General features: G+C 67.7%; 50 protein-coding genes and 2 pseudogenes (2 of these 52 running past the window's edge). 33 read left to right on the top strand and 19 right to left on the bottom strand.

The window, feature by feature from the left end; genetic code table 11:
* Positions 1-320, bottom strand: partial view of an XdhC family protein gene (locus K9D25_RS14055; RefSeq protein WP_244376135.1) — the 5' portion only. The gene continues 4 nt to the left of window position 1, outside the view; only the first 320 of its 324 coding nucleotides appear in the window; it begins with the start codon at positions 318-320; the stop codon falls past the left edge of the window.
* 87 nt (positions 321-407) lie between these two features.
* Here K9D25_RS14055 and K9D25_RS14050 point away from each other — a divergent pair, with 87 nt between their 5' ends.
* Together K9D25_RS14050 and K9D25_RS14045 are read left to right on the top strand one after the other, a co-directional pair.
* Complete coding sequence (locus tag K9D25_RS14050; protein ID WP_244376133.1) at positions 408-1,496, top strand: lysine-2,3-aminomutase-like protein; 1,089 nt, start codon at positions 408-410, stop codon at positions 1,494-1,496.
* Positions 1,493-2,680 (top strand): NAD(P)/FAD-dependent oxidoreductase, encoded by a 1,188-nt coding sequence (locus tag K9D25_RS14045; RefSeq protein WP_279613739.1) that lies wholly within the window; start codon positions 1,493-1,495, stop codon positions 2,678-2,680. The genes K9D25_RS14050 and K9D25_RS14045 overlap by 4 nt, the downstream gene beginning before the upstream one ends.
* Before the next feature lie 7 nt (positions 2,681-2,687).
* Here K9D25_RS14045 and K9D25_RS14040 read toward each other — a convergent pair whose 3' ends face one another.
* The gene (locus K9D25_RS14040; RefSeq protein ID WP_244376131.1) at positions 2,688-3,212 is read right to left on the bottom strand and encodes a flavin reductase; all 525 of its coding nucleotides are present in this window, start codon (positions 3,210-3,212) and stop codon (positions 2,688-2,690) included.
* Between the two features lie 392 nt (positions 3,213-3,604).
* On the opposite strand from K9D25_RS14040, the gene K9D25_RS14035 reads away from it, so the two are divergent.
* From K9D25_RS14035 to K9D25_RS14010, 6 genes are all read left to right on the top strand, one after another.
* Positions 3,605-4,522, top strand: a complete 918-nt coding sequence (locus K9D25_RS14035) for a branched-chain amino acid ABC transporter permease (RefSeq protein ID WP_244376129.1) — start codon at positions 3,605-3,607, stop codon at positions 4,520-4,522.
* Between the two features lie 11 nt (positions 4,523-4,533).
* Positions 4,534-5,979 (top strand): high-affinity branched-chain amino acid ABC transporter permease LivM, encoded by a 1,446-nt coding sequence (gene livM, locus K9D25_RS14030; RefSeq protein WP_244376127.1) that lies wholly within the window; start codon positions 4,534-4,536, stop codon positions 5,977-5,979.
* The gene (locus K9D25_RS14025; protein WP_244376125.1) at positions 5,979-6,941 is read left to right on the top strand and encodes an ABC transporter ATP-binding protein; all 963 of its coding nucleotides are present in this window, start codon (positions 5,979-5,981) and stop codon (positions 6,939-6,941) included. The genes livM and K9D25_RS14025 overlap by 1 nt, the downstream gene beginning before the upstream one ends.
* Positions 6,938-7,714, top strand: coding sequence for an ABC transporter ATP-binding protein (locus K9D25_RS14020; protein WP_432207881.1), 777 nt, complete (start codon positions 6,938-6,940; stop codon positions 7,712-7,714). The genes K9D25_RS14025 and K9D25_RS14020 overlap by 4 nt, the downstream gene beginning before the upstream one ends.
* A gap of 101 nt (positions 7,715-7,815) precedes the next feature.
* Positions 7,816-8,187 carry a DUF6867 family protein gene (locus tag K9D25_RS14015; RefSeq protein ID WP_432207947.1) on the top strand — a complete coding sequence of 124 codons (372 nt, stop codon included), beginning with the start codon at positions 7,816-7,818 and terminating at the stop codon, positions 8,185-8,187.
* Positions 8,188-8,317: 130 nt separating this feature from the next.
* Positions 8,318-9,418, top strand: coding sequence for a branched-chain amino acid ABC transporter substrate-binding protein (locus K9D25_RS14010; protein ID WP_244376121.1), 1,101 nt, complete (start codon positions 8,318-8,320; stop codon positions 9,416-9,418).
* Positions 9,419-9,529: 111 nt separating this feature from the next.
* Here K9D25_RS14010 and K9D25_RS14005 read toward each other — a convergent pair whose 3' ends face one another.
* Positions 9,530-10,261 carry a cytochrome c biogenesis CcdA family protein gene (locus K9D25_RS14005; protein ID WP_244376119.1) on the bottom strand — a complete coding sequence of 244 codons (732 nt, stop codon included), beginning with the start codon at positions 10,259-10,261 and terminating at the stop codon, positions 9,530-9,532.
* A 126-nt stretch (positions 10,262-10,387) separates the two neighbouring features.
* Here K9D25_RS14005 and K9D25_RS14000 point away from each other — a divergent pair, with 126 nt between their 5' ends.
* The 4 genes from K9D25_RS14000 to K9D25_RS13985 all read left to right on the top strand — a co-directional run bounded on the left by K9D25_RS14000 (position 10,388) and on the right by K9D25_RS13985 (position 14,500).
* Positions 10,388-11,380 carry a P1 family peptidase gene (locus K9D25_RS14000; RefSeq protein WP_244376117.1) on the top strand — a complete coding sequence of 331 codons (993 nt, stop codon included), beginning with the start codon at positions 10,388-10,390 and terminating at the stop codon, positions 11,378-11,380.
* Between the two features lie 127 nt (positions 11,381-11,507).
* Positions 11,508-12,707, top strand: a complete 1,200-nt coding sequence (locus tag K9D25_RS13995; protein WP_244376115.1) for a quaternary amine ABC transporter ATP-binding protein — start codon at positions 11,508-11,510, stop codon at positions 12,705-12,707.
* 12 nt (positions 12,708-12,719) lie between these two features.
* Positions 12,720-13,574 (top strand): ABC transporter permease, encoded by an 855-nt coding sequence (locus tag K9D25_RS13990; RefSeq protein ID WP_244376113.1) that lies wholly within the window; start codon positions 12,720-12,722, stop codon positions 13,572-13,574.
* Positions 13,575-13,645: 71 nt separating this feature from the next.
* The gene (locus K9D25_RS13985) at positions 13,646-14,500 is read left to right on the top strand and encodes a glycine betaine ABC transporter substrate-binding protein (RefSeq protein ID WP_244376111.1); all 855 of its coding nucleotides are present in this window, start codon (positions 13,646-13,648) and stop codon (positions 14,498-14,500) included.
* 272 nt (positions 14,501-14,772) lie between these two features.
* Here K9D25_RS13985 and K9D25_RS13980 read toward each other — a convergent pair whose 3' ends face one another.
* The gene (locus tag K9D25_RS13980; protein ID WP_244376109.1) at positions 14,773-15,156 is read right to left on the bottom strand and encodes a hypothetical protein; all 384 of its coding nucleotides are present in this window, start codon (positions 15,154-15,156) and stop codon (positions 14,773-14,775) included.
* Between the two features lie 290 nt (positions 15,157-15,446).
* Between K9D25_RS13980 and K9D25_RS13975 the strand changes: the two genes are divergently transcribed.
* Both K9D25_RS13975 and rpe read left to right on the top strand, forming a co-directional pair.
* On the top strand, positions 15,447-17,612 hold the full coding sequence (locus K9D25_RS13975) for an inverse autotransporter beta domain-containing protein (protein WP_244376107.1): 2,166 nt from the start codon (positions 15,447-15,449) through the stop codon (positions 17,610-17,612).
* Positions 17,613-17,692: 80 nt separating this feature from the next.
* Positions 17,693-18,379: a ribulose-phosphate 3-epimerase gene (gene rpe / locus K9D25_RS13970; protein WP_244376105.1), complete on the top strand. Its 687-nt coding sequence runs from the start codon at positions 17,693-17,695 to the stop codon at positions 18,377-18,379.
* A 60-nt stretch (positions 18,380-18,439) separates the two neighbouring features.
* Here the strand turns inward: rpe and K9D25_RS13965 are convergent, their stop codons facing one another.
* Positions 18,440-19,015: an N-acetylmuramoyl-L-alanine amidase gene (locus K9D25_RS13965; RefSeq protein ID WP_244376103.1), complete on the bottom strand. Its 576-nt coding sequence runs from the start codon at positions 19,013-19,015 to the stop codon at positions 18,440-18,442.
* Between the two features lie 150 nt (positions 19,016-19,165).
* On the opposite strand from K9D25_RS13965, the gene purB reads away from it, so the two are divergent.
* On the top strand, positions 19,166-20,473 hold the full coding sequence (gene purB, locus K9D25_RS13960) for an adenylosuccinate lyase (RefSeq protein ID WP_244376101.1): 1,308 nt from the start codon (positions 19,166-19,168) through the stop codon (positions 20,471-20,473).
* A gap of 61 nt (positions 20,474-20,534) precedes the next feature.
* Here purB and K9D25_RS13955 read toward each other — a convergent pair whose 3' ends face one another.
* Positions 20,535-21,221 carry an SH3 domain-containing protein gene (locus tag K9D25_RS13955; protein WP_244376099.1) on the bottom strand — a complete coding sequence of 229 codons (687 nt, stop codon included), beginning with the start codon at positions 21,219-21,221 and terminating at the stop codon, positions 20,535-20,537.
* 212 nt (positions 21,222-21,433) lie between these two features.
* Complete coding sequence (locus tag K9D25_RS13950) at positions 21,434-21,757, bottom strand: DUF1476 domain-containing protein (protein WP_244376097.1); 324 nt, start codon at positions 21,755-21,757, stop codon at positions 21,434-21,436.
* 312 nt (positions 21,758-22,069) lie between these two features.
* On the opposite strand from K9D25_RS13950, the gene purC reads away from it, so the two are divergent.
* The 7 genes from purC to K9D25_RS13915 all read left to right on the top strand — a co-directional run bounded on the left by purC (position 22,070) and on the right by K9D25_RS13915 (position 28,172).
* Positions 22,070-22,879 carry a phosphoribosylaminoimidazolesuccinocarboxamide synthase gene (gene purC / locus K9D25_RS13945; RefSeq protein WP_244376095.1) on the top strand — a complete coding sequence of 270 codons (810 nt, stop codon included), beginning with the start codon at positions 22,070-22,072 and terminating at the stop codon, positions 22,877-22,879.
* A 150-nt stretch (positions 22,880-23,029) separates the two neighbouring features.
* Positions 23,030-23,272 (top strand): phosphoribosylformylglycinamidine synthase subunit PurS, encoded by a 243-nt coding sequence (gene purS / locus K9D25_RS13940; RefSeq protein WP_244376093.1) that lies wholly within the window; start codon positions 23,030-23,032, stop codon positions 23,270-23,272.
* Between the two features lie 5 nt (positions 23,273-23,277).
* Positions 23,278-23,976, top strand: a complete 699-nt coding sequence (gene purQ, locus K9D25_RS13935) for a phosphoribosylformylglycinamidine synthase subunit PurQ (RefSeq protein ID WP_244376091.1) — start codon at positions 23,278-23,280, stop codon at positions 23,974-23,976.
* Positions 23,977-24,026: 50 nt separating this feature from the next.
* Positions 24,027-26,240, top strand: coding sequence for a phosphoribosylformylglycinamidine synthase subunit PurL (gene purL / locus K9D25_RS13930; RefSeq protein ID WP_244376089.1), 2,214 nt, complete (start codon positions 24,027-24,029; stop codon positions 26,238-26,240).
* Positions 26,241-26,253: 13 nt separating this feature from the next.
* Entirely contained in the window at positions 26,254-26,487 is a 234-nt protein-coding gene (locus tag K9D25_RS13925; RefSeq protein ID WP_244376087.1) for a BolA family protein, read from the top strand.
* Positions 26,488-26,559: 72 nt separating this feature from the next.
* Positions 26,560-26,898, top strand: coding sequence for a Grx4 family monothiol glutaredoxin (gene grxD / locus K9D25_RS13920; RefSeq protein ID WP_244376085.1), 339 nt, complete (start codon positions 26,560-26,562; stop codon positions 26,896-26,898).
* Positions 26,899-27,080: 182 nt separating this feature from the next.
* Positions 27,081-28,172, top strand: a complete 1,092-nt coding sequence (locus tag K9D25_RS13915) for an alpha/beta hydrolase (RefSeq protein ID WP_244376083.1) — start codon at positions 27,081-27,083, stop codon at positions 28,170-28,172.
* Between the two features lie 59 nt (positions 28,173-28,231).
* Here K9D25_RS13915 and rpsD read toward each other — a convergent pair whose 3' ends face one another.
* The 4 genes from rpsD to K9D25_RS13895 form a co-directional block, all read right to left on the bottom strand.
* Positions 28,232-28,849, bottom strand: coding sequence for a 30S ribosomal protein S4 (rpsD, locus tag K9D25_RS13910; RefSeq protein ID WP_244376081.1), 618 nt, complete (start codon positions 28,847-28,849; stop codon positions 28,232-28,234).
* A gap of 246 nt (positions 28,850-29,095) precedes the next feature.
* Positions 29,096-30,361, bottom strand: a complete 1,266-nt coding sequence (locus tag K9D25_RS13905; protein ID WP_244376079.1) for a lytic murein transglycosylase — start codon at positions 30,359-30,361, stop codon at positions 29,096-29,098.
* Positions 30,362-30,475: 114 nt separating this feature from the next.
* Complete coding sequence (gene murI, locus K9D25_RS13900; protein ID WP_244450875.1) at positions 30,476-31,318, bottom strand: glutamate racemase; 843 nt, start codon at positions 31,316-31,318, stop codon at positions 30,476-30,478.
* A gap of 144 nt (positions 31,319-31,462) precedes the next feature.
* Positions 31,463-32,299, bottom strand: coding sequence for an RNA methyltransferase (locus K9D25_RS13895; RefSeq protein ID WP_244376077.1), 837 nt, complete (start codon positions 32,297-32,299; stop codon positions 31,463-31,465).
* 286 nt (positions 32,300-32,585) lie between these two features.
* On the opposite strand from K9D25_RS13895, the gene K9D25_RS13890 reads away from it, so the two are divergent.
* Entirely contained in the window at positions 32,586-33,797 is a 1,212-nt protein-coding gene (locus K9D25_RS13890; protein ID WP_244376075.1) for an NADP-dependent isocitrate dehydrogenase, read from the top strand.
* A gap of 119 nt (positions 33,798-33,916) precedes the next feature.
* A pseudogene (locus K9D25_RS13885) lies at positions 33,917-34,367 on the top strand (transposase); the annotation flags it as partial.
* 55 nt (positions 34,368-34,422) lie between these two features.
* Here K9D25_RS13885 and K9D25_RS13880 read toward each other — a convergent pair.
* A pseudogene (locus K9D25_RS13880) lies at positions 34,423-35,595 on the bottom strand (IS3 family transposase).
* 427 nt (positions 35,596-36,022) lie between these two features.
* Here K9D25_RS13880 and K9D25_RS24935 point away from each other — a divergent pair.
* The 4 genes from K9D25_RS24935 (at position 36,023) to K9D25_RS13860 (ending at position 40,282) form a co-directional block, all read left to right on the top strand.
* A complete protein-coding gene (locus tag K9D25_RS24935; protein ID WP_432207880.1) occupies positions 36,023-36,349 on the top strand; it encodes an autotransporter-associated beta strand repeat-containing protein in 327 nt (108 codons plus the stop codon).
* The gene (locus K9D25_RS13870; protein WP_244376073.1) at positions 36,276-38,708 is read left to right on the top strand and encodes an autotransporter outer membrane beta-barrel domain-containing protein; all 2,433 of its coding nucleotides are present in this window, start codon (positions 36,276-36,278) and stop codon (positions 38,706-38,708) included. Before K9D25_RS24935 ends, K9D25_RS13870 begins: the two co-directional genes overlap by 74 nt.
* A 132-nt stretch (positions 38,709-38,840) precedes the next feature.
* Positions 38,841-39,455, top strand: a complete 615-nt coding sequence (locus tag K9D25_RS13865) for an invasion associated locus B family protein (protein ID WP_244376071.1) — start codon at positions 38,841-38,843, stop codon at positions 39,453-39,455.
* Positions 39,456-39,523: 68 nt separating this feature from the next.
* A complete protein-coding gene (locus tag K9D25_RS13860) occupies positions 39,524-40,282 on the top strand; it encodes a SapC family protein (protein WP_244376069.1) in 759 nt (252 codons plus the stop codon).
* Between the two features lie 307 nt (positions 40,283-40,589).
* Here K9D25_RS13860 and K9D25_RS13855 read toward each other — a convergent pair whose 3' ends face one another.
* The 5 genes from K9D25_RS13855 to katG form a co-directional block, all read right to left on the bottom strand.
* Positions 40,590-41,846: a cyclic nucleotide-gated ion channel gene (locus tag K9D25_RS13855; RefSeq protein ID WP_244376067.1), complete on the bottom strand. Its 1,257-nt coding sequence runs from the start codon at positions 41,844-41,846 to the stop codon at positions 40,590-40,592.
* A gap of 30 nt (positions 41,847-41,876) precedes the next feature.
* Positions 41,877-44,528, bottom strand: coding sequence for an alanine--tRNA ligase (gene alaS / locus K9D25_RS13850; protein ID WP_244376065.1), 2,652 nt, complete (start codon positions 44,526-44,528; stop codon positions 41,877-41,879).
* 199 nt (positions 44,529-44,727) lie between these two features.
* Positions 44,728-45,807: a recombinase RecA gene (gene recA / locus K9D25_RS13845; protein ID WP_244376063.1), complete on the bottom strand. Its 1,080-nt coding sequence runs from the start codon at positions 45,805-45,807 to the stop codon at positions 44,728-44,730.
* Between the two features lie 122 nt (positions 45,808-45,929).
* Complete coding sequence (locus K9D25_RS13840) at positions 45,930-47,441, bottom strand: FAD-dependent monooxygenase (RefSeq protein WP_244376061.1); 1,512 nt, start codon at positions 47,439-47,441, stop codon at positions 45,930-45,932.
* A 134-nt stretch (positions 47,442-47,575) separates the two neighbouring features.
* Positions 47,576-49,753 carry a catalase/peroxidase HPI gene (gene katG, locus K9D25_RS13835; protein WP_244376059.1) on the bottom strand — a complete coding sequence of 726 codons (2,178 nt, stop codon included), beginning with the start codon at positions 49,751-49,753 and terminating at the stop codon, positions 47,576-47,578.
* 162 nt (positions 49,754-49,915) lie between these two features.
* Between katG and K9D25_RS13830 the strand changes: the two genes are divergently transcribed.
* Together K9D25_RS13830 and K9D25_RS13825 are read left to right on the top strand one after the other, a co-directional pair.
* Positions 49,916-50,845, top strand: a complete 930-nt coding sequence (locus K9D25_RS13830; RefSeq protein ID WP_244376057.1) for a hydrogen peroxide-inducible genes activator — start codon at positions 49,916-49,918, stop codon at positions 50,843-50,845.
* A 46-nt stretch (positions 50,846-50,891) separates the two neighbouring features.
* Entirely contained in the window at positions 50,892-52,382 is a 1,491-nt protein-coding gene (locus K9D25_RS13825) for a carboxypeptidase M32 (protein ID WP_244376055.1), read from the top strand.
* A gap of 10 nt (positions 52,383-52,392) precedes the next feature.
* Here the strand turns inward: K9D25_RS13825 and K9D25_RS13820 are convergent, their stop codons facing one another.
* Complete coding sequence (locus K9D25_RS13820; protein WP_244376053.1) at positions 52,393-53,475, bottom strand: aldose epimerase family protein; 1,083 nt, start codon at positions 53,473-53,475, stop codon at positions 52,393-52,395.
* Between the two features lie 188 nt (positions 53,476-53,663).
* On the opposite strand from K9D25_RS13820, the gene K9D25_RS13815 reads away from it, so the two are divergent.
* The 3 genes from K9D25_RS13815 (at position 53,664) to K9D25_RS13805 (ending at position 56,355) form a co-directional block, all read left to right on the top strand.
* Complete coding sequence (locus K9D25_RS13815) at positions 53,664-54,041, top strand: RidA family protein (protein ID WP_244450874.1); 378 nt, start codon at positions 53,664-53,666, stop codon at positions 54,039-54,041.
* Positions 54,042-54,196: 155 nt separating this feature from the next.
* Complete coding sequence (locus tag K9D25_RS13810) at positions 54,197-55,165, top strand: phosphate acetyltransferase (RefSeq protein WP_244376051.1); 969 nt, start codon at positions 54,197-54,199, stop codon at positions 55,163-55,165.
* Between the two features lie 5 nt (positions 55,166-55,170).
* Positions 55,171-56,355 carry an acetate/propionate family kinase gene (locus K9D25_RS13805; RefSeq protein ID WP_244376049.1) on the top strand — a complete coding sequence of 395 codons (1,185 nt, stop codon included), beginning with the start codon at positions 55,171-55,173 and terminating at the stop codon, positions 56,353-56,355.
* Positions 56,356-56,414: 59 nt separating this feature from the next.
* Here the strand turns inward: K9D25_RS13805 and K9D25_RS13800 are convergent, their stop codons facing one another.
* Positions 56,415-56,578, bottom strand: the 3' end of a protein-coding gene (locus tag K9D25_RS13800; protein WP_244376047.1) for an ATP12 family chaperone protein. 595 nt of this gene lie beyond the right edge of the window; 164 of the gene's 759 nt are visible here — the last part of the coding sequence; its start codon lies off the right edge, out of view — the gene reads right to left on this strand; the stop codon is at positions 56,415-56,417.

Here is a 56,578-nt window from a genome sequence, read left to right as displayed (position 1 = left end):
CCGACCTTCTCGACATAGACGGCGATGCGCCCGCCACAGGAGAGGCCGACCTGCCAGGCGGTGGCGTCGGCGACGCCGAATTCCAGCAGCCGCGCCCGCCCGTCGGCGATCACCTCGGCGGCTTCCGCCACCACCGCGCCTTCGACGCAGCCACCGGACACCGAGCCGAGGAAATTGCCGTCTTCATCAATGGCGAGATGGCTGCCCACCGGGCGCGGCGCCGAGCCCCAGGTTTCGATCACCGTGGCCAGCGCCACCCCCCGGCCGGCCCGCCGCCAATCGGCCGCCACCTGCAGCACATCGTCCTCGCGCGTGAGCATGTTTTCTCCTCCGGTCTCTCCCGCACTATAACGCGCCGCAGCAAACGTGCCTTGCCCGCGCGGGCGGAAACGATCACAAGACCGCGCATGAACTCGCCCGTCCGTACGCCCCTCCCCTCGCCCGTGCCCGAAGCGCTGCCCGCCCGCACCCTGCGCCGTGTGGGTGAGCTGGCGCAGGCCGGGTTTGTGCCGGCCGATCCGGCACTGGAAGCGGTGGAAGCGCGCTACGCCGTGGCGGTGACACCGACGCTCGCCCGTCTGATCGATCCCGCCGACGCCGCCGATCCCATCGCCCGGCAGTTCCTGCCCGATGCGCGCGAGCTGGAGACGCGGCCGGAAGAGCGTGACGACCCGATCGGCGACGACGCGCACAGCCCGGTGCCGGGCATCGTCCACCGCTACCCCGACCGGGTGCTGCTGAAACTCGTCGGGGTCTGCGCGGTCTATTGCCGCTTCTGCTTCCGCCGGGAGATGGTCGGGCCCGGCGCGGAAACCAGCCTCTCCGACGATGCGCTCGACGCCGCCCTCGCCTATATCGCCGGCCGGCCGGAGATCTGGGAAGTGGTGCTCACCGGGGGCGACCCGCTGGTCGCCTCGCCACGTCGCCTGGCCGATCTCATGGCCCGCCTCGCTGCGATTGCGCATGTGAAGATCGTGCGCTTCCACACCCGCGTGCCGGTCGCCGCGCCGGAACGCATCACCCCCGCGCTGGTGGCGGCACTGCGCGCGCCGGGCGTGACGACCTATGTCGCCATTCATGCCAACCATGCGCGCGAACTCGGCCCCGAGGCCCGCGCGGCGCTGGCCCGTCTCGCCGATGCCGGAATCGCGCTGGTGGGCCAGAGCGTGCTGCTCGCGGGCGTCAATGACGATGCCGGAACACTCGCCGCGCTATTTCGCGCGCTGGTGGAGTGCCGGGTGAAACCCTATTACCTCCACCATCCCGACCTCGCCCCCGGCACGGCGCATTTCCGCCTGCCGATAGAGCGCGGACAGGCGCTGATGGCGGCGCTGCGCGGGCGGGTCTCCGGTCTCGCGCTTCCGACCTATGTGCTCGACATTCCCGGCGGCCACGGCAAGGTGCCGGTCGGCCCCTCCTATCTGGAAGCGGCGCCGGAGGGCTGGCGCGTCACCGATTATTGCGGCGGCGTGCACGCCTATGGAGAGGGCGTGTGAGCCGCCCCACGCCCGTCGATGTGGTGGTGATCGGCGCCGGCGCCGCCGGGCTGATGTGCGCCATCGAAGCCGGGCGGCGCGGGCGCCGGGTCGTGGTGCTCGACCATGCCCGCGCGCCGGGCGAGAAGATCCGCATCTCCGGCGGCGGACGCTGCAATTTCACCAATCGCGATGCCGGCCCGCGCAACTATCTCTCCGCCAATCCCGGCTTCGCCATTTCGGCGCTGAAGCGCTACCGCGCGCAGGACTTCATCGCCCGCATCGACCGGCGCGGCATCGCCTGGCACGAGAAGACCCTCGGCCAGCTGTTCTGCGACGGCTCTGCCCGGCAGGTGGTCGACATGCTCACCGACGATCTGCGCGAGGCCGGCGGCGAACTGCGTCTAGCCACCGCTATCACCGGAATCGAGCGGGCGGCTGACGGCTTCACCGTGGCGACGACGACCGGCAGTGTCGCCTGCCGCTCGCTGGTCGTTGCCTCGGGGGGCAAGTCGATCCCGAAAATGGGCGCCACCGGCTTCGGCTATGAGATCGCGGAACGCTTCGGGCTGGCGCTGCAGCCCACCCGCCCGGGGCTCGTGCCGCTGACCCTCGATCCCGCGCAGCTGGAGCGGCTCGCCCCGCTCGCCGGCGTGGCGGTGGAAGGCCGGGTGAGCCATGGCAAGACGCGGTTCGAGGAAGGGCTGCTGTTCACCCATCGCGGCCTGTCCGGCCCGGCGATCCTGCAGATTTCCTCCTATTGGCGCGAAGGCGACGAGATCACGCTGGCGCTGGCGCCGCACACCGACATCTTCGCCCGGCTGCGCGATATGCGTGCCGCCCATGGCCGGCAGGCGCCCGCCACCGCGCTGGCGACGCTTCTGCCCAAGCGCCTCGCCCAGCTCATCGCCGAGCGCGAGGCGGGCCCGGCCAACCTCGCCGACCTTTCCGACAAGGCGCTGCGGCGGATCGACGAGGCGGTGAATGGCTGGCGGCTCAAGCCGACCGGCTCGGAAGGCTACCGCACCGCCGAGGTGACGCTGGGCGGCGTCGACACGGCCGGGCTTGATTCACGCACGATGGAAGCCCGCACCGTGCCGGGCCTGTTTTTCATCGGCGAGGTGGTGGATGTCACCGGCTGGCTCGGCGGCTATAATTTCCAGTGGGCGTGGTCGTCCGGCTGGGTCGCCGGGCAGGTGGCGTGAGGCGACATCAGACCGTGAGGAACCCGCGCCCGAGATAGGCGAGCTTGGCCCTGTCGGGGCCGAGCGTCACCGCCTCGACCCGGCCGACCAGCACATCATGGGTGGCGATGGTGCGGGCCTCCACCAGCCGGCAGTGAAACACCGCCACCGCGCCGGTGAGGCAGGGCAGGCCCAGCGCCCCTTCATGCCAGTGGCCGACGCCGAATCGCTGCTCGCCCTCCAGCCCGCCGCGCCCGCCAAACGCTTCCGCCACCGCCTGCTGCTCGGCAGCCAGCATGTTCACCGCGAACCGACCGGCCTGGCGGAAGGCGGGAGCGGAGCGGATGCGGCGGTTGAGGCAGACGAGGAGGGTCGGCGGGCTGTCGGACACCGAGGCGACCGCCGTGGCGGTGAAGCCGGCGCGGCCCTCCGCGCCATGGGTGGTGATGACATGCACGGCGGCGACCAGCCGGCTCATCGCCTCGCGATAGAGCCCGGCCTCGACCGCGTGCCCGGCGTCGTGATGCGCCTCAGGCGCCTTTGGCTGATCCAATCTGCCGTGCCTCCTGCACCGGCGCGCGGACCGAAGGCCCCCGCACGCATATGCGCTGTGCATAACCTCTGGCGGCCGGTTTTGGAAACCGCGCCTCCGACCCCCGCGTCGACATGACGATGTGAAGACAAAAATGACGGAGGCGGACACAGGTCGGACGCAGTCTCGTCACATTAACCGCTTGAGTTGCAATGAGATTTGCATTTAGCGGTATTTAAGCACCCTAATATCATGCTTTTCGATCGATTGCATTTCGTCTTTCGATCGAATTGTATCGGAAACGGGCGCGAGCTAAGAGTAGGGGCGCTTGTCGTACGGGCACGGTCATAAACTGTGCAAAAGCCCGGCGGCGGCGCCTTGCGCAAATTCGGCTGAGGGGAGCCGGCACAATCATGGAAATTTTCGTTCAGCAGCTCATAAACGGGCTGACGCTCGGCTCGATCTACGGGCTGATCGCCATTGGCTACACCATGGTGTTCGGCATCATCGGCATGGTGAACTTCGCCCATGGCGACGTGTTCATGGTCTCCGCCTTCATCGCGCTGATCTGCTTCCTGCTGGTCACCACGGTGCTCGGCATCACCTCGATCTTCCTCGCTCTGGCGATCGTGCTGGTCGTGGCGATGTTCTTCACCTCGCTGCTCAACTGGGCGATCGAGCGGGTGGCCTACCGGCCCCTGCGCGGCTCGTTCCGGCTGGCGCCGATGATCTCGGCCATCGGCATGTCGATCTTCCTCGCCAATTTCGTGCAGGTGACGCAGGGCCCGCGCAACAAGCCGGTGCCGCCGATGATCACCGACGTGATCGTGCTGATGGATTCCGGCTCCTACCAGGTCACCCTCGCCTGGAAGCAGGTCATCATCATGGTGGTCACCGCCGCCCTGCTCGGCGGCTTCTGGTATCTCGTGCAGAAGACTTCGCTCGGCCGCGCCCAGCGCGCCTGCGAACAGGACCGCAAGATGGCGGCGCTGCTCGGCATCAATGTCGACCACACCATCTCGTTGACCTTCGTCATCGGTGCCGCGCTCGCCGCCGTCGCCGGCACGCTCTACCTCATGTATTATGGCGTCGCGAACTTCGCCGACGGTTTCGTGCCGGGCGTGAAGGCCTTTACCGCGGCGGTTCTCGGCGGCATCGGCTCGCTGCCCGGCGCCGTGCTCGGCGGCTTGCTGATCGGCCTGATCGAGACCTTCTGGTCGGCCTATTTCTCCATCGAGTACAAGGACGTGGCGGCGTTCTCCATCCTCGCCATCACCCTGATTTTCATGCCGCAGGGCCTGCTCGGCCGGCCTGAGGTCGAGAAGGTCTGAGGTCGCGCATCATGGCTGTCCAGACCGCCGACACCGCTGCGCCTGCGGCCCCGGCCGCCGGCTCCCCGTCCCTCCTCGGCCACGCCTTCAAGGACGCGCTGATCACCGGCCTGATCGCGCTCGGCCTGTTCGGCCCGCTGATCGGGTTCGAAACCGTCATCATCGACGGGGCGCTGGGCCTCGCCTACCGCCCGTCGCTGCTGGCCATCATGGTCGGCATCATCTTCGTCGGCCGGCTGCTGCTGAACCTCACCCTTTGGTCGCCCAACCGCCGCCCCTCCACCCGCAGCGGCCCGAGCGTGTTCGACCGGATCGGCACGGCGGTCGGCCCCGGGGTCAAGCCGGCGCTGCTCGCCTTCGCGGTGGTGTTCCCGTTCCTGTCCACCTTCCTCCTGGGCGGGCTGAACGAGAGCCGCTATCTCATCGACCTCGGCATCCTCATCCTCACCTATGTGATGCTCGGTTGGGGCCTCAACATCGTCGTCGGCCTCGCCGGCCTGCTCGACCTCGGCTATGTCGCCTTCTACGCGGTGGGCGCCTACACCTACGCACTGCTGGCGACCTCGGCGCCGATCAATGATTTCTTCGCCGGCCTGTTCGGCGCCACCTTCTGGGCGAACTGGGCGTTCTGGATCTGCCTGCCGCTGGCCGGCATCTTCGCCGGCGTCTGGGGCATGATCCTCGGCTTTCCCGTGCTGCGCCTGCGCGGCGACTATCTCGCCATCGTCACGCTGGCCTTCGGCGAGATCATCCGGCTGGTGCTGATCAACTGGGTGGACTTCACCAATGGCGGCGCCGGCATCGCCTCGATCCCGCGCGCGACCTTCTTCGGCATTCCCTTCAATGCCGGACCGGACGGCTTTGCCGCGCTGTTCGGGCTGCCCTTCAACCCGATGCACCGCATCGTCTTCCTCTATTTCGTCATCCTGGCGCTGGCGCTGCTCACGGCCTTCGTCACGGTGCGCCTGCGCCGGTTGCCGGTCGGCCGCGCCTGGGAAGCGCTGCGCGAGGATGAGATCGCCTGCCGTTCGCTCGGCATCAACACCACCACGACCAAGCTCTCGGCCTTCGCCACCGGCGCCATGTTCGGCGGCTTCGCCGGCTGCTTCTTCGCCGTGCGCGCCGGCTTCGTCAGCCCGGAAAGCTTCACCTTTGACGTGTCGGCGATGATCCTCGCCATCGTCGTGCTCGGCGGCATGGGCTCGCAGATCGGCGTCGCGGTGGCGGCGGCTGTCATGATGGGCGGCATGGAAATGCTGCGCAATCTCGGCTTCCTCAAGCAGGTCTTCGGCAACGACTTCGACCCCAGCCTGTACCGCATGCTGATCTTCGGCTTCGCCATGGTCGCCATCATGGTGTGGAAGCCGCGCGGCCTCGTCTCCACCCGCGACCCGACGATCTTCCTCAAGGAACGCAAGGCGGTCTCCGGTGATCTCGTGAAGGAGGGCCACGGCTGATGGCAACCTCTCCCGCAACCGGCCTCCCGCGCTGGGAAGCCGACCCCATCCTCATCGTCGAACACCTGTTCATGCGCTTCGGCGGCCTGATCGCGGTGAACGACCTCAGCTTCAAGGTCGGACGGGGCGACATCACCGCCCTGATCGGCCCCAACGGCGCCGGCAAGACCACGGTGTTCAACTGCATCACCGGCTTCTACAAGCCGAGCGAGGGACGCCTCATCCTGGCGAAGGGCCGCGCCCCCACGCCCGACGAGATCGCCGAAGTGACCCGCATCGGCGAGCGTTCGCTCACCGGCCGCGACGCTGGCGTCTATCTGCTGGAGCGCATGCCGGACTACCGCGTCTCCGGCGAGGCGCATGTGGCCCGCACCTTCCAGAACATCCGCCTGTTCACCGGCATGACCGTGCTGGAGAACCTGATGGTGGCGCAGCACAACGCGCTGATGGCGGCGTCGGGCTATTCGCTCAAGGGGCTGTTCGGCCTGCCCGGCTGGACGAAGGCGCAGCGCGCCGCCACGGAGAAGGCGAAATACTGGCTCGACAAGGTCGGCCTCACCGACCGCGCCGACGATCCCGCCGGCGATCTTCCCTATGGCGCCCAGCGCCGGCTGGAAATCGCCCGCGCCATGTGCTCGGAGCCGATCCTGCTCTGCCTCGACGAGCCCGCCGCCGGCCTCAACCCGCGCGAAAGCCTTGAACTCAACACCCTGCTGCGCGCCATCCGCGCCGAGCACGGCACCTCGATCCTGCTGATCGAGCACGACATGAGCGTGGTGATGGAGATTTCCGACCACGTCGTCGTGCTGGATTACGGCACTAAGATTTCCGACGGCACGCCGGAAGCGGTGAAGAACGACCCGCGCGTCATCGCCGCCTATCTCGGTGTCGACGAGGACGCGATCGAGGAGGTCGAGGCCGAGCTGCATACGGAGTCTGCCGCGCCGGGAGCCAGCGCATGAGCGATACTCTCACCCCTCCCGCCGCTACGACGACGGCACCCGCCCGCACCGACGTGCCGATGCTGCAGGTGCGCGGCGTCAAGACCTTCTACGGCAACATCATGGCCCTCAAGGGCGTCGATGTGGATGTCTACAAGGGCGAGATCGTCACCCTGATCGGTTCCAACGGCGCCGGCAAGTCGACGCTGATGATGACCATCTTCGGCCAGCCGCGCCCGCGCGAGGGCGCGATCCTGTTCGAGGGCCGGGACATCACCAAGGTGCCGACCCACGAGATCGCCCATCTCAAGATCGCCCAGTCCCCGGAGGGAAGGCGCATCTTCCCGCGCATGAGCGTGTTCGAGAACCTGCAGATGGGCGCGGCGATCGACGGCTTCGCCCATTTCGACGCCGACCTCGAAAAGGTCTTCACCCTGTTCCCGCGCCTCAAGGAGCGCATCAACCAGCGCGGCGGCACGCTCTCGGGCGGCGAGCAGCAGATGCTGGCCATCGGTCGGGCGCTGATGAGCCGGCCGCGCCTGCTGATGCTGGACGAGCCCTCGCTCGGCCTTGCGCCGCTGGTGGTGCGGATGATTTTCGACGCCATCCGCGAACTCAACCGCACGGAGGGCCTCACTGTGCTGCTGGTGGAGCAGAACGCCTTCCACGCGCTCAAGCTCGCCCATCGCGGCTATGTTCTCGTCAACGGCGCCATCACCCTCTCGGGCGAAGGCCGCGAGCTGCTGGAGCGCCCGGAAGTGCGCGCCGCCTATCTCGAAGGAGGAGCGCACTGATGGCTCCCGTTTCCGGCACCCTCGTCTCCAAGGGCAGTTCGGCGAGCCTCGCCGTCGTGCTGCCGCTGCTGGTGGTCGCCCTCGTCCTGGTTTCGGCGGTGTTGAAGCCGGAACTGGTGGTGGAAGTGTCGCGCGCCGATTTCGTGCTCGTGACCCTGTTCCTTGGCGGCGGCGCGGCGTGGCTCACCGGCCGCTCCATCGCCTCGACCTGGCGGCCCTACCGGCAGGCGGTGCTCTATGCGCTGCTGCTGGGCTGCGTGGTGCGCTTCTTCCATTTCGCGTTGTTCGAGGGCACGCTGCTCTCGCTGCATTACTTCCTCACCGATACGGCCTTCCTGGTCGCCCTCGCCACGCTCGGCTTCCGCGCCGAGCGGGCGCGGCAGATGACGACCCGCTATGGCTGGATGTTTCGCCAGTCGGGGTTCTTCGGCTGGCACGAAGGCAATGCCGGGCCCCGTTCCGGCGAGCCGTGAGAGGCGCCTTCACCATGTTTCGCTTGCTCGTCGACAAGAGCACCGAAAAGGGCATGATACGGCCCGGGGCGACAGCCGCCGAGCCATTGAGGCCGTGCTTTCCAACCTTCCAGAATGAGGAGAGACGTTCATGAAGAAGCTTCTGATTGCCGGCATCGCGCTCGGCGCCATGGTGGCGCTCGCCGTCCCGGCGTCGGCGCAGATCAAGGTCGGCGTTGGCGGTCCGATGACCGGCGCGAACGCCACCTTCGGCGCCCAGCTGAAGAACGGCGCCGAACAGTGGGCCGCTGACGTCAACGCCAAGGGCGGCATTCTCGGCCAGAAGGTCGAGCTGATCATCGGCGACGACGCTTCCAAGCCCGAGCAGGGCGTGTCGGTTGCCAACAAGTTCATCTCCGACGGCGTCAAGGTGGTCCTCGGCCACTTCAACTCCGGCGTCTCGATCCCGGCCTCCGAACAGTATGCCGAAGCCGGCATCCTCCAGTTCACCCCGGCCTCGACCAACCCGAAGTTCACCGAGCGCGGCCTGACCAACGTGTTCCGCGTCTGCGGCCGCGACGACCAGCAGGGCGCTGTCGCCGGCGACTACATCGCCAAGAACCTGAAGGACAAGAAGGTCGCGATCGTCCACGACAAGACCCCCTACGGAAAGGGCCTTGCCGACGAGACCCAGAAGGCCATGAATGCCGCCGGCATCAAGGAAGTGGTCTATGAGGGCATCAACCCGGGCGAGAAGGACTATTCCGCGCTCGTATCGAAGCTGAAGTCGGCGAATGTCGACGTGCTCTATTATGGCGGCCTGCACACGGAAGCCGGCCTGCTGGTGCGCCAGATGCGCGACCAGGGCATGACCACCGTGCTGTTCTCGGGCGACGGCATCACCGACAAGGAGTTCTGGACCATCGCCGGTCCGGGCGCCGCCGGCACGCTCATGACCTTCGGTCCCGATCCGCGCAACAGCCCGGCTGCCGCCGCCGTTGTCGCCGAGTTCAAGAAGAAGGGCATCGATCCGGAAGGCTACGTGCTCTACACCTACGCCGCCGGCCAGGTGTTCCAGGAAGCGGCCGAAGCGACCAAGTCGCTCGATAACGCCAAGCTGGCCGAGTACATCCACTCCGGCAAGGTCTTCAAGACCGTGCTCGGCGACCTGACCTTCGACAAGAAGGGCGACCGCACCACCCTCGACTACGTGCTGTACGTCTGGAAGGACGGCGGCTACTCGCAGATGTGAGCCGCAGCGCCGAGCCTTCGTGGCACGGCGCACCGTCTCCTTCGACAAACGAAACCCGCCGGAGCGATCCGGCGGGTTTTGCTTTATCCGGTGCGGGCCTCGCCGGCAGGCTCAGCCGAAGGCGGAGAGCGCCGGGAAGGTCTCCAGCAGCCAGAAGCTCAGCTGCGCCATCCAGCCGGAGAGGAAGCCGATGCCGGTGAGCACGAGCAGCGCACCCATCACCTTTTCCACCATGGGCAGATAGCGCTTGGCATGGCCGAGCACGCCGAGCGCCGGGCGCGCCATCGCCGCCACGGCGAGGAAGGGCACGCCGAGCCCGGCGGAATAGACCGCCAGCAGGCCGGCGCCATGGGTGAGCGTCTGCTCGCTTGCCGCCACGGCAAGGATCGCCGCCAGCACCGGGCCGATGCAGGGCGTCCAGCCGAAGGCGAAGGCGAGGCCCATCACATAGGCGCCGAGAAAGGTGGTCGGCGCATCCACATGCACCCGCTTGGTACGGGTGAGCCAGCCGAAGCGAAGAATGCCGAGGAAGTGCAGCCCCATCAGCAGGATAGCGACGCCCGCCACCATGGCGAGTTCCTGCGAATAATAGCGCAGATACGCCCCCGCCACCGAGGCCCCCGCCCCCAGCGCCACGAACACGGTGGAGAATCCGGCCACGAACAGCACCGCCGCGCCCAGGGTGCGGCGGGCCGCGGCATCGGTCGGCGCCTTGTGGGTGATTTGGTCGAGACTGGTGCCGGCGAGGTAGCACAGATAGGGCGGCACCAGCGGCAACACGCAGGGCGAGGCAAAGCTGGCGATGCCGGCCACGAAGGCAGCCGGAAGAGTGACGTCGGCCATGAAATGAGCAACCCTAGCCTATCCGAGGCTTCCCAATGCACCGGCCTACCCGCCGGCGCAATGCGGCGGCTTGGCCTCTACCCGTGATGTGATGCCGCGATTCCACGCGGCGCGAGCGAGGAGCGCATGCGTAACCTGATCACCGATGTCGCCGGCCTCACCGTCGGCAACGCCACCGACCTCGCGCTGGCCTCCGGCGTCACCGTGTTGCTGTTCGATGAGCCGACCGTCGCCTCGGTCGATGTGCGCGGCGGTGGGCCGGGCACGCGCGAGACCGACCTCCTGGCGCCGGACGAGACCGTGGGCGCCGTCCACGCCCTCACCTTGTCCGGCGGCTCCGCCTTCGGGCTGGATGCGGCGGGCGGGGTGGCGGCGGCGCTGGCCGAGCGCGGCATCGGCTTTCCCGTCGGCGACGCCCGCGTGCCGATCGTGCCCGGCGCGGTGCTGTTCGATCTGCTGAATGGCGGCGACAAGAACTGGGGCCGCTTCCCGCCCTATCGCGATCTCGGCTACGCCGCCGTCCATGCCGCCGGGCGCGACTTCCCGCTCGGCACGGTGGGCGCCGGCACCGGCGCGACGACGGTAGACCTCAAGGGCGGCCTCGGCTCGGCCTCGATGGTTGCCGCCACCGGCCACACGGTCGGGGCGCTGGTGGCGGTGAATGCCTGCGGCGCCACCAATTTCCCCGGCGGCCCGCATTTCTGGGCGGCGCCCTTCGAGCAGGAGGGCGAGTTCGGCGGCCTCGGCCTGCCCCATCCCCTGCCGCCCCTGCCGGCGCGTCCGCCGCTGAAGGGGTTGCCGCCCGGTGCCAACACCACCATCGCCATCGTCGCCACCGATGCGGTGCTGACCAAGGCGCAGTGCAAGCGGCTGGCTGTCATGGCCCATGACGGCTACGCCCACGCCATCTGGCCGGTGCACACGCCGCTCGACGGCGACACCATTTTCGCCGCCGCCACCGGCCGGCGCCCGCTGGAAGACCCGGTATTCGACCTCGCCCTCCTGGGCGATGCCGTGGTGCGCACCCTCGCCCGCGCCTGCGCCCGGGCGGTGTTCGAGGCTAACCCCTTGCCGCAACAGGATACCCTTCCCAGCTGGCGGCAGCGTTTCGGCGGCTGACACCGGCTTATTGCGTCGCACGCAATAAGCACGGGGCCTCTGTCGGCTTTGCAGCCCGGCTTGTCGCATCTGTCCAATCGGCATGGCTGCCATGCGTCTGACACTCACCTCAATAAGAGGGGGGCGCATGAACCAGACGCAACCACGCATCCGGGTGCGGGGGCTTACCAAAATCTTCGGCGACGAAGCCGGCCGGGCACTGCCGCTGCTGCGCGCCGGCCAGAGCCGCGCCGAGGTGCAGAAGGCCACCGGCGCGGTCATCGGCCTGCAGGATGTGAGCTTCGATGTCGCCGAGGGCGAAATCCTCGTTGTCATGGGCCTTTCCGGCTCCGGCAAGTCCACCTGCCTGCGCTGCATCAACCGGCTGATCGAGCCGACCGCCGGCTCGGTGCATATCGACAGCACCGACGTCACCGCGCTGGGCGAGCGCGAGCTGATGGAACTGCGCCGCACCCGCTTCGGCATGGTGTTCCAGCAATTCGCGCTGTTCCCGCATCGCACCATCCAGCGCAATGTCGAATACGGGCTGGAAGTGCAGGGCGTGCCGCCGGCCGCCCGGCGCGACAAGGCGCTCGCCGCCATCGAGACGGTGGGGCTGAAGGGTTGGGACCAGCATTTTCCCTCGCAGCTTTCCGGCGGCATGCAGCAGCGCGCCGGCCTCGCCCGCGCCCTGGCGCTCGACCCCGATGTGCTGCTGATGGACGAGGCGTTCAGCGCGCTCGATCCGCTGATCCGCCGCGACATGCAGCAGGAACTGGTCGCGCTGCAGAAGCGGCTGAAGAAGACCATCGTCTTCGTCAGCCACGACCTCGACGAGGCCATCGCGCTCGGCGGACGGATCGTGCTGATGAAGGACGGGCGCGTGGTGCAGCAGGGCACCGCCGCCGATTTCCTCGCCAACCCCGCCGACGACTATGTGCGCCGCTTCGTCGAACATATCGACGTGCTCGGCGTCGTCACCGCTGGCGACGCCATGCGCCGCCCGGCCGCGGTGCGCCCCTGGCAAAGCACGGCGGCCGAGGCGCTGGCGGTGCTGACCCAGTCCGGCGAACCTGTCGTCACCGTGGTGTGCGAGGAGGGCCGGTTCCAGGGCACGGTCGATGCCGACACCCTCAGCCGCGCCGGCACAACCCAGCTGCGCCTGCTGCTGAGCGACCGCGACGCCTTCGTGCCCCGCTCCGCCACGCTGAACGAGGCGGTGGCCCGCCTCGCCTCCGGGCGCGGTGAGATCGCGGTGACCGGGCCGGACGGCGAATTGTTCGGCGTCATCGCCAATGCCGACCTCGTCGCCGCGCTGGCGCGGCGCCGGGTCGAGACGGCGCACTGACGGGAGGGACGGATGGAGTTCGAGATACCCCGCATCCCGCTCGCCGAATGGTGCGATGTCGCGCTGGACTGGGCGACGGAGCATTTTTCCGGCGTCACCCGCGCGCTCAGCGCCGTGGTCGGCACCGCCATCGAATCAACTACCGATTTCCTCGTCGGCCTGCCGCCCTGGCTGGTCATCCTCGGCTGCGGGCTGCTGGTGTGGCGGCTGACCACCTGGCGCATCGCGCTGGGCACAGTGATCGGCTTCGCCTTCCTGTGGAACCTCGAACTTTGGCGGGCGACGCTGCAATCGCTGGTGCTGGTGCTGGTGTCGACCCTGTTCGCCCTCGCCATCGGCATTCCGATCGGCGTCGCGGCGGCGCTGAGCAAGCGGTTCTGGCGCATTGTCGGCCCGGCGCTCGACATGATGCAGACCATGCCGAGCTTCGTCTATCTGATCCCCGCCATACCCTTCTTCGGGCTGGGCGCGGTGTCGGCCTGCTTTGCCACCATCGTCTTCGCCATGCCGCCGACCATTCGCTTGACCGCGCTCGGCATCCTGCAGACGCCGCCGGAGCTGGTGGAGGCGGCGGACGCCTTCGGCTCCAGCCGCTGGCAGAAGCTGTTCAAGATCCAGCTGCCGCTCGCCATTCCGACCATCATGGCCGGCGTCAACCAGACCATCATGCTGGCGCTGTCGATGGTCGTCATCGCCGCGATGATCGGCGCCGGCGGGCTCGGCGGCGAGGTGTGGCGGGCGATCCAGCGGCTGGAGGCGGGCCAGGGCTTCCAGGCCGGCATCGCCATCGTCGTGCTCGCCGTCATCCTCGACCGCATCACCCAGCACATTGCCCGGCACATGCGGCGCGACCGCCAGCAGGGATGAACCTTCTCAAACCGGAAGCAGCGAACGACTTCCGGACCCAAACACCCTTTTTCAGAGTGGAGCCTAGCGACATGTCATTCCTCGGAAACGTCCTCAAGACCGCGGCCATCGCCGCCACCGCGCTCGGCCTCGCCGTCGGCGCGGCGCAGGCGGAAAAGAAAGACCTCACCCTCGCCTATGTCGAATGGTCCGACACCGTCGTCGCCACCAACATCGTCAAGACCGTGCTGGAAGACGCCGGCTACAAGGTGAAGCTCATCCCCCTCTCCGGCGCCGCCATGTGGCAGGCGGTGGCGAGCGGCGAAGCGGACGCGATGGTGGCCGGCTGGCTGCCGGCGACGCATGAGGCCTATTACGCCAAGCTCAAGGACAAGGTGGTCAATCTCGGGCCCAACGTCTCTGGCGCCAAGATCGGCTGGGCCGTGCCGACCTATGTCGACATCACCTCGATCGAGGACATCAACAAGGACCCCGCCAAGTTCGGCGGCAAGGTCATCGGCATCGACCCCGGCGCGGGGCTGATGAAGGCCTCGGAAAAAGCGGTCAAGGACTACGGGCTGAAGGTGAAGCTGGTCGAGGGCTCGGACGCCACCATGGTCGCCGCGCTCAAGGACGCCTATGCCAAGAAGGAGCCGATCATCGTCACCACCTGGACGCCGCACTGGATGTTCGCGGAGTGGGACCTGAAGTATCTCGCCGACCCCAAGAACGTGTTCGGCGGCGAGGAGACGGTCAACACCATCGTCTCCACCAAGCTGAAGACCGAGGCGCCGGAGGCCTACAAGATCCTCGACAATTTCAGCCTCACGCTCGACGACGAGCAGAAAGTGATGGTCGAGAACAACAAGCCTGGCGCCGATCCCGCCGCCACCGCCAAGGCCTGGGTCGCCGCCAACAAGGCCAAGGTCGACGCCTGGATGAAGTGACCCCGGCGCGAAGCCGCGTGAGCCATCATGAAGCACAGCGGGCGCGACGACGCGCCCGCTTTTAGGAACAAGGCGGGCGCCACGCTGCGCCCGCTTGGGAACAGCGCGGGCGCACGTGCGCCGGCCGCAACGAGATCGGCGCGCGAGCGCCGATACGAGTGCGCGGGCCCTCGCCCGCCCTCGTGAACGAGCCCGGCCGGGTCGTGCCGGTCGGGTTTGCCTCCCCTTGGGCGGCCGGCGCGTTCCGGCCGCCCTTTTTTATCAGGCAGGGATCAGGGGCACGGTTCCCAGAAGCCCTGGGTGCGCTGCGGGTTGGTGTAGAACCAGCAATAGTTCGGCTGCGGCGGCGGGCCGACGAGGTTCGCGGCGGCGACGCCGGTGAGGAAGCCGAGCGCGGCACCGGCCGCGACCGCGCCGCCCGGCGGCCAATAGGGACGCGGATTGACCACGACCACGCCGCCGCCGCGCGGAACCGGGCCGTAATAGCGGCCGGGCCCGTAATAATGACCGGGGCTCCGCCAGGCACCTCCCCACGCAACGCCGCACCCACGCGCACCGCAGCCAGCGGCGCGCCAGGCGCTGGCTTCCTGCACCGTGCCGAGCAGGCCGACGCTCGACAGCAGCGCCAGACCGGCGAGAACGCTCTTCTTCATCATGACATTTCGCTCCTCAGGGTCTCTCCGGCGCCGGCTCGCGCGCCGTGGATTCGAGGCGGTAATGGGACGCCTTTTCTGCCCCTGCGGCAATAAGTGAGTTCCGCAAGGTCGCGCGCCGCCAAGCAAAAAGCACCCATCACAGGCGTCATTAGAATACGAACAATTAGATATTACATTTCTTTTCAATAACTTAGAGTCATTCGTCGTTCTGTGTGTCGATTATTGGTGCTATCGCACGGGCGGGGCCAGGGGGCGCAAATGCCCCCGGCACCTTGCCCAGGAGAGTGCACATGAGACGCGCCGTATTTCCCGTGATGATCGCGGCCACGGTGAGTCTGCCGGCGATGGCCGAACCGCGGGGTCCGTCCCCCGCGTCGGTGGAAGCCACGCTCGGCAGCGTTGGAAACGAAGCCTTTGGCAGCTTCGACCTGTTCCTGCCCATGCTGGGCGACAGCGACAGGCTGCTGTTCCTCGACGCCCGCGCCAGCTTTGGCAGCGAACAGGAGATCGAGCAGGGCTCGCTCGGCCTCGGCTACCGCTTCCGTCACGACAATGGCTGGGTCTACGGCGTCAACGGCTATTTCGACTATCTCAACAGTACCTATGACAACGACTTCACCCAGATCGGCGTCGGCGTCGAGGCGCTGAGCCAGGATTGGGAACTGCGCGCCAATGGCTATCTCCCCGTGGGCGACATCGAGGCCGCGCTCGCCAGCGCCAATGCCGCGCTGATCGAAGCCGGGCGGCTGGTGTTCCGCGCCGGCGAGGAAACCGCAATGAAGGGCTTCAACGGCGAGATCGGCTACCGCCTGCCCTTCCTCTCCCCTGATGATCTCACCCAGATCAAGCTGTTTACCGGCGGCTACTGGTACACGGGCGAGGGCGTCGAGGACGTGCCGGGCGTGTCCGCCCGCATCGAGCTTTCCCGCGCCGGACTGCCGGCCTTCGGCAACGGGTCACGCCTCACCCTCATTGCCGGCCTGACTTATGACGAGCAATATGACACGCAGGGCATCTTCCTCGCCCGGCTGCGCGTGCCGCTCGGCGACACGTCAGGACAGGCGCCCTATGACCCGCTCTATCGCCGGGTCGAGCGTTCCGATGCCATCCGCACCCATGTCGGCGCCACCGGCGCGGCGGAAGCGGCGATCTATACGGAGACCGGCGCGGTCGCCGGCCGCGTGGTCGCCATCGGCGCCGGCGACGACGCCGGCAGCATCAATGCCCGGCTGGCCGAGGCGGGGAATGGTGCGCTGGCGCTGGCCTCCGGCGCGATCGATGTCGATTCGGCCGTCTCGCTCGGCACGGGCCAGTATCTGCTCGGCGGTGGCGGCGCGGTTTCCGTGCGCGGCGCGGTGAGCGGCGGCACGGCCTTGTTCCGCAACGCCCTGCCGGCGGCGCGGCTGACCGGCACCGACCCGCTCGACGATGTGGTCTCGCTCGACGGCGACCGCAGCGCGGTGGCCTCGCTGTCGATCCGTGGCGGCCGTTCCGGCGTGGTGGCGGAAGGCGTCTCCGGCATCGTGATGCGCGATTTGGACATAGCGGGCACCAGCCAGCACGGCATCGCGCTGGACACGGTCTCGGGCGCCACGATCAGCGTCACCCGTATCCATGACCTCGCCTTGTGCGAAAACAATACGGACTGCGAATGGTCGATCTTCGATCCGAACGTGGTGCACAATGCCGGCATCGCCGCGCTGGCGGTGGACGACCTCACCCTGCGCAATGTGGCGATGGAGAATGTCACCTACGGCCTGTTCGTCGGCAGCCGCTATGAGGAAATCGACTGGGAGAACGTGATCACCGGCCAGAGCGGCAATCTCACGGTCGAGAACCTCTCTATCGTCAACAGCCGCCGCGAGGGCATCCTGCTGGTCGGCGTCGATGGCGCCGCGCTGCGCTCCATCAGCATCGACAATTCCGCCATGGACCGCTCCATGGACCTGATCGTGCTGCAGAAGACCGCGCACGCCACGCTTGACGATCTCACCCTGCGTGGCGGCATCAACGCGCTGATGTTCGCCTCGTCGTTCAACCTGCCGGGCGTGACCACGGACATAGCGGTGTCCAATGCCTTCATCGAGGATACCTACCGCGCCGGCATCTTCCTCAACCCGTCGAGCGACATCAGCTTCACCAATGTCACCATGTCCAACCCCGGCAGCTATGGCGTCTATTTCTATGGGGACGCCTATGGCTTCGCCGGCGGGCCGGTGACCGGGGTGAGCTTCACTGATGTCGAGGTGATCGCCAGCGGCAGCTCCGCCGTCTATGTCTCCGGCCCGATCCAGGACATTTCCGGCAATATCGGCACGACCGACGTGGCCGCGCCCTGCTCGGCCGATGCCGGTTCCTGGTCCGGCACCAAGCTCACCCAGACCGGCGGTCAGGTCTTCGCCATTGGCGGAGCGACTGTGCCGGCCGGCACGCTCTCCGCTTCCTGCGGTCTCTGAGCCCTTAGACAACGCCGGGACGGCATTGCCGCCCCGGCCCCGTGATGCTACGCCCCCGGCACACAGCCGGAGCCCCCGCCATGACCACCCGTCCGCTGATCCTCTCCCCCTCCATCCTCGCCTGCGACTTCGCCCGCTTCGGCGAGGAAGTGCGCGCGGTCGACGCCGCCGGCGCGGACTGGATTCATATCGACGTGATGGACGGGCATTTCGTGCCCAATATCTCCTTCGGCCCTGACGTGGTGAAGGCGGTGCGCCCCTATTCCGCCAAGCCCTTCGACGTGCATCTGATGATCGCGCCGGCGGACCCGTATCTGGAAGCCTTCGCCAAGGCCGGGGCCGATCACATCACCGTCCATGCCGAAGCCGGGCCGCATCTGCACCGCTCGCTGCAGGCGATCCGCGCGCTCGGCAAGAAGGCCGGCGTCGCGCTCAACCCCGCCACCCCGGCCAACGCGGTGGAGCATGTGCTGGACCTGATCGACGTCATCATCGTGATGACGGTCAATCCCGGCTTTGGTGGCCAGGCCTTCATCCCCTCGGTCATGGACAAGGTGACGACGCTCTCGGCCATGGTGGGAGAGCGGCCCATCCATATCGAGATCGACGGCGGCGTGACCAGGGATACCGCCGCCGCCTGCATCAAGGCCGGCGCCAATGCGCTGGTCGCCGGCTCCGCCGTGTTCAAGGGCGGTGCGGCGGCTTATGCCGGCAACATCGACGCCATCCGCAGCGCCGCCCTGCGGGCGCGCGGCGAGCTGGTGTGAGCGCGCGGGCGCTGTCGGCAGCCTGAACAGGAGCGCCAAGGGCGTGCGATGTAACCGGTCTCAGGCAGCCCGCGCCTTTGGCGGTCTGTGCTGGGTGATCTGTTCCGGCGTCGGCTGCCACCAGGTGAGACCATGCCGGCGGGCGATCGCTGCGCCGTCGATGTCGCGCGGGTCGGCGCGGTTCCAGGGCTGGACGACGGCGTGGGTGGTCAGCCAACGCACCGTGGGATTGTCCTCTTTGATTTTCGCGATCAGATCCTCAAGCGCAGCGAGCTGTGCCGGCGGATAGGGCTCGGGATTGCTGCTGCGCTGAATATTGGCCAGCGAAACGCCGATGCTGGTCTCGTTACAGGCCCCCTGGCCGGAGGGTGTGGGCACCTGCGAGCCCACGTGAAAGGCGCGGTTCGCGGTCGGCACGCAGTGAAAGATGATCGGCGCCGTCCCGTTGGCATTCTCGCTCTTGGCGGAATCCCTGCCGTCGCGCGCGATGATGTAGTGATAGCTCAATCCGACGCTGCGCAGATGGTTGATGCTGGAGGATGCTGTCGAGCCTGCGGTAGCATGCAGAACGATAAGCGATGGCGGATGCTTGCGATTGCCATGGGCAAGCCACGGCGAGACCTGGATCAGCGGCATATCGGCCCCCCGGCCAAAGAATGGACGATACCACCATAAGATGCATTTTCGCTTGGCACAATCTCCTACGTTTGCAGGCACCGTTGCACCCGGCCCCGGTTGCCTGCTAATGCCGCGCCTGTCCCCCGGCCACGACGAAAGAGCCCGCCCGTGATCCCGCGCTATACCCGCCCCGAAATGGCTGCCATCTGGGAGCCGCAGACCCGTTTCCGCATCTGGTTCGAGATCGAGGCGCACGCCACCGACGCGCTGGCGGAGATCGGCGTGGTGCCGAAGGAAGCGGCGGCGAAGATCTGGGAAATGGCGAAGGACGCGACCTTCGATGTCGAACGCATCGACGAGATCGAGGCCGTGACCAAGCACGACGTGATCGCCTTCCTGACGCATCTCGCCGAGATCGTCGGACCGGAAGCCCGCTTCGTCCATCAGGGCATGACCTCCTCGGACGTGCTCGACACCTGCCTGTCGGTGCAGCTGGTGCGGGCCGCCGACATCCTGATCAAGGATGTCGACCGGCTGCTGGCGGCGCTGGAGGCCCGCGCCTTCGAGCACAAGCTGACCCCGACCATCGGCCGCTCGCACGGCATCCATGCCGAGCCGACCACCTTCGGCCTCAAACTCGCCCAGGCCCATGCCGAGTTCCAGCGCAACCGCGCCCGCCTCGTCGCCGCGCGCGAGGAAGTGGCGACCTGCGCCATCTCCGGCGCCGTCGGCACCTTCGCGCAGATCGACCCGCGGGTTGAGGAGCATGTCGCGGCGAAGATGGGGCTGACGGTGGAGCCGGTCTCCACCCAGGTGATCCCGCGCGACCGCCACGCCGCCTATTTCGCCGCGCTCGGCGTCGTCGCCTCCTCCATGGAGCGGGTGGCGATCGAAATACGCCATCTGCAGCGCACCGAGGTTCTGGAAGCGGAGGAGTTCTTCTCCGCCGGACAGAAGGGCTCCTCGGCGATGCCGCACAAGCGCAACCCGGTGCTCACCGAGAACATCACCGGCCTCGCCCGCCTCGTGCGCGGCATGGTCACGCCGGCGCTGGAGAATGTGGCGCTGTGGCACGAACGGGATATTTCCCACTCCTCGGTGGAGCGGATGATCGGCCCGGACGCCACGGTGACGCTCGATTTCGCGCTGAACCGGCTGGCCGGCGTCATCGAGAAGCTGGTGGTCTACCCCGAGAACATGCAGCGAAATCTCGACCGTCTCGGCGGGCTGGTGCATTCGCAGCGCGTGCTGCTGGCGCTGACCCAGAAGGGCGCCAGCCGCGAGGACGCCTATCGCCTCGTGCAGCGCAACGCCATGCCGGTCTGGCGCGGCGAGGGCGAGTTCCAGAAGCTGCTGAACGCTGACCCCGAGGTGCGTCAGTATTTGTCGGAAGAGGAAATCGCCGAGAAGTTCGACCTCGGTTACCACCTCAAGCATGTCGACACGATCTTCCAGCGCGTGTTCGGCCGCAGCTGATCCCTCACGTAAAAGAGGCCGGGTTTCCCCGGCCTCTTTCTTTCCGTCTCAGCTCTGACGCTTAGCGCCAGCCGCCCCGCCCACCAAAGCCGCGCGGGCCGCCACCGAAGCCGCCGCCGCGAACGATGACCGGACGCGGACCCATGCCGGGGCGCCCGCCCCAGCCGGGACGACCTCCCCAGCCCGGACGACCCGGACGCGGACCCACCCAGCCCGGACGACCGGGACGCGGTCCCCAACCGGGGCGCGGGCCGTTCCAGCCGGGACGCGGACCCCAACCCGGACGCGGCCCCCAGCCGGGGCGCGGGCCCCAACCCGGACGACCCCACCAGACCGGACGCGGGCGCCAGCCGGGGCCGTACCAGCCCCAGCCGGGACCGGGGCCATAATAACCGCCCCAGCCCGGCCCCCAGGCCGAGCCGGCCACGGCGCCGAGCGCGAAGGCGCCGACACCAAGAGCGACATCGTCGGCGACATAAGTGTTGGGATTGACCACCACCGTCTGATTGCCGCCAGCGAGATAGCTGGCGCTCACCCAGCCGCCCGCCGCCTGGCACCAATTGCCCTGGCAGCCGCCGACATTCACCCGCGTGCCGCCCGGCAGCGTGCCGATGACGCGGAAATTGGTGCCGGGACCGGCGCGCACATTGAGATCGCGCGTCACCACCGCCGCCGAGGCCGCGTTCAACGCCGCCCCTCCGACAAGCAGGCTGGCGGCCAGCGCCAGGGTCTTCATGATTTTTTGCATGTGAACCTCCCTGCGGGAGCGTCCGGCACAGATCTCCGGCGGACCCGCTCGCTATCCATCCTCGATAGCAATCGAATCCGGCGAAATTGGTTGCATTACCTAGCGGAGTAAACAAAGGCGAAGGCCGCCCGCCGGGATCGGCGGCGGGCGTAAAGACATGCCCCGCCGGCGAGACACCCGGACGGGCGCCGCCCGGCAGCAGGCGGAAGGGCTCAGCCTTCCTTCTTCAGCGTCTCGATCGCCTCGGCCAGCAGCTCTTCCATGGTGCGGCGGATGCGGTGCTCGGACACATCGACGCCCTTGGCGTCGAAATCGGCCTTCAGCTTGCGGTAGACATCCTCGTCACCCGCCTCTTCGAGGTCGGCGGCGATGACGGAACCGGCATAGGCATTTGCCTCATCGCCCGTCAGGCCGAGCTTCTCGGCGGCCCACAGGCCGAGCGCCTTGTTGCGGCGCGCCAGCGCCTTGAAGCGCAGATTCTGGTCGTGGGCGTACTTCGCCTCGAACGCGTCTTCGCGCTTGTCAAACGTGCTCATCTGGTCGCCCCGTGTCTCTGGAAAGCGCGGCTTGATTATCGCGACGCCGCCCCCAAATCAACGCCCGGCACCATCGCGACCATTACCTAGGGCAATGTGACGCTCGCCCCGAACCGGCGCGGTGGATAGCCCCGCAACAGACGCTGTCATGCGGCGCCGTGCATGCGGCGGCGTTTGTATCCGCCCCCCCGATGCGATAGTGTCGCGCTCGAGGGTGCCCGCGCCATGCGAGACGAATCGTCAGAGCGCGGAGAGTTCGCGCAGACGCGGCGCCCCCAGCCGTGAACCCGGAACCGGAGCCCCGGCATCCTAATGGACTTCCTCAACCGACGGTACCCACCCATGAGCCGCCGCCGCCGCATTTATGAAGGTAAGGCGAAGGTCCTTTATGAAGGTCCTGAGCCCGGCACCCTGATCCAGCACTTCAAGGACGACGCCACCGCCTTCAACGCCAAGAAGCACGACGTCATCGACGGCAAAGGCGTGCTGAACAACCGCATCTCGGAATATGTGTTCCTGAAACTCAACGAGATCGGGGTCCCCACGCATTTCATCAAGCGGCTGAACATGCGCGAGCAGCTCATCCGCGAGGTCGAGATCATCCCGCTTGAAGTCGTGGTGCGCAATGTCGCCGCCGGCTCGCTGTCGACCCGCCTCGGCATCGAGGAGGGCACGCAGCTGCCGCGCTCGATCATCGAGTTCTATTACAAGAACGACGCGCTCAACGACCCGCTGGTCTCGGAAGAGCACATCACCGCCTTCGGCTGGGCCACCACCCAGGAAATCGACGACATCATCGCCCTGGCGATCCGCGTCAACGACTTCCTGTCCGGTCTCTTCCTCGGCGTCGGTATCCGTCTTGTCGACTTCAAGATGGAATGCGGCCGCCTGTGGGAAGGCGACATGATGCGCATCGTCGTCGCCGACGAGATCAGCCCGGATTCGTGCCGGCTGTGGGACATCAAGTCGAACGACAAGCTCGATAAGGACCGCTTCCGTCGCGACATGGGCGGGCTGGTGGAGGCCTATTCGGAGGTCGCCCGCCGCCTCGGCATCATGACCGAGAATGAGCGCGCCCAGCCGGGCGGCCCTGTCCTGGTGAAATCCGAACCCGACGAATGAAACGTGCCGGATGCGGAATGTCCTGCCCTCGGGTCAGCCATTCCGCATTCGAGCATTGAGCCGTTCGCGGCCAGATGGTAGGCGGGGGCCTCAAAGCCCCCGTTTCTGTTTTCGGTGCTTCTGTCGCACGAACCTCCCCGAGAGTGATCCATGAAGGCGCGCGTCCTCGTCACCCTGAAATCCGCCGTGCTCGACCCGCAGGGCAAGGCCATCGAGGGCGCCCTGCGCTCGCTCGGCGTTCCCGGCGTCTCCAGCGTCCGCCAGGGCAAGGTCTTCGATATCGAGCTGGACACCAGCGATGCCGCCAAGGCCGAGGCGACGCTGAAGGACGCCTGCGAGAAGCTGCTCGCCAATACGGTGATCGAATCCTACCGCATCGAGCTGGTGGGCTGACGACGATGAAAGCCGCCGTCCTCGTTTTCCCCGGCTCCAATCGCGAGGGCGATGTCGCGCGCGCGCTCGAACTGGTCTCGGGCGTCAAGCCGGCCATGGTCTGGCATGCCGACACCGCCCTGCCCGCCGGCACGGACCTCGTCGTGCTGCCGGGCGGCTTCTCCTATGGCGACTATCTGCGCTGCGGCGCCATTGCCGCCCGCGCCGCCATCATGGACGCGGTGCGCGCCCATGCCGCCCGCGGCGGGCTGGTGCTCGGCATCTGCAACGGCTTCCAGATCCTGTGCGAGAGCGGGCTGCTGCCCGGCGTGCTGGTCCGCAACGCCCGGCTGCGCTTCATCTGCCGCGAGGCGCTGCTGAAGGTGGAGCGCAACGACACCCCCTTCACGCGCCGCTATGCGCGCGGCGCCATCGTGCGGTTCCCGGTCGCCCATGGCGAGGGCAACTACACCGCCGATGCCACCACGCTGAAGAAGCTGGAGGATGAGGGCCGGGTGCTGTTCCGCTATGTGATGCCCGACGGCCACCGCGACGACGCGCAGGTGCTGAACGGCGCCGCCAATTCCATCGCCGGCATCGTCTCCGAGAAGCTGAATGTGCTCGGCCTGATGCCGCACCCGGAAAACCATGTGGACCCGCAGGTCGGCCCGACCGACGGGCGCGCTTTGTTCGAGAGCCTCGTCGGGGTGCTGGAGAAGGCGTGACCCCGCCTCCCCCGCCCTGCCCGACCGCGTAACGGAATGACGGCCTTCACATGATCCCCTCCGAACCGAAAATCACTCCCGAACTCGTCGCCGAGCACGGCCTCAAGCCGGACGAGTATGAGCGCATCCTGAAGCTGATCGGCCGCGAGCCGACCTTCACCGAGCTCGGCATCTTCTCGGCGATGTGGAACGAGCACTGCTCGTACAAATCCTCGCGCCTGCACCTGCGCGGCCTGCCGACCAAGGCGCCGTGGGTGATCCAGGGCCCGGGCGAGAATGCCGGCGTCATCGACATCGGCGACGGCAAGGCCGCCGTGTTCAAGATGGAAAGCCACAACCACCCCTCCTATATCGAGCCTCACCAGGGCGCGGCGACCGGGGTCGGCGGCATTCTGCGTGACGTGTTCACCATGGGCGCCCGCCCGATCGCGGCACTGAACGCGCTGCGCTTCGGCGACCCCAAGCACCCGCGCACCCGGCATCTGCTCGCCGGCGTGGTGAGCGGCATCGGCTCCTATGGCAATTCCTTCGGCGTGCCGACGGTGGGCGGTCTGGTGGGCTTCCACACCCGCTATGACGGCAACAACCTCGTCAACGCCATGGCTGTCGGCCTCGCCGACGCCGACAAGATCTTCTACGCCAAGGCGACCGGCGTCGGCCTGCCCGTGGTCTATCTCGGCTCCAAGACCGGCCGCGACGGCATCCACGGCGCCACCATGGCCTCGGCCGAATTCGGCGAGGGCGCGGAAGAAAAGCGCCCCACCGTGCAGGTCGGCGACCCCTTCGCCGAAAAGCTGCTGCTCGAAGCCTGCCTTGAGATCATGGAGGCGGGCTGCGTCGTCGCCATTCAGGACATGGGCGCCGCCGGCCTCACCTGCTCGGCGGTGGAGATGGGCGCCAAGGGCGACCTCGGCATCGAGCTCGACCTCGACAAGCTGCCCTGCCGCGAGGCGGGCATGAGCGCCTATGAGATGATGCTGTCCGAGAGCCAGGAGCGCATGCTCATGGTCATCGCGCCGGGCAAGGAAGACGAGGCGGAAGCCATCTTCCGCAAATGGGGCCTCGACTTCGCCATCGTCGGCTACACCACCGACACGCTGCGCTTCGTCGTCAAGCACAAGGGCGAGATCAAGGCCGACCTGCCGATCAAGGAACTGGGCGACGAGGCCCCGCTCTATGATCGCCCCTGGGTGGAGACGCCCAAGCAGCAGCGCATCGACCCCGCCTCGCTCGACATCACCGCCACCATTCCCGGTGCGCTGGAGCGGCTGATCGGCTCGCCCGATTTCGCCTCCAAGCGCTGGATCTGGGAGCAGTACGACTATCTCATCCTCAACAACACCGCGCAGCGCCCGGGCGGCGACGCGGCGGTGGTGCGGGTGGAGAACGGGCCCAAGGCGCTGGCCATGAGCTGCGACGTGACCCCGCGCTATTGCGAGGCCGACCCGTTCGAGGGCGGCAAGCAGGCGGTGGCGGAAGCCTGGCGCAACATCACCGCCGTCGGCGCCAAACCGCTGGCGCTGACCGACAACCTCAATTTCGGCAATCCGGAAAAGCCGGAGATCATGGGCCAGCTGGTCGGCTGCCTTCGCGGCATCGGCGCGGCGGCGCTGGCGCTCGACTTCCCCGTCGTGTCCGGCAATGTCAGCCTCTACAACGAAACCAATGGCCGCGGCATCCTGCCGACCCCGACCATTGGCGGCGTCGGCCTGCTCGACGACATCGAGAAGATGGCGACGCTGGATTTCAAGGCCGGCGGCGAAACCATCCTCGTTCTCGGCGCCACCACCGGCTGGCTCGGCCAGTCCGCCTTCCTGTCGGAAATCCTCGACCGCGAGGACGGCGCCCCGCCGCCGGTCGATCTCGATCTGGAACGCCGCACCGGCGATCTGGTGCGCGCGCTGATCGCTGACGGGCTCGTCACCGCCGTGCACGACGTGTCCGATGGTGGCCTGCTGGTGGCGCTGGCGGAAATGGCGCTGGCCTCCGGCATCGGTGCCACCCTCGCCGCGCCGCCGCCTGACATGAACCCCTTCGCCTTCTGGTTCGGCGAGGATCAGGCCCGCTACATCGTCACCGTCGAGGGAAGCGCCAAGGCGCTGGTCGCGCGCCGGGCGGAGGTGGCCGGCATCCCGCTCGCCAAGCTCGGCACCACGGGCGGCGACCGATTGAATATTGCGGGCGAGCGCCCAATTGTAGTGGACGCGCTGCGCGAGCGGCACGAGGCCTGGCTGCCCATCTATATGGGCGCGGGCTTGATGTGAGGGAGCCTGTCTGATGGCGATGGAAGCGGCGGAAATCGAGCGCCTCATCAAGGAAGGGCTGCCGGACGCCTCGGTGGAGATCCGCGATCTCGCCGGCGACGGCAATCACTATGCCGCGACGGTGGTGGCCGAGAGCTTTCGCGGCAAGAGCCGGGTGCAGCAGCATCAGATGGTCTATGCGACGCTGAAGGGCCAGATGGGCGGCGTGTTGCACGCCCTCGCGCTTCAGACCAATGTACCCGACTGAAGGCGGCCGGCGCGCTGAGCCGCGCCGCCACGACACCATCTCGCGAGGCCCGCAAGGGCGAAAGGCAATGTGATGAGCATTCACGATTTCATCGACGGCCAGGTGAAGAGCAACGACGTCGTCGTCTTCATGAAGGGCACGCCGCAATTCCCGATGTGCGGCTTCTCCGGCCAGGTGGCGCAGGTCTTCGCCCTGCTCGGCGTCGACTATAAGGGCATCAACGTCCTCGACTCCGACGAGATCCGCAACGGCATCAAGGCGTACACCTCCTGGCCGACCATTCCGCAGGTCTTCGTCAAGGGCGAGTTCATCGGCGGCTGCGACATCGTCCGCGAGATGTACCAGTCCGGCGAGCTGCAGACGCTGCTGGAAGAGAAGGGCGTCCCGGTCATGGGCAAGGCGACGGCCTAAGACGGTTCGGGACGGAACGATCGCGTTTCTGAAAAGCCGCCCCACCGGGCGGCTTTTTTGCTGGCGCCGGCAGAGTGGGCGCCGCATCACAGCGCCGGATGACACCCGCATAAGCTGCATGTTTTTACTTGAGGTTGTGTCTCTTTGATGCGTTAATGGTACCTTGATGAGGGGGCAAGGCCATGCGCATCTATTTTGCGACGAATCGGCGCCACATCGAGGATCGCTCGCCGCCATTCGGGGACCGCTACAACGCGGAGGGTCCCGCGATATATCGGGTTGGCTTCGCCGAAGTGACGAAGGTGGCCGACCAGATCCATGCACCGGACGACGGCTTCGTCATCAACTCCGTCCATGTTGCGCCCGAAGCACCGGCCGCCACACGCGGCGGGGAGGAACTGCTGGGATCGCATGCGATCTTCGACGAGCTCACCCGCAAATCCCGGGCGCAAAAGCGCAACGTGATCGTCTATATCCACGGCTTCAATTCGAGCTTCCAAACCGCCATCCAGCGCGCGGCACAGCTGCACGATCTCTGGCTGGACGGCGACAAGGAGCCGCTCGTCTTCGCCTTCAGTTGGCCAGCCGATGGCGGCGATGGGCTCGGCTTCGGCCAGAATGGCGAGACCGCTCACAAATGGAAATATTTCAGCGATCGCGATGATGCCGAATCGTCAGGCAAGGCAATCGCTCGCAGCTTGCGTCGGCTGCTGGATTACCTGATGGAACTGCGCAAGCAGGACATCGCCACCCAGGCGGAGCCGTGCGAGCAATGCCTGCACCTTGTGGCACACAGCATGGGGAACTGGGCGTTGCGCCATGCCTTGCTCTCGCTGCGCACGCTGATCAGCGGTGCGCGGCTGCCCAAGATTTTCACCAACGCCTTCCTGATGGCTGCCGACGAGGACGCCGATGCGTTGGAGCACAAGCACAAGCTCGGGCTGCTGCCGCAACTCGCCGACGCGGTGCACGTCTATCACAGCAAGCGTGACCTGGCGCTGCTGATCAGCGACACCACCAAGCTCAACCCGGACCGGCTCGGCAGTTGGGGGCCGCGCATCGTCGACGGGCTCGACAGCAATATCTACGGCATCGATTGCGCCGCCGTCAGCGAAACCGCCGAATGGAAGCATGGTCGCCACCAGTACTACCGGCTGCGCCCGGAGGTCATAGCCGATGTCCGGCAGGTCATCGCCGGCCGGGCGCCGGACGAGATTGCAGGGCGCAAGCCCATACGGCCGGGGCGGCTGTACCGCATCGAACCCGCCACCTGACCCAACAAAAAAGCCGCCCCACCGGGCGGCTTTTCCGTGTCTCGCGATCCGGGGAAGGATCAGCGCGAATAATATTCGACCACGAGGTTCGGCTCCATCACGACCGGATAGGGCACCTCGTTGAGCTCCGGGATGCGGACGAACTTGGCCGTCATCTTGGAGTGATCGACTTCGAGATAGTCCGGGGTGTCGCGCTCGCCGGAGGCGACGGCTTCCAGCACCAGCACGAGCTGCTTGGAGGCTTCCTTCACCTCGATCACGTCGCCGACCTTCACCTGGTAGGACGGGACGTTGACGCGGCGGCCATTGACCTTGATGTGGCCGTGGCTGACGAACTGGCGGGCGGCGAACACGGTCGGGACGAACTTGGCGCGGTAGATCACCGCGTCGAGACGGCGCTCGAGCAGGCCGATCAGGTTGGCGCCGGTGTCGCCCTTGAGGCGCGAGGCCTCGACATAGACCGAATAGAACTGCTTCTCGCCGATCGAGCCGTAATAGCCCTTCAGCTTCTGCTTGGCGCGCAGCTGCACGCCGAAGTCGGACAGCTTGCCCTTGCGGCGCTGGCCATGCTGGCCGGGGCCATATTCACGCTTGTTGATGGGGCTCTTCGGGCGGCCCCAGATGTTTTCGCCCATACGGCGGTCAAGCTTGTGCTTGGCCGAAACGCGCTTGCTCATGCGCAGGTCCTCTCGCATATCGTTGCGGTTTGGATCGCGCCCCCTCCTCTACCCCCGTTTCGGGAGCCGACAGGATCTTTCCGAACGCGCCGGAAAGGCCCACGGGTGCGTGAAACACCACGCGGGGCCGTTTCCAGCCCCGCGCTTGGCCGGGTGCATAGGCACAAAAGGGCGGAAGGTCAAGTTCCTGTCGTCCTTCCGTCATCCGGACGGCGCGAAAGAGACCGGAGCACGCGATGAACGCGCTTACCGTCCCCCGCGTAGCGCCGCCAGCACCTCAAGGCTGGCGTAGCCATCGGGCTCCACGCCCATCTTGCGCTGGAAATCGGCCACCGCGCGCATGGTCATGTTGCCGACGCGGCCATCGGCGCCGCCGGTGTCGAATCCCGCCCGCGTCAGCCGCCGCTGCACTTCCTGGATTTCCGCCAGGGTCAGCGCCCGCTCGCCGCCGGGGAAGGGTGTGATGAAGGGATCGCCGCCCAGCACCCGGTCGCCGAGATGGCAGACGGCGAGCGCGTAGTTCATCGAAGGGTTGTAGCTGCGCACGGCATAGAAATTCTGCGTCAGCAGGAAGCACGGCCCTTCCGGCCCCACCGGCGCCCACAGCCGCGCCCTTGCCTTGGGTAGGTCGAAGCGCCCGCCGCCGGCCGGGGTGACGCCGAGCTTGGCCCACTCCTCCACCGTGCGCCAGGCCTTGGCATCGGCGTATTTTTCCGGCACGCCGTCCATGCGCACCTCGAAACCCCAGGGCAGGCCGCGCTGATATTTGCCGCGCTTGATGAGGTAGAGCGAGGAGCCCGCCAGCGCGTCCGCGACGCGGTAGGGTGAGGGCGCGCCGTCGCCGTCATAGTCGACGCCGAGATTGAGCCAGACTTCCGGCATCCACTGGGTGTGCCCCATCGCCCCGGCCCAGGAACCGAGCATGTCGTCCGGGCTCGCCCAGCCGCGCTGGACGATGGCGAGGCCGTTGATCAGTTCGGTCTCCCAATAGCTGCGCCGGCGCGGCTCGCCCCAGGCCAGCGCGGCGAGCGCGGGAAACACCGGCTTCATATGGTCGGGATCGGTGACGAGTTCGCCGAAGGCGCTCTCCATACCCCACAGGCCGAGCAGCACATCCGGCTCGACGCCGAAATCCTTTTGCAGGCGCTTCATCAGCGCGGCGTTTTCCTTGGCCGCCGCCCGGCCGGTCATCAGCCGCCAGTCGGAAATGCGCCGGTTGAGATATTGCCAGAGCTGCTCGCGGAATTCCGGCTGGCCGCTGTCCTTGGCATAGACGGAAAGGTCGGGCCGCAGCCCGCCCATCACCCGCTCATAGACCGAATCGGAAATGCCCTTGGCGCGGGCGCGGGACTGGAAGGTCACCACCCACGCCTCGAACCGCTCCTTCGCCACCTGCGCCTGCGCGCCGCCCGCGAGGGCGAACGCCCCGAAGCTGGCGCCGGCGCCGAGAAGGAAAGCCCGCCGGCTGGCGGCCAGTGCCCGCGCCGGGGCGGTGGAAGGGTCGCGCGTCACGTCAATGCTCCTGCCGTTGCGGCATGTTGGGCAGGGATCGCGGCGCCGGCAAGGCATCCTGTTCAGGGAACTCCTGCACTCCGCACCCCGCACAACGGGATACCGCGCAGTGGATCACGCGAGCGCGGGCGCGTCCATGGCGAGGATTTCGCCGGCCCGCGCGCGACGCCCGACGATGCGCTCCACCATTCCGGCGTCGAGCCGTTCTCCCGTGGAGAACAGCCGCAGCGGCGCCGGGCTGGCGGCGAAGGCGACGGGGCCGATCAGCGAGGACAGGCGCCGGGCGATCGCCGGGGCGGGGTCGATCCAGCGCACCGGCCAGGGCGCCACCTTCTCCAGCCGGTCGCGCAGCAGTGGATAATGGGTGCAGGCCAGCACCACCGTGTCCGTACGCGCACGCCCCTCGCGCACGAAGGCCGAGGCGATCTCGGCAGCGAGTTCCTCGTCGCTCACGCCTTCGCCGCGCATCGCCGCCTCGGCCAGCGGCGCCAGCCGGGTGGAGCCGACGAGAGTGACATGGCAATCGCCGGCGAAATCGTGGATCAGCTTCTGCGTGTAGTCGCGCCGTACCGTGCCGGGCGTCGCCAGGACGCTCACCTGACGCGTCAGCGAGCTTTCGCAGGCCGGTTTGATCGCCGGCACGGTGCCGACGAACGGCAGGGCGAAGCGTTCCCGCAGCGGCGCCAGCACCAGGGTGGAGGCCGTGTTACAGGCGATGACCACCGCATCGGGCGCGTGGCGGGCGATGAGATGCTCCATCACCGCCATCACGCGGGCGACCAGCGCCGTCTCGCTCAGCGCGCCATAGGGAAAGGCGGCATCGTCGGCGGCATAGACGAAGCGCGCATCCGGCCGGGCGCGGGCGAGTTCGCGAAACACGGAGAGGCCGCCGAGCCCGGAATCGAACACCAGTATGGTCGGCGCGCGCAGAGCGGTGGCAGGCGGCAGAGACGACACGGCGACAGCCCCGGTGGACGAAGCAGGTGGCGAGACGCCGCGTAGGCCGGCAACGGTTACGGGAGAAGCCTCGATACGCATCTGATGTCCTCCATCCCGGGCATCATTGTGGCGCATCTTGGTGAATGTTTCGTTGCCGTCCGCTCACCCCTCGCCCGCGCCCTCCTCCGGCGCGCCGGTCCGCCCCTCCAGCCGCGCGGCGGTGCGCGCCTCGCGCACCCGCCTTCCCTCTACCAGCGCCGCCACCATGCCGTGCAGCGTGGCAATGTCCTGCCGCGTCAGCCCGACGCGATGGAAGATGTTGCGGATGTTGCGGATCGTCACCGGCTTCTTCTCGGGCGAGCGGAAGAACAGCGCCTCGTCCAGCTCGCGCTCCACATGGTCGAAGAAGGCGAGGAGGTCGGCCTTGTCGGCGATGGGGTAGCGGTCCGGCTGCTGGAAGGGCAGAGCCCCGCCCGAGGCCAGCTTGAACCATTCATAGGCCACCACCGCCACCGCCATGCCGAGATTCAGCGAGGCGAAGGCGGGATTGACCGGCAAAGTGAGAATGACATCGGCAAGCGAGACTTCTTCCGTATAGAGTCCCGTGCGCTCGCGCCCGAACACCAGCCCCACCTGCTCGCCGCCGGCGATGCGGGAGGCGGTTTCCACCGCGACGGCATCGGCACCAAGCACCGCCTTCTGCATGCCGCGCTCGCGCGCCGTGGCGGCGGCGACGAAATTGAGATCCGCGAGCGCCGCGCGCAGGTCCGGGAAAATCTCGGTATTGTCGAGGATGCGGTCGGCGCCCGAGGCGAAGGTGACGGCCTTGGGGTTAGGCCAGCCCTCGCGCGGATTGACGATGCGCAGCCGCGTCAGGCCGAAATTGCCCATGGCACGCACGGCGGAGCCGATATTCTCGCCAAGCTGCGGCTCGACCAGAATCACCACCGGCCCGTTTTCCGGCCAGGGCTTGGTGCTATCGGTGCCGGCGCCGGACATCGTGTCTCCCCGCTGCTTCGCCTCTTGAAAGCTGCGCTCCTATAGCGGCGCCCGGCCCGCTTGCGAAGCGGCAAGCGGCTTCCACCGTGTATCTGTCGCACGGCATACCAGATGCCAGCCGCCTCGGCGCATAAACGGCCGCCGGCACGGCAGATTTGCCGAAATTGGCCCGGTCCCTGCTTTCCCTTGGAGGCACGGCGGGGTATCACCCGCCCATCCGGCGTCTGCCCGCGCGGACACGCGCCGCGACCCCTCCGACAACGATTTCCGTGCGAGGTGCTATTTCATGGCGAAGATCAAGGTGGCGAATCCGGTCGTCGAGCTCGACGGCGACGAGATGACCCGGATCATCTGGCAGTACATCAAGGACAAGCTCATCCATCCTTATCTGGATGTGCCGCTCGAATATTACGATCTCGGCCTGCCCAATCGCGACGCGACGGGCGATCAGGTCACCATCGACGCCGCCGAGGCCATCAAGCGCGTGGGCGTGGGCGTGAAATGCGCCACCATCACCCCCGACGCCGGCCGCATGACCGAGTACAATCTCGCCAAGATGTGGCGCTCGCCCAACGGCACCATCCGCAACATCCTCGGCGGCGTGATCTTCCGCGAGCCGATCATCTGCAAGAACGTACCGCGCCTCGTACCGGGCTGGACCCAGCCGATCATCGTCGGCCGCCATGCCTTCGGCGACCAGTACCGCGCCACCGACTTCCTCGTTCCCGGCAAGGGCACGCTGAGCATCAAGTTCGTCGGCGACGACGGGCAGGTGATCGAGCACGAGGTCTACAAGTACCCGGGCGCCGGCGTCGCGCTGTCGATGTACAATATCGACGAGTCCATCGCCGAGTTCGCCCGCGCCTCGCTCAATTACGGCCTGATGCGCAAGTACCCGGTGTACCTGTCCACCAAGGACACCATCCTCAAGCAGTATGACGGCCGCTTCCGCCAGATATTCCAGGAGATCTACGACGCCGAGTTCAAGGCCGAGTTCGAGAAGCACAAGATCTGGTACGAGCACCGCCTGATCGACGACATGGTGGCCTCGGCGCTGAAATGGTCCGGCGGCTATGTCTGGGCGTGCAAGAACTATGATGGCGACGTGCAGTCCGACATCGTGGCGCAGGGCTTCGGCTCGCTCGGCCTGATGACCTCGGTGCTGATGACGCCGGATGGCAAGACGGTGGAAGCGGAAGCCGCCCACGGCACGGTGACGCGCCACTATCGCGAGCACCAGAAGGGCAAGGAGACCTCGACCAACTCCATCGCCTCGATCTTCGCCTGGACGCGCGGGCTCGCCCATCGCGCCAAGCTCGACGACAATGCCGAACTCGCCACCTTCTGCACCACGCTGGAGAAGGTCTGCGTCGACACGGTCGAGAGCGGCTACATGACCAAGGACCTCGCTTTGCTGGTCGGCGCCGACCAGAAGTGGCTCTCCACCACCGGCTTTCTCGATAAGATCTCCGAGAATCTCGGAAAGGCGCTCGCCTGAGTTTTCTCCCCCCGGGGCGCGTTGCGTCCCGGGGGGCTCTGATCTGATCCCCGAAAACTGGACCGTTTGAAGCTGGAGATTTCCGCGTCAAAATCCCCTGGCTGGGAGGAGCGGAGACGATGAAGGCATCGAAGTTTTCGGACGCGCAGAAGGCGTTCATCCTGAAGCAGGGAGCGGACGGCGTGGCGGTGGCGGATATCTGCCGGCGGGCCGGGATCAGCCAGGCGACCTACTTCAACTGGAAGAAGAAATACGAGGGGCTCGCCCCGCTCGAGATGAGGCGGCTGAAGCAGCTCGAGGATGAGAACACGAAGCTGAGGGAGCTCGTGGCCGACCTCTCGCTCGACAGGGAGATGTTACAGGATCATCCGGCCTAAAATCGATCCACAGGATCGATTTCTTGACGGCCTCCTATCCGCCGAAAAATCTGAGGCCTGGTCGCAAGCGCGAGCTCGTCGGCATGATGTGTGGCGAGTGGCAGGTGTCGATCCGCCGGGCCTGTGTGCGGCTCTGGAGTTCGACCGGTCCACGTACCACTACCGATCCTGCCGACCCGACCAGGCCCCCTTGGCGGTGATCCGGGACCATTTACTGGACCGCCGGAAGCTGGAGTTTCCGGCCGGCTTCACGGCGGTGGGTTGGGTGCGCCGCCGGGGTTCTGCAGTGAGATCGGAGGCTTGTGGCCGATCCTCGTTGTAGTATCTGGGCCAACCCTCCATCTTTTCGGCCGCGTCGGCAAGCGTCAGGAACCAATGCGTGTTCAGGCACTCGCTCCGGAAGCGACCATTGAATGTGAGGAGGGATCAGGAATTGATCCGGTGGATCAATCCCCCTACGGAACAACGCGTTGTCGGTGGGCTTTCCCGGCCGGGAGAAGTCCAGCGTCACCCCCTTCGCATAGGTCCACAGATCGAGGTCGCGGGAGACAAATTCCGAGCCCTGGTCGACCCGGATCGTTCGCGGATAGCCGACCTTGGCGCAGACCTTTTCCAGGGTCGGGACCACGTGCTCCGCCCGATAGCTGAAACGCGGATCGACGACCGGCGAGAGGCGCGAGAAGGTGTCGACCACGGTCAGCACCCGGATCTTGCGGCCGGTAGCCAACTGGTCGTGGACAAAGTCCATCGCCCAGACATCGTTCGGCCGGGTGGCCGGCGCCCGGTCCTCTCGCAACTTCGCCTTCACCCGATGCTTCGGCGTCTTGTTGCGCAGCTGAAGGCCTAACTCATTGTAGATCCTGCGGGTCCGCTTCTGGTTGATCGCCCAGCCCTCCCGCCGCAACAATACCTGCACACGCCGGTAGCCATAGCGGACTCGGGTTTCACAGATCGTCCTGATGCAGGCCGCCAAGGGGGCCCGGTCGGGTCGGCAGGATCGATAGTGGTACGTGGACCGGTCGAACTCCAGAGCCGCACACAGGCCCGGCGGATCGACACCTGCCACTCGCCACACGTCATGCCGACGAGCTCGCGCTTGCGACCAGGCCTCAGATTTTTCGGCGGATAGGAGGCCGTCAAGAAATCGATCCTGTGGATCGATTTTAGGCCGGATGATCCTATAACATCTCCCGGTCGAGCGAGAGGTCGGCCACGAGCTTCCTCAGCTTCGTGTTCTCATCCTCGAGCTGCTTCAGCCGCCTCATCTCGAGCGGGGCGAGCCCCTCGTATTTTTTGTTCCAGTTGAAGTAGGTCGCCTGGCTGATCCCAGCCCGCCGGCAGATATCGGCCACCGGCACTCCATCCGCTCGCTGCTTCAGGATGAACGCCTTCTGCGCGTCCGAAAACTTCGATGCCTTCATCGTCTTCCGCTCCTTCCAGCCAGAGGATTCTCGCGCCGAAATCTCCAGCTTCAAACGGTCCAGTTTTCGGGGATCAGATCACTAAGGCCGGAAACTCCAGCTTCCGGCGGTCCAGAAAATGGTCTCGGATCATCGGGAACCGGAACTCTCAGTCTACGCGGAAGCGAAACCGGAGGCGGAACCATTGTTCTCGCCGCCGAAAATTCCTATGTCGGCGAAACAACTGTTGCCGGCGTTGCTCTCCAGATCAGCTCCGACAAACACTTGGGCGATGCCCGCGGCATGCTGCAGATGGCGTTCGCCACGCTCGCGACGACCGCTGACATAACTTCCGACCGCTGGGTCGAGCTTTACGCCGATAGCACCTTCACCCCCGATGCCAACACCTCGCGTCGTTGCGGAGGCCGGCGGGCTGATCAAGCGCGGGGTGGGCACGCTGGTCCTGAACGGCGCGAATACCTATGCCGGCGGCACAACCCTCTATGAGGGGACGCTGACTGTCGGCGCCAACGACGCCCTGAGCACCGGCACGGTGACCGTTGCCGGCAACGCAACGCTGGATTTCGCCGCGGCGGCCACCGCGAATCAGCAACACCATGGTGCTGAACACCGGCGTCACCGGCACGCTGAACGTCTCCGGTTCGGCAACGCTTGCATGCGCAATTTCCGGCGCAGGCGCATTGACGAAGACAGGGTCGGGCACGCTGGTCCTCACCGGCGCCAACAGCTCTGCCAGCACGCTGACGATCGCTGAGGGCACCCTCACCGCCGGGGCGGCGGGCGCGCTCTTCAGCAGCGCGGCGGTCAGCATCGCCGACGGTGCGACGCTGAACCTCACCGCCAGCCAGACCGTCGCCGGCCTGAGCGGCGACGGCACGGTCACCACCAACACCTACCGGCCGCCCCTCGACTCCGCGAACAACAGCACCTTCAGCGGCACCATCACCAATACCGGCAATGCCTGGGACAGTTCCTACGGCACCTTCACCAAGACGGGCAGCGGCGTCCTGACGCTGGCCGACGCCACCATCACCGGCGGCGAGGCCTATATCGAGGGCGGCTCGATCGCCGTCGCCAGCGGCACGACCGCAATCGACTATCTCGCGGTCGGCACCGGCACGACGTCCGGCACGGCGAACACCGGCACCCTCACCGTCACCGGCGGCACGCTCAATATCGGCGTCGCGCTGCAGGTCGGCGACTGGGGCGGCACCGGCACGGTGAACCAGACCGGCGGCACCGTGAACGTGCAGGCCAGCTGCGGCGACCTCTCGCGCTGCGCCAGCCTCAATATCGGCAATCAGGGTGGTACCGGCACCACCACCATTTCCGCCGGCACGCTGCAGATCGGCAATGGCGGCACCACAGGGTCGGTCGTCGGCGACATCGTCAACAACGCCAATCTGGTGTTCAACCGTTCCGACACCTACACCATCACCGGCGCCATCAGCGGCAACGGCACGCTGACCCTCACCGGCGGCGGCACGGCGGTGTTTGGCTCGTCCTATTCGGGTCAGGTGACGCTGCAGAACTCGACGACCGCGCTGGTGGAGGGATCGACGACGACGGCCACCTTCGTGGTGAATGCCGGCGGCGTGCTGGGCGGCTCGGCCACCATTGCTGGCCTCACCGTCAACAGCGGCGGCGTGGTGGCGCCGGGCTATTCCCCGGGCACCCTGACCATCAACGGGCCGGTGGCCTTCAACAGCGGCTCGATCTATTCCGTGGATGTGACGCCGCAGGGCGCGCATGACCTCATCGTCGCCTCCGGCAATGTCACGCTCTCCTCGGGGGCGAGCGTGAAGGTGGTGGCGACGCCGGGCACTTATGACCGCCAGAGCCAGGTCACCATCCTGACCACCTCCGGCACCGTGACGGGCAAGTTCGGTACGGTCAGCTCGAACTTTGCCTTCCTGCGGCCGACGCTGACCTACGACCTGCACAATGTCTATCTGGACCTCGTCTATAGCGGCGCCGAATTCGTCGACTACGCGCAGACGCCGAACCAGGCCCATGTCGCGGTGGCGGCACAGGCGCTCGGCGAGGGCAATGCGGTGTTCGAGGCGCTGCTGATGCTGCCCGACAGCGCGGTGGCCCCGGCGCTGAACCAGCTGACCGGCGAGATCTACCCGTCGGTCAACACCGTGATCCAGCAGGAGAGCGTCTATCTGCGCGACGCGGTCGGCGCCCGCCTACGCCAGGCGGATATGGGCACGGATGCCAGCGCGCTCGGCTACGCCGCCAAGGCGGCGGGCCCGGCGACGGCAGCGCTCAGCCGCGAACTCGCCCCCACGCTGTGGGCGCAAGGCTACGGCGCCTGGGGCGATGCCTTCGGCAATGGCAATGCGGCGACCATCTCCTCCTCGATCGGCGGTTTCCTCGGCGGCGTCGACGCGGCCCTCGCCGACAATGTCCGCGGCGGCGTGGTGACGGGCTACAGCCGCTCGACCTTCGCTGTCGACGGTCGCTCCTCGTCCGGCTCGATGGACAATGTCGATCTGGGCGTCTATCTCGGCGCGCAGTTCGGCGCCCTCGGCCTGCGCGGCGGTGCCTCCTACAGCTGGCACGATATCGATGTGGAGCGTACCGTGGCCTTCCCCGGCTTCGCCGAACAGGAGAGCGCGAGCTACATGGTCGGCACCACGCAGATCTTCGGCGAGGCCGGCTATCGCATGGCCTATGCCGGCTACGAGATCGAGCCCTTCGTCGGTCTCGCCTATGTCGGCGTGGCCGGCGGCTCGGCCAGCGAGAGCTGGCTCAACGCGGCGGGGCTCGCGGTCGATGTCGCCGGGCAGGACACGTTCTACTCCACGGTCGGCGCGCGGATGGCGACCTCCTTCGAGTGGGGCGGTCGCACCGTGACGCCGAGCGCGACGCTCGGCTGGCAGCATGCCTTCGGCGACACCAACTCGACGGCGACGATGCGCTTCCTGTCCGGCACCACGCCCTTCGAAATCCAGGGCGTGCCGATCGCGCAGGACACGCTGCTCGTCGGCGCCGGCCTCGCCTATGGCCTGTCCGATACGGTCACGCTCCAGCTGAACTATGCTGGGCAGATCGCCGCGCAGGCGAGCCAGAACGCCTTCAGCGCCCAGTTCTCGGTGAGGTTCTGACCGGATGCCGCAGACCTGCGCCCGCCGCCCCGCGTCGCCGCCGAAACGGCGTCCTCACACGGCGTCGCCGTGCCGCAGCCGCGGCCGGCGCCGCTCAAATCCCTTCCCTCGCGTTCAAGAAAGAGCAGAGACATGCATGCGAGCCTGAAAATGCTCGGCGCCGCCCTGATGGCCGGCGCGCTTATCGCTGGGCCCGCGCAGGCGCAGCAGACCACCACCGCCCCGGTTCAGGCGACCCAGCCCCGTCCGGCGGCGCCCGCCGCCGCCCGTCCGGCGGCGCCGGCCCCTGCGGCCGCTGCGGGCGACGCGTCGCAGCCGGCCGAGACCACGGCCACCTATCAGGACTGGTTGATGCGCTGCGTCACCCCGGCCGACCAGCCGCGCGCCTGCGAGGTGATCCAGAAGCTGCAGGTGCAGGGCCAGGGACTCGTCGCCACCATCGCCGTCGGCCGGGCCGAACCGAAGTCGCCGATGATCATCCTCATCCAGGTGCCGCAGGGCGTGTGGCTGCCGGCCGGGATGTCGCTGAAGATCGGAGAGAACGGCAAGGAGCTGGATCTCGAATATAAGCGCTGCGCGCAGGTCTGCGTCGCCGAAGCCCAGCTCGACGCGGCCATGGTGCAGACCATGAAGACCACCGCCGAGGCCGGCAGCTTCACCTTCCAGGACGGCGCCCAGCGTCCCGTTACCCTGCCGGTGTCATTCAAGGGTTTCGCGCCCGCGCTCGACGCCAGCCTCAAGCCCTGATCCCTGCTCACCGAAGGCCGCAGTCCACCCGGCTGCGGCGCTCCTTCCTCTCTACGAAAGCTCCTCCCATGTCGGCCGGCACGCCAATTCCTGCACCCGGGCTTCCGCCCTTTTACGGCTCCCCCGCGCTTCTGCGTTTCCCTGACCATCGCCTGATCGGTCTGCGCGAGGGCGTTGATTGCGGCTTCGCCCGGTCGGCAACGGCGATCCCGCTGGTGGCGAGCGAGTTCGTTCACGTCCAGCGCAGCTATCCCATCGTGTTCGCGACCGACGAGGGCGCCGCGCCGCTGGCGGTAACCGGTCTCACCGCTGGTCAGAACCTGTTCGTGCGCGCGGAAGGGGGCTGGACGGAAGGCGACTATGTGCCGAGCTATGTGCGCCGCTACCCCTTCATCGGCATGACGCCGGGCGAGGGTGAGGCGATCCTGCTGGGCGTGGATCTTTCCGCCCCGCATGTGACCAATGACGCGGTGCGCGACGGCGCGCGCCCGCTCTTCGCCGAAGACGGCACGGCGACCGAGGTCGCGACCGCCGCCATCGCCTTTTGCGAGGCGTACGCGGTCGAGCACGAGCGCACGCGCGCCTTCGCCGCCGCGCTCGAATCCGAAAACCTCCTGACCGGCCGCGAGGCCCGCGTCACCCTGCCGGACGGAACGGAGAAGCTGATCCAGGGCTTCCGCCTGGTCGATGAAGCGGCGTTCCGCGCGCTTTCCGGCCCGACGCTGGAAACCTTCCACACCAATGGCTGGACGGACCTCATCGTCCTCCACCTCGCCTCGCAGCAGGCCTGGCGCGGCCTCGTCGCCCGCGCTTTCCCGGCAGCCTGAGGCGCTTCAGCGGAGCGGCGGCGCGCCAGTAGCGCCGCCGCTCGCAAACGGCCTCACAAGCCAAACCGGGTGACAGGCCGCAACGCCGGTGCCCAAGCGCGACAGTCAGCGATGGCGCCGGCCCGGGCACGGCAAAGCCGAAGGTCAGCCTCCCACGAGCGGCACGCGGCCTCGACCCATCTGCGCTTTCGCGGAATTGCCCGGCCAAGATCATTTCACCGTTTCATGGAAACAGTGAAATGATCTAATTTTTTATTTTGTCGCGTTTTCTTCACGCGAACCGGCAGCCACTTCGCTCGAAAACGCTCTAAGCGCCCTCGGGCGCCGGCGGCTCCGCGAGTTCGTCATTGGCGATGTCGGCGCTGCGCCGTACCGGATGCGGCCCTTCCCCATCCTTGGCCATGGCGCGAATGCGCTTGCCGATTTCCGGATGTCGGCGGATCACCTCCGCCAGCGATTCCGCTTCCAGGATGAGCAGCATGCTGCGCATCCGCGCGCGCGCCGTGGCGGCGCGGTGCGTCTGGTGCAGCAGCGCCATCTCGCCGAAGAACTGCCCCTCACCCAGCACATGCACGCTGTCGGCGAATTCCAGCTCCACCTCGCCCGAGGCGATGAAATACATGGAGCGCGCCACCTCGCCGCGACGGGCGATCACCTCGCCGGGTTGCGCGGTATGGGCGGAGAGCATCTTGTGGATCTCGCCAATGCCCGACGCGTCGAGATCGGCGAACAGCGGCACCCGCGCCACCATGCCCCAGGTGATGACGAAATCCCGGCGCTTGATCACATCGACGAAGGACGTGGCGATGATGCCGACCGGCAGGGCGATCATCACGATGCCGGTGACCATGGTGAGGCTGGCGATGATCCGGCCGGCGACGGTGACGGGATAGACATCGCCATAGCCAACCGTGGTCACCGTCGCCATGGCCCACCACATCGCCGCCGGAATCGAGCCGAGGTGTTCGGGCTGGACATGGCCTTCCGCCACATACATCGCCGAGGCGGCGACGAGCACGGCGGCCGACAGCAGCCAGAAGCACGCCATCAGCGCCTGACTTTCGCGATGCAGCACTTCGAGCAGCGACTGCATGCCCGGCGAATAGCGCACCAGCTTGATGAAACGCAGCAGGCGGAAGATCGCCAGCGTGACGAGATTGACCCCGAACGCCGCCGACAGCACGAAGGGAAGCCAGGCGATGAGATCGACAATCGCCACCGCCGTGCGCGCATAGCGCAGCCGCGCCCGCAGCGGCGAGAGGCCGCGATAGCGCGGATTCTCCGGCGCCACCCAGAGACGCAGCGCATATTCGAGCGCGAACACCAGCAGGGACAGCCGCTCGAAGCCGAGAAAGGCGCGGTAATCGCGCAGATACAGGCTCGGCACCGTCTCCAGCACGGCGACGACGACGTTGAGCACCACCAGCACGATCAGGCCGATTTCGACCCGATGCGCCGTGCGGTCATGCGCGGCGTCGCGCTCCAATATCTCGTAACAGCGCCGCCGCCGCGCGCGCCATAGCGACGCCGTCGACCCGCCGGGCTCGTGTCTGCGCGCCGCCATCAACGGCCACTCCCCCGCCCCTCGGCGCGATCAGCCGGCGAGCGCGCTCTCGATCGCCGCCAGCGCTTCGGCCGCACGGGCGCCGTCCGGCCCGCCCGCCTGCGCCATGTCCGGTCGCCCGCCGCCGCCCTTGCCGCCCAGCGCCTCGGCGCCGCGCCGCACCAGCGCCACCGCGTCGAACCTCCCGGTCAGATCCTCGGTGACGCCGACCACCAGCCCGGCGCGGCCATCGTCGGTGACGCCGACAATCGCCACCACGCCGGAACCGATGCGCTTCTTGCCCTCGTCGACCAGGCTCTTGAGATCCTTGGGCTCGATGCCGGTGACCTCGCGCGCCAGTAGCTTGACATCGCCGACGCTGCGCACCGGCTCTTCCGCCCCCGCACCGCCGCCCATGGCCAGCTTGCGCCGCGCCTCGCCCAGCTCGCGCTCGAGCTTGCGGCGCTCCTCGACCAGAAGGGCGAGACGGGCTTCAACCTCCGCGACCGGCGCCTTCAGCAGCGCCGCCGCGCCCTGCAGCGCCTGGCGGTCGGCGGTCAGCGCGTGGCGGGCGGCATCGCCGGTCATCGCCTCGACCCGCCGCACGCCGGCACCGACGGCGCTTTCGCTGACCAGGCTGATGACGCCGATATCGCCCGTGCGCCCGACATGGGTGCCGCCGCACAGTTCGATCGAATAGGGCGCGCCATTGCCGGGATCGGTGCCCATGCTGACGACGCGGACCTCCTCGCCATATTTCTCGCCGAACAGCGCCCGCGCGCCGGAGGCGATGGCATCATCCACCGCCATCAGTCGGGTCACCACCGGCTCATTGCGCAGCACGATGCGGTTGGCGAGGTCCTCGACCTGCCGCAATTCGTCCGCTTCCACCGGCTTGGGGTGCGAGAAGTCGAAACGCAGCCGATCGGGCGCGACCAGCGAGCCCTTCTGCGCCACATGATCGCCGAGCACGCGGCGCAGCGCCTCGTGCAGCAGATGGGTGGCGGAATGATTGGCGCGGATGGCCTGGCGGCGCTCGGCGTCGACGGTGAGCGCCAGCGCACTACCGACCTTGAGCGTGCCGCTCTCGACCGTGACCTCATGCACGAACACGTCGCCGAGCTTCTTCTGCGTACCGGTGACGCGGACCTTGAGCCCGTCCTCGCCGGTAAAGAAGCCGGTATCGCCGGTCTGGCCGCCGGATTCGCCATAGAACGGCGTCTGGTTCAGCACCACCAGGCCGGTAGCACCGGCGCCCAGCTCCGCGACCTGCCGCCCGTCAGTGACAAGCGCCGTCACCGTGCCCTCGGCACTCGTCGTGTCATAGCCGAGGAACTCGGTCGCCCCGGCATCCTCGCGCACCGCGAACCACACCGTATCGGTCGCCGCCTCGCCCGAACCGGACCAGGACGCGCGGGCCTCAGCCTTCTGCCGCGCCATGGCGGTGTTGAACGCCTCGACATCGACGCCAACGCCACGCGCGCGCAGCGCATCCTCGGTGAGATCGAGCGGGAAGCCGAACGTGTCGTAGAGCTTGAACGCCGTTTCGCCGGAGAATTTCGCGCCGGCCTCCAGGCCCTCGCTCTCCGTCTCGAGGATGGACAGGCCGCGTTCCAGCGTCTTGCGGAAGCGGGTTTCCTCGAGCCGCAGCGTCTCCGCCACCAGCGCCTCGGCGCGCACGATCTCCGGGAAGGCCCGGCCCATTTCGCGCACCAGGATCGGCACCAGGCGGTGCATCAGCGGATCGCGGGCGCCAAGCAGCTGGGCATGGCGCATGGCGCGGCGCATGATGCGGCGCAGCACATAGCCGCGCCCCTCATTGGAGGGCAGCACACCATCCGCGACCAGGAAGGTGGAGGCGCGCAGATGGTCGGCGATCACCCGGTGGCTCGCCTTTTGCGGGCCGTTGGCGGGCACGTCGGTCAGTTCCTCGACGGCGCCGGTGAGCGCACGCATGAGGTCGATCTCGTAATTGTCGTGCGTGCCCTGCAGCACAGCGGAGATCCGCTCCAGCCCCATGCCGGTGTCGATCGACGGGCGCGGCAGCCGCACACGCTCACCGCCCGGCAGCTGCTCGAACTGCATGAAGACGAGATTCCAGATCTCGATGAAACGGTCGCCATCCGCGTCGGCCGAACCGGGAGGGCCGCCGGCAATATGCGGGCCGTGGTCGAAGAAGATCTCGGAGCACGGGCCGCAGGGGCCGGTATCGCCCATCTGCCAGAAATTGTCCGACGTGGCGATGCGGATGATGCGCTCGTCCGGCAGGCCGGCAATGCGCTTCCACAGCCCGAAGGCTTCGTCATCCTCGTGGTAGACGGTGACGAGCAGCTTCTCCACCGGCAGTTCGAACTCGCGGGTGATCAGGTTCCACGCGAGCTCGATCGCGTTCTCCTTGAAGTAGTCGCCAAAGGAGAAATTGCCGAGCATCTCGAAGAAGGTGTGATGCCGTGCGGTATAGCCGACATTGTCGAGGTCGTTGTGCTTGCCGCCGGCACGCACGCATTTCTGAGAAGTGACCGCCCGCGAATAGGGCCGCTTCTCGATGCCGGTGAAGACGTTCTTGAACTGCACCATGCCGGCATTGGTGAACATCAATGTCGGGTCGTTGCGCGGCACGAGCGGGGAGGAGTCGACCACCTGATGCCCATTGCGGGCGAAATAGTCGAGGAAGGTCGCGCGAATCTCGTTTACGCCGCTCATGAACCCGGGTCCGCCGATGCTGGATAGCAGCGCCGCGAAAGGCGCCGACCCGCACCGACCGGCGCGGGCGCAACGGTTCTAACGACGCATCAACACCTTGTCCAGAAAGCAGCGGGGCGTCGTCCCCGCTCCGCTGCCGTCCAGGCGCTCAACAGCCGGAGATGCCGCAGGCAGGCCCGCCGCCACCCCGGCCGAGGCCTCACTCGGCGTCGTCGCCGTCCTCGCTCTCTTCGCTGCCCGCGAGGATCTGCTCGGCAATGAGGCCGGCATTCTGGCGGATGGTCGCCTCGATGCGTCCGGAAACCTCGGGGTGCTGGCGCAGGAAGGTCTTGGCGTTCTCGCGACCCTGGCCGAGGCGCTGGCTGTCATAGGAGAACCAGGCGCCGGACTTCTCGACCACGCCGGCCTTGACGCCGAGGTCGATCAATTCGCCCATCTTGGAGACGCCCTCGCCATACATGATGTCGAACTCGACCTGCTTGAAGGGCGGCGCCAGCTTGTTCTTCACCACCTTGACGCGGGTCTGGTTGCCGACAACCTCCTCGCGCTCCTTGATCGCGCCGATGCGGCGGATGTCGAGGCGGACGGAGGCATAGAATTTCAGCGCATTGCCGCCCGTGGTGGTTTCCGGGCTGCCATACATCACGCCGATCTTCATGCGGATCTGGTTGATGAAGATCACCATGGTGTGGGAGCGGTTGATCGAGGCAGTGAGCTTGCGTAGCGCCTGACTCATCAGCCGCGCCTGCATGCCGGGCTGATTGTCGCCCATCTCGCCGTCGAGTTCCGCCCGCGGGGTGAGCGCCGCGACCGAATCCACCACCAGCACATCCACCGCGCCGGAGCGCACCAGCGTGTCGGCGATCTCCAGCGCCTGCTCGCCGGCATCGGGCTGCGAGATCAGCAGATTGTCGAGGTCCACGCCGAGCTTGCGGGCATAGATCGGGTCCAGCGCGTGTTCGGCGTCGATGAAGGCGCACACGCCGCCCTTCTTCTGCGATTCCGCGATGGTGTGCAGGGCGAGCGTGGTCTTGCCGGAGGATTCCGGCCCGAAAATCTCGATCACCCGCCCGCGCGGCAGGCCACCAATGCCGAGGGCAATGTCGAGGCCGAGCGAGCCGGTGGAGACCGTCTCGATCTCCATGATCTTGTCGTTCTTGCCCAGCCGCATGATCGAGCCCTTGCCGAAATGGCGCTCAATCTGGGTCAGGGCGGCGTCGAGCGCCTTGGACTTGTCCATGGAAGATCCTTCAACGAGTCGCAGAGTCGATTGAGTCATTGCCGGGCTCCGGGCTGGGCGCAAGGGGAAAGGGCGGCGGGGCAGAGGTTACCGCACTTGTACTCTGTTTGTTCGATGTTCGCAATATGTTCTCGTTGCGAAACCGCAGCCGCGCACGCCTGTCAGTTCGCTTCCGGGCCGAGGCGGCGCACATAGTCCAACACCGGCTCCCATTCGCCCTCGGCCACCGCCAGAGCGAGGTAACCATCGGGCCGCACCAGCTCGATGCCGCCGGGCACCGGGTTCGTGCGCATCACCGTATCGAGCAAGGCCATCGGCAGATCGTCCGGCGGCGGGGTCACGCCGTCGCCGAGCCGCAGGGTGAAGCGCGGCGTATCGCCCGCGCCATAGGGCGGCTCACCCGGCAGCGGCGGCAGGCGTTCGCCGGCGCGCGGGCCCGCGCCCCAGGAAGCGCCGTTGAGCGGGCTGTCGGCGTAGTGGATCGCGGTCTCGGTGAGCTCGCCAGCGAGGGCGTGCCGCACCGGTGCGAGGCCAAGCACGAAGGGCATGACGATGTTGCGCAGCTGCCGCGCCACCGGATTGCTCAGTGTGCTGAGCCGGATCAGCCGGCCGGAGGTGGCGATCACCTCCGCCCCCACCGCCCGCCGTTCCGGGTCGTAGCTGTCGAGCAGCAGCGGCGAGGTCGCGAGGCCGCGCAGCACCAGAGCGAGTTTCCAGGCAAGGTTCACCGCGTCCTGCATGCCGGTGTTCATGCCCTGCCCGCCGGCAGGGCTGTGCACATGGGCGGCATCGCCGGCGAGGAAGACGCGCCCTACCCGGTAGCTCTCCACCTGCCGCTCATTGATGCGGAAGGACGTCGTCCACAGCGGCTCGGTCAAAGTGATGCCGCCGGGCCCGCGCCGGTCGAGCAGCGCCTGAAAGCCGGCCATATCAGGAGGTGGCGGCGCCGTCGGCGCAGGGTTCGGGCCGAGGCCGATGATGACGCGGTAGCGCCCGGGCGCCAGCGGGAACAGCACCGCCGGCCCGTCACGGTGCAGGCAGGTGGCGAATTCGTCGACCGGGAACGGCATGCCGGTGAGATGAAAGTCGCCCTGCGCCCAGTCGCTGCCCAGCGTCTCGCCGGCAAAGGCGAGGCCAAGCCGGTGGCGCACCGGGCTATGGGCGCCGTCGCAGCCGATGAGCGCGGAAAAATGGGCGGTCTCCTCCCGCCCATCGGCGCGGCGGAGCGTGGCGGTGACGCCGTCCTCGTCCGGGGTGAAGTCCGCCAGCGCCGTGGCCAGTTCCGGCCGCACGCCGCGCGCCTCCAGATGATGCAGCAGAATGCGCTCGGTCTCGCTCTGCGGCAGCATCAGCACGAAGGGATAGGGCGATTCAATCTCGGCGAGCGGCACGCGGGCGAGGGTCTTGCCATCGGCCAGCATATGCGCCGCGATCACCTTGTTGCCGCCGGCGATGAGCTCGGCGGAAAGGCCGCCGCCGGCGCGGTCCAGCAGTTCCAGCGTGCGCGGCCAGATCGCCACGGCGCGGGAGGTGGTGGCGCGCGCGGTCATCGGGTCGACGATCCGCACCGGGATGCCATAGCGCGCCAGTTCCAGCGCCATCACCAGCCCGACCGGGCCGGCGCCGGCGATGAGAACGGGATCGGGATGGCGGTCGGGACGGCGGTCGGTCATGCGCGTTCCCCCGGGCCGAACGGCGCGCGGCGCTGTCGGCGCGGCAAAAGTAAAGGCCCGTCGCGCCGGGCGCAACGGGCCTTGCAGGAGCCGCCCCTCCCCGCCACAGGGCGGAGAGGCAAGCCGTCAGGCGATCACTTCACCAGGTCGAAGCGGTCGGCGTTCATCACCTTGGTCCAGGCGGCGACGAAGTCGCTGAGGAACTTCTCCTGCGCGTCGTCCTGGGCATAGACCTCGGCATAGGCGCGCAGGATCGAGTTCGAGCCGAAGACCAGATCGACACGGGTGGCGGTCCACTTCGCCGCGCCGGTCTTGCGGTCGCGCAGCTCATAGATGCCGTTGCCGACCGGGGCCCACTTGTAGGCCATGTCGGTGAGGTTGACGAAGAAGTCGTTGGTCAGCGCGCCTTCGCGGGCGGTGAACACGCCATGCTTGCTGCCGCCATGATTGGTGCCGAGCACGCGCAGGCCGCCGACCAGCACGGTCATTTCCGGCGCGGTGAGGCCCATCAGCTGGGTGCGGTCGAGCAGCATTTCCTCGGGGGTGACGACATAGTCCTTCTTCAGCCAGTTGCGGTAGCCGTCATGCAGCGGCTCCAGCACGCTGAAGGAGGCGGCGTCGGTCTGGGCGTCGGTGGCGTCGCCCCGGCCCGGTGCGAACGGCACGGTGACATCGTGGCCGGCCGCCTTAGCCGCCAGCTCGATGCCGACATTGCCGCCGAGCACGATCACGTCGGCGAGGCTGGCGCCGGTCTCGGCCGCGATGCCTTCCAGCACACCGAGCACCTTGGCGAGGCGGGCGGGCTCATTGCCTTCCCAGTCCTTCTGCGGGGCGAGGCGGATGCGCGCGCCATTGGCGCCGCCGCGCATGTCGGAACCGCGATAGGTGCGGGCGCTGTCCCAGGCGGTGCTCACCAGTTCGCTGATGGTGAGGCCGGCATTGATGATCTTCGCCTTCACCGCCGTCACGTCATAGTCGGTGGGGCCGACGGGAACCGGGTCCTGCCAGATCAGGTCTTCGGCCGGCACGTCCGGGCCGATATAGCGGGCCTTCGGGCCCATGTCGCGATGGGTCAGCTTGAACCAGGCGCGGGCGAAGGTGTCCTTGAAATATTCGGGATCGGCCATGAACTTCTGGCAGATCGCGTTGTAGATCGGGTCGACCTTCATCGCCATGTCGGCGTCGGTCATCATCGGGTTGTGGCGGATCGAGGGGTCGCTGGCATCGACCGGCTTGTCCTCTTCCTTGATGTCGATCGGTTCCCACTGCCAGGCGCCGGCCGGGCTCTTGCGCAACTCCCATTCATGGCCGAACAGCATCTCGAAGAAGCCCATGTCGAACTTCGTCGGGTGCGTCGTCCACGCGCCTTCGAGGCCGGAGGTCACGGCGCGGCTGGCGAGGCCGTTCTGGTTCGGGTTGGACCAGCCCATGCCCTGGTCTTCCAGCGCGGCGGCTTCCGGGTTGGGGCCGAGCGCCTTGGCGTCGCCATTGCCATGGGTCTTGCCGACCGTGTGGCCACCGGCGGTGAGCGCGGCGGTCTCTTCGTCGTTCATCGCCATGCGGGCGAAGGTCTCGCGCACCTGCGCCGCGGTCTTCAGCGGGTCGGGCTTGCCGTTCACGCCTTCCGGGTTGACGTAGATGAGGCCCATCTGCACGGCGGCGAGCGGGTTCTCCATCGTCGAGGGGTCGTTCACATCGGTGTAGCGGTTGTCGCTCGGCGCCAGCCACTCGCGCTCGGAACCCCAATAAGTGTCCTTGGAGGGATGCCACACATCGGCGCGGCCGAAGCCGAAGCCGAAGGTCTTCAGCCCCATGGTCTCATAGGCAATGGTGCCGGCGAGGACGATCAGGTCGGCCCAGCTCACCTTGTTGCCGTACTTCTTCTTGATCGGCCACAGCAGGCGGCGGGCCTTGTCGAGGCTCACATTGTCCGGCCAGGAATTGAGCGGGGCGAAGCGCTGGTCGCCTGTGCCGCCGCCACCGCGCCCGTCCGCGAGGCGGTAGGAGCCGGCCGCGTGCCACGACATGCGGATCATCAGCCCGCCATAATGGCCCCAGTCCGCCGGCCACCATTCCTGGCTGTCGGTCATCAGCGCGCGCATATCGGCCTTCAGCGCGTCGAAATCGAGCGTCTTCACCTGCTCGCGGTAATTGAAGTGCTCGCCGAGCGGGTTGGTCTTGGTGTCGTGCTGGCTGAGAATGTCGAGATTGAGCGCCTTGGGCCACCAATCCATGTTCGACGTGCCGGTTTCGGTGATCGCGCCATGCATCACCGGGCACTTGCCGGCCGGCCTGTTCGTGATGTCGTCCATTGCAGTCTCCGATCGTGAGAAGAGGCCGGCGGCGAGCTTCGCCCGGCGCGCGCCCGGGCACGCGAGGCGCGCCGGGCAGGCGTTTGGAATTGGAAGAGGTCTTATCGTAGGCGCGGGATAATGAAAATTTGCATTTTCTAATTGCCACGATAATCTGAGCTTATGACCGACATTTCCATGCGGCATCTGCGCTATTTCGAGGCGCTGGCCCAGCACGGCCATTTCGGCCGGGCGGCGGAGGCCTGCGCCATCTCGCAGCCGGCGCTGTCGCTGCAGGTGAAGGAGCTGGAGGAAATTCTCGGCGCGCCGCTGGTGGAGCGCGGCCCGCGCCAGATCCGGCTCACCCGGCTCGGCGAGGATTTCGCCGCCCGCGCGCGCAATATCCTCCGGGCGGTCGAGGAACTGGGCGATCTCGCCCGCGCCTCGCACAGCCCGCTGGCCGGACGGGTGCGCATCGGCGTCATCCCCACCATCGCACCCTATCTGCTGCCCGCCGTGATGCAGCTTCTGGGCGAGCGCTTTCCCGGCCTCGACCTGCGCCCGCGCGAAGCGGTGACGCAGCGCCTCGTCGACGATCTCATCGACGGGCGGCTCGACACCGCCCTCGTCGCCCTGCCCGTCTCCGAGCCCTCGCTGAGCGAACATGCGCTGTTCGAGGAGGAGTTCGTCCTTGTGCGCCCCGCAAGCGAGGCGGCACTGCCGGTGCCGAATTCCGAGACATTGCGCACCATGCGCCTGCTGCTGCTGCAGGAAGGCCATTGCTTCCGCGAACAGGCGCTTTCCTTCTGCAATCTTTCCTCGCAGCTGCCGCGCGACCTGATGGAGGGCAGTTCGCTGACCACGCTGGTGCAGATGGTCGGCGCCGGCATCGGTGTCACGCTGATTCCGCAAATGGCCGTGGGCATTGAAACGCGCTCCGCCGCCGTCGCGGTCGCCCGGCTGGCGACGCCCCGCCCCACCCGCACCATCGGCATGGTCTGGCGCCGGACCAATCCGCTCGCTGCCTCCTTCGAGCGGATGGCGGACATCGTCCGCGAGGCCGCCATGGCCGAACCCGGCACACCGGTTCCGCCGGGCGAAACCCTCGGCTAGAACGGGAGGCAGAGCGGCCCGCGCCGCCACCCGCCGGAGAGCTTCCATGTCCGCCTACGCCTCCCTCGCCGCCCATTTCGGCCGCATCAGCGCGATGTCCAACGCCGTCGGCATCCTGCAATGGGACAGTGACACGATGATGCCCAAAGGCGCCGCCGCCAGCCGGGCGGAAAGCCTGGCGCTGCTGCGCGTGCTCCAGCACGACATGGCGGTGGACCCGCGCCTCGGCGACTGGCTGGAGGCCGCCGCCGGCGACGACACGCTGGGTGACTGGGAGCGGGCCAATCTGCGCGAGATGCGCCGCGTCTTCACCGCGCAGATCGCCCTCCCCGCCGATCTCGTGGAAGCCTCCAGCAAGGCGATTTCCGCCTGCGAAATGGCGTGGCGGCAGGCGCGCGCCGAGTCCGACTTCCCCGCTCTGCTGCCCTATCTCGCCGAGGTGCTGCGGCTGCAGCGCGAGGCCGGCGCCGCCAAGGGCGCGATTCTCGGCCTCTCGCCCTATGACGCGCTGCTGAACGATTATGAGCCGGGCGCACGCATCGCCCGCATCGACGCGCTGTTCGACGATCTCGCCGCCTTCCTGCCCGGATTCACCGAGGAAGCGCTGGCGGCGCAGGCCCGCCGCCCCGCGCCGGGTGCGCTGGAAGGCCCCTTCGCTGTGGAGGCGCAGCGCGGGCTCGGCCAGCGCATGATGGCGGCGCTCGGCTATGATTTCGACCGGGGCCGGCTCGACGTGTCCACCCACCCCTTCTGTGGCGGCGCCGACCATGATGTGCGCATCACCACCCGCTATGACGAAGCCGATTTCGCCAAGGCGCTGATGGGCGTGATCCACGAGACCGGCCACGCGCTCTATGAGCAGGGCCGCCCCGCCGGCTACATGAACCAGCCGGTCGGGCAGGCGCGCGGCATGGTGCTGCATGAGAGCCAGTCGCTGCTGATGGAGATGCAGGCCTGCCGGAGCCGCGAATTCCTCGGCTTCGCCGCGCCGCTGATGCGCGCCGCTTTCGGCGGAACGGGGCCGGAATGGGAGGCGGAGGCGCTGTGGCGCCGCTACACCCGCATCGAGCGCGGCTTCATCCGCGTCGATGCCGACGAGGTCACCTACCCCGCCCATGTCATCCTGCGCACCCGGCTGGAAAAGGCGATGATCGCCGACGATCTCCCGCTGGCGGAACTGCCGGCAGCTTGGAATGCCGGCATGAAGGAGTTGCTCGGCACCACGCCGCCGAACGATCGGCTGGGCTGCCTGCAGGACATTCACTGGCCGAGCGGTGGCTGGGGCTATTTTCCCACCTACACGCTCGGCGCCATCGCCGCCGCACAGCTGTTCGACGCCGCCTGCCGGGCCGAGCCGGACACGCTGCCGGCCATCGGCCGCGGCGACTTCGCGCCGCTGGTCGGCTGGCTGCGCACCCATGTGCACGGGCTCGGCTCGCTTGTCGACACGGACGAACTCCTCACCCGCGCCACCGGCCGGCCGCTCGATGCCGGCGTGTTCAAGGCCCATCTCGCCCGGCGCTACCTGCCGGCGTGAGGGCCGCGCCTCAGTCGGTGGAGAAGCGGTAGACGGAGACGTGGCGATAAGTCTGGCCGGGATCCAGCCGGGCCGAGGGGTAGTCCCCCCGGTTCGGCGCGTCCGGCCAGATCTGCGGCTCCAGGCAGAAGCCGTCGGACTGGCGGTAGAGGCGGCCATTCTTGCCGAGCGCCGTGCCGTCGAGAAAATTGCCGGAATAGAATTGCAGCCCCGGCTGGTCGGTCAGCAGCTCCATCACCCGGCCGGAGGCGGGGTGTTCCACCCGCGCGGCGAGGCGGGGGCGTGCGGTCGTGCCGCCTTCGAGGCAGTAATTGTGGTCATAGCCCCGCCCGCGCCGCAGCTGCTCATGCGCCTGCCGGATGCGGTCGCCGATGCGGCGTGGCGTGCAGAAGTCGAAGGGCGTGCCGTCCACGCTCTCCGGCCCGCCGAGCGGGATCGCCGCCGCGTCGACGGGCAGATAATCGTCGGCGTGGATGGTCAGCAAATGGTCGAGCACATCGCCGCCGGCCTCCACCCCGCCGAGGTTGAAATAGCCGTGATGGGTAAGGTTCACGAGGGTCGGCGCATCCGTCGTCGCTTCGAAGGCGATGGTCAGCTCCCCTGCCCCGCTCAGCGTGTAGGTCACGCTCGCCTCCAGCGTGCCGGGAAACCCCTGATCGCCCGCCGGGCTGGTAAGGGTGAGGCGCAGCGAGGGCGCCTGCCCCTCGCACAGCTCGGCGAGCCGCCACACGCGCCGGTCGAAGCCTTCCGGCCCACCATGCAGGGCGTGGTCGCCATCATTGGCGGGAACGCGGTAGTCGGCGCCATCGAGCGTGAAGCGCCCGCCGGCGATGCGGTTGGCGTAGCGCCCCACCGCCACGCCGAAAAAGCGCGGCTCGCGCACATAGGCGTCCGGCGTGTCATGGCCGAGCACGACATCCGCGCGGCGGCCCGAACGGTCGGGGACGTGCAGCGCCTGCACCGTGGCGCCGAGGTCGAGAACGGAAACCTCCATGCCCCCCTCGCCGCACAGGCGGAAGCGCTGAATCTCCGTTCCGTCGGCGAGGGTGCCGAAGGGCTCGCGCCGAATATGGGCGCTCACATGCTGGTTCATGCTCGACTCACGACACATCCGGGTTTGCCCGGCACCGCTTTCACTCGTGACATTGTCCACCCGCTCCGGCGCGAAGGCCAGCCCCCCGGCCGCGCCTCCCGCCTCCTGCATTGACCGCGCCGCCATCGCCGGGGGAAGCTCGCGCACCCGATGCCCCCGCAGGAGACGCGATCTTGGCCCAGTTCCACATGGTTGCCGATGCCCCGACCCCCGTCGCCCCGTTCAGCCACGCCGTGGAGGCCGATGGCTGGGTCTTCATCACCGGCCAGATGCCGACCTGGCCGGACGATGATTCGCGCCCGCTGCCGGAAGGCGTGGAGGCGCAGACGCGCCGGGTGATGGACAATCTCGTGCTGGTCCTCGCCGGCATCGGGCTCGACCTGTCGCATGTGCTGCAGGCGCGCGTCTATCTCACCGATTTCAAGGGCGATTATCCCGCCATGAACGCGGTCTATGCCTCCTATTTTCCCGCCGACCGCCGCCCGGCGCGCACCTGTGTCGGCGTTACCGGCCTCGCCCGCGACGCGCTGGTGGAGATCGACCTTGTCGCCCGCCGTCCGGGCTGAGCCCGCCCACAGGCGAGCGGAGCGGAGCGGGAGGTCTTTGCGTGAGGTCATGGACGCGGGCACAAAAGGCCGGCCTGTGTCGTTCTGCCGTCAGCCACGGCGGCGACACTGAACGCGACATCCGCGCCGTGACCCGGCGCAACGGAGGCGAAGACATGGACATGGCCACGAGCCCCGGCACGGTGCCCCCGATCGATCACGGCAATTATGAGCGCCTGATCGCCCGCGCCCGCACGGTGGAGGCCATGCCCACCGCCATCGCCCATCCCTGCGACGCCGCCTCCCTGCACGGCGCGCTCGACGCCGCCAAGGCCGGCTTCATCGTGCCGATCCTGGTCGGCCCCCGCGCCCGCATCGAGGCGGTGGCGCAGGCGGAAGGGCTGGACCTCGCCGGCATCGAGATCGTCGATACGCCGCACAGCGTCGCCTCCGCCGGTAGGGCGGTGGAGCTGGTGCGCGAGGGGCAGGCCGCGCTGCTGATGAAGGGCAGCCTGCACAGCGACGAGCTGCTCGCCGCCATCACCGCGCGCGACACCGGCCTGCGTACCGGGCGGCGGGTGAGCCATGTCTTCATCATGGACGTGCCGAGCTATGCCGAGCCGCTGTTCATCACCGATGCGGCGGTGAACATCTTCCCCGATCTCGATGCCAAGCGCGACATCGTGCAGAACGCCATCGACCTGCATGTCGGGCTCGGCCTCGGCCGGCCGCGCGTCGCCATCCTCTCGGCGGTGGAAACCGTCACCACCTCCATTCCCAGCACCATCGAGGCCGCCGCCCTGTGCAAGATGGCCGATCGCGGCCAGATCACCGGCGGCGATCTCGACGGGCCGCTGGCGCTCGACAACGCCATCTCGCCGGAAGCCGCGCGCATCAAGGGCATCGTCTCCCCCGTCGCCGGCCGGGCGCAGATTCTTGTCGCGCCCGACCTCGAAGCCGGCAACATGCTGGCGAAGAACCTCACCTTCATGGCCGGCGCCGATGCCGCCGGCGTGGTGCTCGGCGCGCGGGTGCCGGTGATCCTCACCAGCCGCGCCGACACGCTGAAGACCCGCCTCGCCTCCTGCGCGGTGGCGGTGCTCTATGCGCAGGCGCGGCTGCGCCAGCCGGGACTGGGAGGATGAGCGCGATGAACGAGGCCATTTTCGTCGTCAATGCCGGCTCGTCCAGCATCAAGTTCAAGCTCTACCGCGTCGCCGGGCGCGATGTCGCTTTGGTCCTCGGCGGGGCGCTGGACGGCATCGGCACCCGCCCGCGCCTCCTGGCCAAGGACGAGGCCGGCACCGTGCTGGTCGATCGCACCTTCACACCGGAGGAGATCGCCAAGGCGCCGGAAGCCCAGCACGCCATCAGCGACTGGGTGCTGCCGCATCTCGACGGCTTCGATCTGATCGGCGTCGGCCACCGCGTCGTGCATGGCGGGCCGCACTACACCCACCCCGAACGCGTGAATGACGAGGTGCTGCGCACGCTGGAGAGCTTCATCCCGCTCGCCCCGCTGCACCAGCTGACCAATCTCGACCCGATCCGCACCATCCGCGCGCGCCGGCCGGACCTGCCGCAGGTCGCCTGCTTCGACACCGCCTTCCACCGCAGCCACCCGGAAATCTGCGACCGCTTCGCCCTGCCCGACGCGCTCTACCGCGACGGCGTGCGGCGCTACGGCTTCCACGGCCTGTCCTATGAATATGTCTCCGGCGCGCTGCGCGAACTGGCGCCGGAACTGGCGCGCGGGCGCGTCGTCATCTGCCATCTCGGCTCCGGCGCCTCGGCCTGCGGGCTGAAGGACGGCGCGAGCCAGGACGCGACGATGAGCTTCACCGCGCTGGACGGCCTGCCCATGGGCACGCGCTGCGGCGCGCTCGACCCCGGCGTGGTGCTGCATCTCATCGAACAGAAGGGCATGAGCGCGGCCGAGGTCGGCCACATGCTCTATCACGACAGCGGGCTGAAGGGCCTGTCCGGCCTCTCCAGCGACATGCGCGAATTGCTGGCGAGCGAGGCGCCCGCCGCCGCGCTGGCGGTGGAGTATTTCGCCCTGCATGTCGCGCAGGCGGTGGCGCGGCTCGCGGTCACGCTGGGCGGGCTCGACGCGCTGGTGTTCACCGCCGGCATCGGCGAGCGCTCAGCCGAAATCCGTGCCCGCATCTGCGCCCGGCTGGGCCTGCTCGGCGTGGCGCTGGACGCGGCCGCCAATGAAGCCAACGCCACCTGGATCGACGCCGACGGCCCCGGCCCGCATGTGCTGGTCATCCCCACGGATGAGGAGCGCATGATCGCGCTGGCGACGCTGAACCTGCTGCGACCCTGCTAGAGCAATTCCCGCAGAAGTGTATCGCGGTTCTGCGACAGGAATTGCGTATAATCAAAGAGTTAGAGCAGGGCATAAACCCGCGCGGCGGCGTCGAAGTCGCGCCGACGCCGGGCGCGGCGGTCCAGAGCCTCGGCATCGGTGCCCCAGAGCTGCTCCTGCACCTCTTCATCCGCATGGGCGGCGCGCCACGCCATCTCCGCATCGAGATGGCGATGCGCCACCG

This window comes from Ancylobacter polymorphus, assembly GCF_022836935.1.
GTDB lineage: Bacteria > Pseudomonadota > Alphaproteobacteria > Rhizobiales > Xanthobacteraceae > Ancylobacter > Ancylobacter polymorphus_A.
This window is presented reverse-complemented; position numbering and strand designations above follow the sequence as displayed.

Excerpts from the sequence above, each read along its gene's own strand:
- K9D25_RS14050 (WP_244376133.1), top strand. The coding sequence starts at position 408 with ATGAACTCGCCCGTCCGTACGCCCCTCCCCTCGCCCGTGCCCGAAGCG.
- K9D25_RS14035 (WP_244376129.1), top strand. The coding sequence starts at position 3,605 with ATGGAAATTTTCGTTCAGCAGCTCATAAACGGGCTGACGCTCGGCTCG.
- livM (WP_244376127.1), top strand. The coding sequence starts at position 4,534 with ATGGCTGTCCAGACCGCCGACACCGCTGCGCCTGCGGCCCCGGCCGCC.
- K9D25_RS14025 (WP_244376125.1), top strand. The coding sequence starts at position 5,979 with ATGGCAACCTCTCCCGCAACCGGCCTCCCGCGCTGGGAAGCCGACCCC.
- K9D25_RS14020 (WP_432207881.1), top strand. The coding sequence starts at position 6,938 with ATGAGCGATACTCTCACCCCTCCCGCCGCTACGACGACGGCACCCGCC.
- K9D25_RS14010 (WP_244376121.1), top strand. The coding sequence starts at position 8,318 with ATGAAGAAGCTTCTGATTGCCGGCATCGCGCTCGGCGCCATGGTGGCG.
- K9D25_RS14005 (WP_244376119.1), bottom strand. The coding sequence starts at position 10,261 with ATGGCCGACGTCACTCTTCCGGCTGCCTTCGTGGCCGGCATCGCCAGC.
- K9D25_RS14000 (WP_244376117.1), top strand. The coding sequence starts at position 10,388 with ATGCGTAACCTGATCACCGATGTCGCCGGCCTCACCGTCGGCAACGCC.
- K9D25_RS13995 (WP_244376115.1), top strand. The coding sequence starts at position 11,508 with ATGAACCAGACGCAACCACGCATCCGGGTGCGGGGGCTTACCAAAATC.
- K9D25_RS13990 (WP_244376113.1), top strand. The coding sequence starts at position 12,720 with ATGGAGTTCGAGATACCCCGCATCCCGCTCGCCGAATGGTGCGATGTC.
- K9D25_RS13985 (WP_244376111.1), top strand. The coding sequence starts at position 13,646 with ATGTCATTCCTCGGAAACGTCCTCAAGACCGCGGCCATCGCCGCCACC.
- K9D25_RS13980 (WP_244376109.1), bottom strand. The coding sequence starts at position 15,156 with ATGATGAAGAAGAGCGTTCTCGCCGGTCTGGCGCTGCTGTCGAGCGTC.
- K9D25_RS13975 (WP_244376107.1), top strand. The coding sequence starts at position 15,447 with ATGAGACGCGCCGTATTTCCCGTGATGATCGCGGCCACGGTGAGTCTG.
- rpe (WP_244376105.1), top strand. The coding sequence starts at position 17,693 with ATGACCACCCGTCCGCTGATCCTCTCCCCCTCCATCCTCGCCTGCGAC.
- K9D25_RS13965 (WP_244376103.1), bottom strand. The coding sequence starts at position 19,015 with ATGCCGCTGATCCAGGTCTCGCCGTGGCTTGCCCATGGCAATCGCAAG.
- K9D25_RS13955 (WP_244376099.1), bottom strand. The coding sequence starts at position 21,221 with ATGCAAAAAATCATGAAGACCCTGGCGCTGGCCGCCAGCCTGCTTGTC.
- K9D25_RS13950 (WP_244376097.1), bottom strand. The coding sequence starts at position 21,757 with ATGAGCACGTTTGACAAGCGCGAAGACGCGTTCGAGGCGAAGTACGCC.
- purC (WP_244376095.1), top strand. The coding sequence starts at position 22,070 with ATGGACTTCCTCAACCGACGGTACCCACCCATGAGCCGCCGCCGCCGC.
- purS (WP_244376093.1), top strand. The coding sequence starts at position 23,030 with ATGAAGGCGCGCGTCCTCGTCACCCTGAAATCCGCCGTGCTCGACCCG.
- purQ (WP_244376091.1), top strand. The coding sequence starts at position 23,278 with ATGAAAGCCGCCGTCCTCGTTTTCCCCGGCTCCAATCGCGAGGGCGAT.
- purL (WP_244376089.1), top strand. The coding sequence starts at position 24,027 with ATGATCCCCTCCGAACCGAAAATCACTCCCGAACTCGTCGCCGAGCAC.
- K9D25_RS13925 (WP_244376087.1), top strand. The coding sequence starts at position 26,254 with ATGGCGATGGAAGCGGCGGAAATCGAGCGCCTCATCAAGGAAGGGCTG.
- grxD (WP_244376085.1), top strand. The coding sequence starts at position 26,560 with ATGAGCATTCACGATTTCATCGACGGCCAGGTGAAGAGCAACGACGTC.
- K9D25_RS13915 (WP_244376083.1), top strand. The coding sequence starts at position 27,081 with ATGCGCATCTATTTTGCGACGAATCGGCGCCACATCGAGGATCGCTCG.
- rpsD (WP_244376081.1), bottom strand. The coding sequence starts at position 28,849 with ATGAGCAAGCGCGTTTCGGCCAAGCACAAGCTTGACCGCCGTATGGGC.
- K9D25_RS13895 (WP_244376077.1), bottom strand. The coding sequence starts at position 32,299 with ATGTCCGGCGCCGGCACCGATAGCACCAAGCCCTGGCCGGAAAACGGG.
- K9D25_RS13890 (WP_244376075.1), top strand. The coding sequence starts at position 32,586 with ATGGCGAAGATCAAGGTGGCGAATCCGGTCGTCGAGCTCGACGGCGAC.
- K9D25_RS13865 (WP_244376071.1), top strand. The coding sequence starts at position 38,841 with ATGCATGCGAGCCTGAAAATGCTCGGCGCCGCCCTGATGGCCGGCGCG.
- K9D25_RS13860 (WP_244376069.1), top strand. The coding sequence starts at position 39,524 with ATGTCGGCCGGCACGCCAATTCCTGCACCCGGGCTTCCGCCCTTTTAC.
- K9D25_RS13855 (WP_244376067.1), bottom strand. The coding sequence starts at position 41,846 with ATGGCGGCGCGCAGACACGAGCCCGGCGGGTCGACGGCGTCGCTATGG.
- alaS (WP_244376065.1), bottom strand. The coding sequence starts at position 44,528 with ATGAGCGGCGTAAACGAGATTCGCGCGACCTTCCTCGACTATTTCGCC.
- recA (WP_244376063.1), bottom strand. The coding sequence starts at position 45,807 with ATGACTCAATCGACTCTGCGACTCGTTGAAGGATCTTCCATGGACAAG.
- K9D25_RS13840 (WP_244376061.1), bottom strand. The coding sequence starts at position 47,441 with ATGACCGACCGCCGTCCCGACCGCCATCCCGATCCCGTTCTCATCGCC.
- katG (WP_244376059.1), bottom strand. The coding sequence starts at position 49,753 with ATGGACGACATCACGAACAGGCCGGCCGGCAAGTGCCCGGTGATGCAT.
- K9D25_RS13830 (WP_244376057.1), top strand. The coding sequence starts at position 49,916 with ATGACCGACATTTCCATGCGGCATCTGCGCTATTTCGAGGCGCTGGCC.
- K9D25_RS13825 (WP_244376055.1), top strand. The coding sequence starts at position 50,892 with ATGTCCGCCTACGCCTCCCTCGCCGCCCATTTCGGCCGCATCAGCGCG.
- K9D25_RS13820 (WP_244376053.1), bottom strand. The coding sequence starts at position 53,475 with ATGAACCAGCATGTGAGCGCCCATATTCGGCGCGAGCCCTTCGGCACC.
- K9D25_RS13815 (WP_244450874.1), top strand. The coding sequence starts at position 53,664 with ATGGTTGCCGATGCCCCGACCCCCGTCGCCCCGTTCAGCCACGCCGTG.
- K9D25_RS13810 (WP_244376051.1), top strand. The coding sequence starts at position 54,197 with ATGGACATGGCCACGAGCCCCGGCACGGTGCCCCCGATCGATCACGGC.
- K9D25_RS13805 (WP_244376049.1), top strand. The coding sequence starts at position 55,171 with ATGAACGAGGCCATTTTCGTCGTCAATGCCGGCTCGTCCAGCATCAAG.